The sequence below is a fragment of the Pseudomonas sp. NPDC087598 genome (genome assembly GCF_044743525.1).
GTDB lineage: Bacteria > Pseudomonadota > Gammaproteobacteria > Pseudomonadales > Pseudomonadaceae > Aquipseudomonas.
Genome location: NZ_JBIUWQ010000016.1, coordinates 2,170 through 59,840, shown reverse-complemented (window position 1 = coordinate 59,840; position 57,671 = coordinate 2,170). Strand labels below are relative to the sequence as shown.

Here is a 57,671-nt window from a genome sequence, read left to right as displayed (position 1 = left end):
GTTTCGGGGGGATTCGGCGTCTCTTTGCACATGATCGTATTTCCTTTTAATGGAGCTGCCACCGTCTCGCGACTAAACGAGGGGGTGGCGGCTGGACGCAGGTTAGTCGACCGGGAGAAATACGAAAAAACCGGCGCGCCCGAGGGCGCCCTGCGCACAGCCACCATCGAGTGCGGGGATAGGGAATACCCGACTTGATGACGCTTATGCACCTTCGTATACCTCCCGGGCGACTAAACCCGACCACTGATTGGCAGCGGCACGGATCAAGTTACGGGGCATCAGCAAAGCGCACAAGCCGGCGGATTCTGAGGGATGTGTAGGCAAAGGCGCAACCCGGCGTAGCCTGCGGATGAGGACGTTGCCGGGGGGGGGGCAAAACGGCTTTTTTTGTACGCGACCGTTCGTCGGGACTGTCAGATTTTACAGGTGCGTAGCGCAGGGGCGGGGGCGTATTTAAAGGCTTTCGGCAAACCATTCCGCACCCACCCACGAGAAGGAACTGACCATGGCGACCTTTGACGAAGAGCCTGTAAACGGTGCATCCGATGATGCTGAAATCCTCGACTCACCGCCTTACATCCTTACACCCTCCTACGGTGAGCGCGTGAGAAACCCCGTCAAGGTCACTGGCGGTGGCCATGCGAGACGCAACGTAAAAATTATCGGGGCCTACAATGACACAGACTTGGGTGATGAGCGGCAAATGGGCGGAGATGGGGTATTTGAACTGACGTTCAGAGATATCCTGCACCCCGGGATAAACCAATTTCGGATTCTGCAATGGGTGATGTATCCGGACTCTTATAGGTATTCCGAGGTGTGGACGCTTTATAACGTCGCGCCCCCTGTCCTCGATCCGAAACATAACAACCAGGTTGTGGGAGACGTATTCTCCTTGAAGGGGAGTAGATGCCCGGTCCGTGAGAGGGTGATATGTAAACACTTCCAGACTGGTGATGTTATTGGAGAGGGTAGAGCTGATGGGCTCGGCAACTTTGAATTTCCGGTCTCGATGGTAGGGTGGCCGAGAAACATGAGCTTATCTGTCGTTTGGTTTCAAAACGTGACCAGTGACGGATCTGACCTTTTTACGGTGCGGCGTTTGACCCCGCAGATTGAAAGCCCCACCAACAATACGATTGTGGGAAAAACGCCGATAGTTCGGGGCAATGGTTTGGACGGTTCAATCGTCACTCTTTACAGTACTGAACCGGGCGAACCCAAGCAGTACGGCAGTGCTAACGTTAGCAATGGTCAATGGTTCAGAACGCCAAATGCCTATTTGCCAGAAGGTCGGGTTCGGCTGATTGTCAAAGCGCGAGTAGGGAGCACTGAAGTTGAGTCCGATCCGGTATGGGTTGATGTCATCCAGACACCCCAGATTCTTTCCCCTGATGCAGGCGCAGTGGTGGATACAACCTTCACAATTGAAGGTTCAAAAGGCATGCGTGGGGCTACTGTCGAGATTTTGCGCGATACGGTTGAGCACAGTGTTGTTGCCACCGGCTCGACTATAGCGGGCACAGAAGGATGGCGTGTCACTGTCCCGGACATGACGCCGGGCCCTCTGAGTCTGAGGGCAGAACAATTCGTTGCCAGCCTCGCCGATCACTCCGATAGATCGGATCCGCGAGCGTTCAAAGTCCGCCCCGCGCCGGTCTCGAATATCTCAATAACCACCCCCCTTGATGGCTCGATAAAAGTTGCGGGAAGCGGATATTCGGGGGCAACCGTCGAGATCACTCGTGTCAGTGGGCCTGATGCACCTGCGATACCTTCTGTTCCAGTGGTGGATGGCAAGTGGGAGGCCACGGCGACCAACTGGCCTTTCGGCAGTTACACGCTCAGCATCATTCAAAAGGTTGGCGACGGCGCAAGCGGCTGGATCCCTTCGGTACCCGTAAAACCCCTCTTCAGCAAAGTTCTGCCTGAAGTCAGCAACGTGAAATCGACCTCCGGCTATAAGCCGATCATCACCGGTACAGGCACGGACGGCGCCACGGTCAAGTTGTTGAACGGCGATGGGAGCATCACAGACCTGCCCGACGTTGTTGTGAGGAATAACCAATGGTCAAGCACGGCGCCGACGGAATGGGGCCCAACGTTTGAGCGCGTCCTTCTGATCAAACAGTCCCTCGGCCTGGAACTGACCACGGGTATTAATCACACCGTCACCATCCCCCCCTTGGCCCCCGGCCTGAATGAGCCGGTCGAGGATGGTCAGTCACCCAGGTTCAGCGGCGCGTGCTGGCCGGGAGCGGTGGTGAAGGTCAAATTCAGCGACAGCCCCGAAGAGCATCTGGCAACCATCTCGAACGGCAACTGGTCTTTCCAGCGATCAAAGGAATTCGCTCCGGATGTATTGCATACCGTCGAGGTCTTTCAGATCGTTGGCAAGCAAACATCAGAAAAAGCGAGTAAGACCTTCACGGTTTCCGTGGTCATGCTCAAACCGACAATCACCAAGCCGGATGCCGATTCGAAAGTCGGTCGTGTGGTCACGGTCGAGGGCGGTAAAGGTATGGCGGGCGCGACACTGCAGTTGCGAGATGTCCGTTTTGATCGTGATCTCGGTGCGCCCAAAGTACTGAGTCAGGACGGCGTCTGGTCGATTGACCTGACCCATCTGGAATTTAGGATCTACACCATCGATGCCCGGCAAACACTCAAGGGCCGGCCTTCGGATCCCAGTGACCGGCACAGTTTTGAAGTGGTGCTGTTGCCCCCGGAAATTACCCAGCCGACCCCCGAAGGCAAGCTGCCCCGCACGGCGACGCTTATGGGGAAGGGCATGGTGAACGGGCGCGTTGAGGTCTTTCTGGAGGAGCACTCCGGGCCTTGGCTCACGGACATCGCGGTGAACGGGAACGGCGAGTGGGAAGTCGACGTCACGTTGCCAGTGGGCAGGAAAACCATCTGGGCGCGGCAAACGTTTGTTGATGAAGGCGGCAAGTTGCGGGAATCGGACATTACCGCGTTGTTGAACTATGACGTCGTCCCGGCAGCGCCGTTTATCGAGACGCCGGTCGCGGACGGCCACATCGGGCGGTTGACGGTGGTGTCAGGCTTCGGTGTGCCGGGCGACAGTGTCACGGTGACGCTGGCCGTCGGCGGGCGTTCGATACAGGCCAATGCACGCGTGCTGGAGGATCGCACCTGGTCGGTGACGCGGGATTTCAGCTCACTCGTGGGTGGGCGGCGCACCCTTGAAGCGGTGGCATCGCTGGGTGAGTTTGCCTCGCTCGCCGCAACGCGACCGGTCGTGCTGGGGACTTATCTGCCCACCCTCGACGAGCCGGCGGCGGGCCGCTGGGTCAGTCATCCGCTGCAGTTTGCCGGCCGAGGCCGCAAGGGCAGTGGCCAGGTAGTGAGCTGGTACAACCCGGACGTGAGATGGGTGCCGGAGGTGCCCATCGCCAGTGACAAATGGTCCGGCGAGTCGACGCAGTCGTTGCCGGGCGCGGGCAACTGGTACCGATTCCAACAAGACATCACCGACGGTGCGGACGCTGCAACGGCTTCCGATTGGGTTGACAGCCAACGTTTTGAAGTCGAGCCCGCGCAGCCGCCTTCGGTCGATAACTGAGTCTGCGCTTCCCGACGAACGGTCTTAAAACCTGTCAGATCTGACAGTAGACGCGGACCGCGACCAAGCGCCAAATCGTACTCACTGAAAGCACAGCCTGGCGAAGACGCCGGGCTGTTCGGGCCAGTTGTCGACACAAGGAACCTGATCATGGCTGATTCGCGTCGTCCCGCCCTGCAACTGTTCGCTCAGTTGTTTGGTGAGGGCCAACACGTACAAAACACCGGGCTGAAAAAGCTGCAGTCGTACCTTGAGCAGGAGGGGTCGATTTTTCCTCTGGTGGAGAAGGGCGTTCAAGGCCTGGTCAGGGAGCTTGAATTGCGCCCGGATGACGCAAAGCGGTTTTTGCGCAGGGCCAACAGCATGGCCACGTATGTGCGTCGCCAGTTTATCGAGCAGACCCTGACGGGCGACAAAACGGCCGCAGCACGCCCTTCGAGCGGCTTGTTGTCGATGGTTGAAGGTCCCGATTATCACAATCTGATCGGCACTGATTTTGCCGCGTTGTGCCCGGTGGATGCGCTGGAGTCGATCTTGTCGCCGGTGGCCTACCTGATCGAACTGTTGCGCTGGATTCGCGACCGCATCGAGTCTATTCCAGGGCGTGAGCAAAAATTTCGACTGCATGAGCGGCGTATGGATCTGATGCCCCTGCAGGTCGACTTCAACGCGGTGTATCAGTCGATATCGTCGGTGGACATCATCATTGCGGTGTTGGAGGCGTTCATCACCGAGAACCTGCAAGAGACGTTGATCGAGGATGGCTTGATCCAAGCCCGCTACCCCAATGGCCTGCCGTATTACCAGCACTGGGTCACGATTGACGGCGTTGTGCAGTTGCAGGGGCTGTCGGTCGGGGACTTCGATCACGAAGTTGACCTGGCATACCCCTATTTTCTGCAAGTCAATGCCCGTGGCGCCAATACCGGTCGCGGCTTCGCCAAGGCTTCAAGGCTCGGCCCTTATCAGCGGCAATTGCTGACCGAGGCGCGTGAGAGCTTTGCAAACCGCGCAAAATTTTACCTCGACAATTTTGGTCCAGTTGACCCTGAGGGGAAAAAGACACTGATCGACGTAGCGTATTTCGCCGAGCGAACAAAGTTGAACAGCACGCAAGTCGAAGCCTTGCTGTCCATCAGCGATTTTGCTCCGGTGCGCTCGCCCAACGTGAAGACCTACCCCGGCAACCTCCCAGAGGACCCTGAGCGTGAAAGTGAGCGTTCGGGTTCGGTCTACATCAATAACAACACCATACCTACAGTACGCATTGATGTGTCGGGCTCGGATTTCCAATTGACAGCAGACCCCGAAACGGAAACCGGCTTCGATCACTATGACCGGATGAACCGGATGGTGCGTCTGGCCAACTGGACGGGATTGCCTTACGACCAGGTCGATGCGTTGCTGGTGGCGGCCATCAGGGCTGTAGAGCGTGGCAATGCACCGCCCGATGTGAGCGAGATGATTATCTCGGACGGCGTAGTTCGCGCCTTGGGGCTGTTCCAGACCCTGAAGGAGAGCTACGGATGTACCGCCGCTGACTTTGCCGTGTTTATCGGTGAGCTGTCACTGTACGGTCGCGGCGAAGCGCTCTCGCAGTTCGACCAGATCTTCAACGGTCGGGAGGGTTATCTTCAACGGCTGGTGCTCGACGATGGTTCGTTTCCCCTGTTACCGGCGCCGGGCCAGGTCGATTTGACGATTAGCCAACTGTGCAGCGGTCTGGCGATCGACCTGCAGACGTATTTCTATCTGGCAACCACGGTGGCCAAGGCTCATGGATTGACCGACACGCTGAGGCGCAGTCCGGCGATCATCTCAAGCTTTTACCGTTTGGTCAGACTGCCGCGGTTGCTGAGCATCACACCGGTTGAAGGTGTGCTGATGCTGTCGGTACTCGGCGGGGATGCATGGGTCAACGGCCTGGCTGGCATTCCACTTATCCACACCGTGTCGGATGGCGCTCCGGATGTGCTGGAACTGATCGAAGCCATGCGGAGCTGCGAGCAGTGGTCGATGCAAAACACGCCATCGACTTTGTGGATGTTGCAGCACGGCGTCCTTGCGCAACCGGCGCTGGAGCCCTCCGAGCAGGATCTGCAGTTTTTTGAACAGATTCGCAATTTGCTGCCGACAGCGCTGTTGTCCAACAGCACTTTTTTGATGGCGGGCGTGCCGCCGGTCGGGGCTGCCGAATGGCTCGAATTCCTGGCGACCTCCGCAGGTAATGTTGAGCCGGTTGTCGGCGTCGATGGTCTGGTTTTGCCTTATGACGGCAGGCCGGAGCATTACTCGGCCCTTGTTCGTGCAAAAGTCACCTGGGCCGTCGATACCGCCTTGGGGGCGATCGATACGCAATTGCGCCAGTCCATCGTCGATACCATGTTCGGCGTGGTTATGCAGGTACGGGACGCTCAGGTGTCGCTGGTCAAAGAGACGCTGGCCGTTTATGCCAGCGTCGGTGTGGAACTGGCCATACCCGTTCTGAATTGGGCCAACTCCACAGTCCATCAGTTGTTGCAACAAGTGCTTGAGCAGTACGACGTGAGCGCCGAGGCATCAAGCCGAACAGCACGCCGCAATGTCAGCCCACTACTTGATCTGCTTGCTGAGGTACGACGGCGTAGCGAGGTCGTTTCGACGCTGGGCTTGAGCGCCGCGCTGTTGCTGGACTATCTGGAGTATGGGTACCACGCCTGGTTCGATCGGGCCAGCAAGCATGAGTTGTCGGTGCGCACACTGTATTACCTGACAACGTTGACTCGGGCATTCGACTTAAGCGAGCAACCGGCGCAAAAGCTGTTGGATTATCTGCGTCAGGTCAATGCATTGCCCGCTGTCACGGGCGATGCGCGGAGGCTGGCGCAACAGGCCGCCGCCATCAAGCTGGCCGATTTTTTTGGCTGGAGTGTGCAGGAAGTGCGCGAGTGCGTCAGCCGCATCGACACCACCGACCTCAAGATATTGAAGAACCTCAGTCAACTCGATGTGTTGATGCGCGTTCGTGTGCTGTCGGCTGAAACCGGCATGGACGCGTTGACGATTTTCCTGGTCGGCAGTTTGCCCGAGAGCGTCGACAAAACAGCCTATGCCAATGCCGCTGAACTCGTTCTGCTGGGTGAGCAACGTTTACGCGCACCCATGGTGCACGTGCCGGGCGACCTCAAGGCGCTGGTCAAGATCACGTGCACCGTGGTGGGTTCAAACACGGTGGTGGCCAAAAAGCGCGGAGAAGAAGTCATTTACAAGGTGACGCTCACGGATGCCGAAGGGAAGGCATTGAGCGGCGTCAACGTTTACTGGCAAGCCACTTTGGGCAACATCGAAACGGGCGCTACCGAGTTGGACGGTACGCTGCTGGCCACCTTCACTCCGGGAGCGATCATGGGCACGGACACGCCCGTGTACTGGCTGGATCTGTTTGAGCCTGAGTATGCCCCGTCCATCAATATCGTCGTCGAGTCCAATACCCTGACTTTTCCACCGGCAGAACTGTCGCCGACCCCGTTGGGGACTGTGCCAAGAGGTCAGGAAGTCGAGCTCTATGCGCTGCTCGAGGACGCCTACGGCAACCTTGGGAAAAACTCGCTCGTGGAATGGGAATCCACACCCTACCCACCCGGGGAATCCACCAGCGCGATTATCCGGCCAAGGCAGGGGTTCACCGACCAGCAGGGGCTCACTCGGGCCTTTGTGTCGAGCGCGACGGGGGGCACCTTTGTTTTCCGTGTCAGAACTCAGTCTGGCGAGAGTGAAACCGTCTTCGTCAGACCCATCACCTTCGATTGAGTAGATAACGCGGTCAGCGGTATCTCTTGGCGAACGCGTGTCACCGGGGCATAGCCCAAGGAGCTGGATCATGGCATCGAATAATATTGGCGGGCTGCTGGAAAAGCGTCGCTCGGCGCTGCTGGAATACTGCATCGGCAAAGCCGGCAGTGAAAAATACACTTTTCTGAAAACGCCGGCCGATCTGTTCGAACTGCTGCGCATGGATCCGCTGGACAGCTATCAGGTGCAGAGCTCCCAGGTGGCAGAAGCGATCAGTTGCACGCAGCAATTCATTCATGCGGCGTATCGCAAGCTTGAGCCGGGTCTCGAGTCGCACGAGTTCGACCCGGACGATCTTGCCGCCTGGGCGCTCTACAGCAACTACCCCGATTGGGCTGCGGTGCAGCTGATTTCGTGCTACCCGGAAAACTTCATCAATCCCTTTGTGCGTCAACGCAAGACCAGCCTGTTCAAGAATCTGGAAAACAACCTCAATCAGGCGCGTTTGAACAACGATTCCGTGCAGACCGCGCTGCAAGAGTATCTGCAAGTCTTCGAGCAAACCTGCGACCTTGAGGTGATTAGTTGCTACATGGACGGCACGACGCCTGCCAATGCCAAATACTATTTTGTCGGGCGTCAGCGGGTGCAGCCTTTTCAGTACTACTGGCGCTCGGCGGATATTGAACTCGGCCCTGAAAGTGTGGCGGTCAATCCTGCTGCCTGGAGCGAATGGCAAGCCATTGAAATTCCCAGCGCTGACAAGGTGCTGAACATCCGCCCGGTGCTCTGGAATGGGCGCTTGTGTCTGGTCTGGACCGAATGGCAAGACAAGGTTGCCAGCCGGGAGGCGGGCGAATACATCCCGAACAAACTGACCGTCAAGCTGGCGTTCATGATGCAAAACGGCCAGTGGCTGGCACCGCTGACGGTGTGTATCAAGGACCTTGAGCATGATCTTCTGCCGGGCACCCGGTTGATCGCGAGCGTGCAAGTCGACACCCGTCACCCCAAAGGCATGCTGGGCATTTTGGTGTCGGGCGAGGATACGGTTGGAGGCCCGTTGAGAGTGCATGCCGTTTACGACGTGCTGATGCGCCCCGTACAGCGGGCTGGGTCCTGGCTGGATGCAGCACTCGACCGGTTTGTCAGCGATGAAATAATTCAACATCCATTGCCCTCTCAGGTGACGGTTGTTCCCCGTCCAGCAGAGGGGGTATTAGCGCCGTATCTGGAACTGGACGTCACGGCGTTGCGGGTAGGGGACAAGGATAAGCTGACGGTCAAAGGTTATTGCTTGCCCTCGGGAATTCCCGATACCGCGGACATGCGTCTGGGGTTTGCTTCTGACAATGAAAACGAGGTAGTGGCCAAAAACTTGCCTCTCGCGGGTGACTGGAACATCGGACCCTGGGAAGGCGAGCGAGGTAAAGGCTCATGGCCCAATCCGACTACATTCTCACTGGGCCCTGTAACAACCGTACCGGATCGGCAAAGAAGGCTGTTTGACCTGACGATTGTCAACCTTACGGACTTCGTCCCGCCCAGCCTGGTGAAAAATACCGTTGATGCCGCACAGTTTCTGTCTTTTAACCAGACCGGACTGGCGTTGAAATACACCCGGCTCAATTCGTTGTTTGGCCCCGAACTGGTGAAGCGCTCGAACGTTTCGGTGGCAAGTGTGCTGGACTGGGATACTCAGTTCATCCCGGAGCCGCCGCCGACCGGTCAGGTGATCAATGAGCCCAGTGGTGCCTTTAACGGTGCCAACGGTCTGTTCTTCTGGGAGATCTTTTTCCACCTGCCGCATTTGATGGCCACACGCCTGCGCGACGAAGAACGCTTCCCGGAGGCACAGAACTGGCTGCATTACCTGTTCGATCCGCAGGCACCTGCTGATCCACTCACCCCGCCTCGGCCCAATCCCAAGCCGAAGTACTGGCGCTGCCGGCCTCTGAATATCGTCAAGGAAACGGGCGACCCTGGTTGTGAGACGCAAAACCCCACGGACCCGGATGCCATCGGTTACGCGGCCCCCGCGCACTTCCAGATCCTGGTGTTCACCAACTACGTGAAAAACCTGATGACCTGGGGCGACTGGTATTACCGGCAACTGACCCGGGACAGCTTGGTGGCCGCCAAGCTGTGTTACGTCCAGGCTGGGTTTTTGATGGGCAAGGTCCCCACCGCCAACACCGGTACACGCTGGCAACCCTTGACGGTTCGAGACCTTCTGGAACAAAGCAGCACTCGGCCGAGGCTCGAACAGTTTGAAAAGAATCTGAATTTCAGCCTGGCGGATTTCCCGGTCGCCTCCGACACCGCACCCATGCTCGGGCTGCTGGCATGCGGGCCGTTTGAAATTCCGATCAATCAGTCGTTGCTCGATTTGTTCGCAGCGCCGGATCAACGCCTGCATAACCTGCGCAACAATCTCACCCTCGACGGCAAACCGCTGGACATCCCGATGTTCAGCCCGCCGACGGACCCCAATCAATTACTGCGTGATCTGGCGTCCGGTGGCGTGGCAGGGCCGAGGCCGATGGGCGGGCGGTTGGTGGTCAATGCGTTCCGCTGGCGAGTGATGTTCGAGGTCGCGTTGCGTGCGGTGCAAGCGTTGCAGGATAACGGCAGTCAGGTGCTGAACCTGCTTGAACGACGCGATCGCGCCGAACAGGAAGAGTTGCAGCAAAACCATATGGTGGAACTGGGCAGCTACGCCGAGACGGTGCAGGAACAGTCCATCGCTCAGTTGGAGGCGAGTGTGACGGCGTTGCAGCAAAGCCGTTCGGTGGCGCAGGAACGCGCCGATGCTTACGCAAAACGCTATGACGAAAACGTTTCGACGATTGAATATCAAGTCATGGCCAGCCTGCATCAGTCCAAGGTGTTCTCCCTGGTGGCCAAGTCGATCAAACCGGCGGGCGCGGTGCTGGCCTCGTTGCCGAATATTTTGGGCTTTTCCAACGGCGGGCATCGCCTCGAGAAGCTGGCGGACGCGGTGATATTCGGTCTGGAAGTCGCCTCGTCACTGCAGCAAATCGATGCCGACAGACAGAGCACCACGGAAGGTTACCGTCGTCGCCGCAGTGACTGGGCGTTGCAACGTGATCAGGCGCTGGCCGAGGTGCGGGCCATGGATGCGCAGATCGCTGCGCAGAATCACGCGGTCACCGCTGCCCGGTCCAATCTGGCGCAAACCCTCAGGGCCAATACTCAGGCGCTGACGGTTTACAACTACCTGAAAAAGCGTGCGAGCAATGCCGAGTTGTTCGGCTGGATGCTCGGCCAGCTCAAGGCATTGCACTATCAGGCCTACGATGCGGTGATCAGCCTGTGCCTCAGTGCCCAGGCTTCGCTGGCCGCCGAAACCGGCGATTACGATGCGCAGATCGCGTTGCCTCAGGTCTGGCTCGATCACCGTCATGGCCTGACCGCCGGTGAGCAATTGCGTGGTCATCTGCTGCGGCTGGAACGTGAATACCTGCAACGCCACGAACGCCGGCTAGAACTGGTGAAAACCATCTCCCTGCGGCAGTTGTTCGACGACAAGGTTGAAGGTCAGGTCGGTATCGATAGTTGGGCCGATGCACTGGATCAGTTGCAAAAGACTGGCTCGCTGGAATTCAGACTGACCCAGCTGTTGTTTGATCGTGATCATCCGGGGCATTTCTGCCGGCAGATCAGTTCGGTGGAGGTCGATCTGCCGGTATTGACCGGGCCGTTCGAGAATGTGCGGGCGACCTTGCTTCAGATCAGCAGCATGACGGCGACCCGGCCCACTCCACAATCGGTCGAGTACCTGCACAATCCTGGGCTCGGGGCGCCTTCGGATGTGGTGATCAATCTACGCGCCGCTCAGCAGATAGCCTTGTCGGTCGGGCTGGCCGACAACGGCCTGACGGCCATGAAACCCGATGAAGGCCTGCTCAATCCGTTCGAAAACACCGGCGCGATCTCCAGTTGGAAATTGCATTTCCCGTGGTTCAAGAAACCGCAGCAAAGCGCGCTGCTTGAATCGATGACCGACTGCATCCTGCGCATCCGCTACACCGCCAAGGCTGGCGAGCCGCCGTTTGTGCGAAAGGTTGAAGACCTGGTCACCCGGGCTGAAAACGCCAGACTGAGCCAACATGTCGAAGGAGTGGGCGGTCATGAGTGAGCCGATCATCCAGGCGAAAGAAAGCCTGCTGCGCAATGGTGATTTCAACGATCTGCTTAACCACTGGATTGACAAAGGGACGGTGGCAATACAGCACGAGTTTTACGAGTTTGAGTACATCCCTTTTATGCATGTCGGCGTCGGCGCCTCGGCCAGGCAGGAAGTCGTCGTCCCTAAAAAAGCCGATGCGAGCGCCAGTTACGAATTGACGTTTCTTTGCGAACTGCGCCCCGGATTTGACTGGTCGGGCGAATCCGGCTGGTTGTGCATCCTCAGCGGGAGCGATGTGTTGATGAGCACTGAACTCAAGGCCGGCGACTCACGCAGCCTTGAGCAAGATCAAGCTCGCCTGGCGGCAGGGCAGCCGCTGGAGTTCAAACCGATCCGCTATCGGCAATCATTGGATCAACTGGCCTTTGATAGCGGCGACGTGCTGACCTTCGAGGTTCGCGGTGTGCCGAGTAATCCATCGGACAGGCGCACGGGTGTGCTGATCACCTGGATCGACCTGCAACTGAAACTGGAGCCATTGAAACTCCAGGCTATGCGCCTGGATGAGCAAGACCTGGTGCCGGATCGCAAGTTGTATCTGTGCCTGGGCGCATCCCTGGGCAACGGCTTGGATGACCCGCTCTACATGCAGCACTATCTGTCGTTTGAGCCGCGCGATGGCAATGCCTGGCAGGGGACAAAGATGGCGTTGACCGTTCGTGACAACCCGTTGGAGGCGATCATGACCGCGCCAGACTGGGGCGTTGATCAGACGCTGACAGTGCCATGGTCGCTCGACTGCCCATGGATGGCTGAAGACAAAACCTACGAGTTCTCGATCATCCTGTTCAACCAGTATGACGCTGAGCCTTATCCGATTGACGTGTCGTTGGGGCATCATCGTCTGGCGTTTGGCGACGAGCAGAAAGCGACCTTTTACCCCGTTCTTGAATATGCGCAGAGTGTGCGGCTGGGTGTACAGATCGTTTCCCATTACACCAGACAGGCGCTGGATGGCCGGACGGTGAACTGGACGAGTGCCGCGCAAGGTGTGCTGGGCGCGGGTGTCACTGATGAGCAAGGCTGGGTTTTTTTTGATTTCGAGCCGAAGACGGCGGGTGATGTTGTCATCACGGCTTGGGTCGACAGCCCTTATTACGCTACAGGTAAAGTGACGCACGATTTAGCCGTGAAGGTGTTGGCGACCGATCCGTGGAAGGCTCTGCGGGCCGTTATCGGAACGCAAGAAACAGCATGGGAGGCGACTGGCTACCCCAATCGGGGCAGCAACCATCCCGTCATCGTGCGCTTGCCGGCCGATAGTCCCTTGCTGGGAACGGCTCTGTCGCTGCACTGGAGCGGCGAGGGGCATGAGCAACTGGGGGTCACGGTCAATCCGCCGCTCGAGGCCCCGCTGCCATTCAACGGGGGCGATGTGCTCTGGACGCTGACCAGCGAGGATTGGCTCGACGGTCGTTTCGAACTGAGCCTGCAATGCTCGAAACTTTTGCTGCCATCACCGGGCAAACCCATGTCGCTGGCACGCAATCGGCTCCGGGTGGGTGAGGTCCGTGAGGCCAACAAATTTCCCATAGTCGACGAAGAGGAAAGCGTGCTGCTGCGGGTGCAGGCGATCCATTATCTGACCGCCGGCGACGGTGATCCCGTCAGCAATGCGCTGGTCGAATGGGTGACCCCCGACGGTGACGCTGTGCATGACGTGACGGGGGCGGGCGGTTGGACCAGTTTGCTGTATACGCCCAAAAGCACGGGGGACAAGACAGTCACGGCCTATCTCAAGGCGCACCCGGACGATACAGCTGTGGAACAGGATTTTACGGTCAAACCTGTTGCCACGAGCCCATGGAAAGGTGAAGTCGAAATCCGCCTGGACGCAGTAAAAGTTGAGAGTCCGCTGGGGATGCTCTGTCGACGTGGTCAGACCCATACGCTGACAGTCGTGCCGAAGGCTGGCAGTGACTGGATCGGACGAAACATCAGCCTGCATTGGCGCGGAAACGATCCGGCCATTGGATTAACGCCCGAAGACCTGACAACGCCGAAAACTCTGCTGGCGGGCGGGGTGGAGTGGAAACTCGTTTCGAACAAAAACGACAGCAGTAGCGGTCTGTTTGAATTGGAGCTGCGTCTGGCCGGCCTGGCCAGCGTGCGAGAGCTTTCGGGACGCTTGCTGTCCGAGGATTTGACGGAAGAAGTGGCGCTGATGCTCGATCAGATTCACGCGGAGCTGGATGCCCGGAACCTTTATCCGTGTCTGGGGGCTGTTCACCGTTTCAAGGTTTTACCCAAAGTATTGAGCCCGCTGGTGGGGCTGGACGCATCATTGAAATGGTCGGGTGTTCCGGCTGACTCATTGGGGGCGACGGTTGAGCCCACGCTCGATCGCCCACAGGTGCTGAGCGACGGTGGCGTGAATTGGACGCTGGGCTTTACCACCAGTACGGCGCCTGGCGAGTTTGCCCTGACCCTGGCGTTACCGCAGCTGAAATTCGAGGCGATCGCCAAGCCGATGACGCTGGCCCATAACAGAATCAGGATCGAGGCATGGCGGGGAGCGGCGGTCGATCCAGTCATTGGTCAAGAACCTGCCTGGATGTGGGTTCAGCTGTATTCGCATTACACCAACCGGCCCGTTGATCAGGCGCCGGTGACCTGGACCGGCGACACCGGCCCACGAGTTATCCAGACCACGGTCGATGGCTGGAGCGGCTTCGACTTTGCGCCGAAAATCGTCGGAGATCAGTTAGTCACAGCGTCTGTACTCAGCCGTTATGACAATTATCCGAGTACTCAGCCAATGACGGTTGAAGCACTGGCAAGTGATCCGTGGGAGGAGGTGCTGGTCAGCTTCGACAAACAGCCGCCCCAGCCCTTGGGCACACACACGTTCTTCCCGCGGCGCAATACGCAGCACTGGCTGGATGTGACTGCGCCGGCCGGTAGTGCCCTGTTCGAGAAGGACCTGGTATTAGGAATGACCGGTACCGGACCGGCGGAACTGGGCATGCGGTTTGAAGAGCCGAGGCTTGGGGAGCCCAGATTATTTCCTGAAGCCGGACAGACCTACTCCTTCAAGACCGGCGATTTGAAGGACGCAAGCTTTGGATTGCGCTTCTCGTCCGCCCGCCTGGCCAGCTTGTCACCGGTGAATGCGATGTCGCTGGGCCAGGGCGAACAGGTGCTGAAAATCGCTGAGCGCCAGCGATCCCATCAAACGTTGCTCTGGGGCACAGAGGTGTCGGAGCAGATCACCGTGATCTCGGCAATCAGCGGCAGGCCGATGGTCGGGGTGACCGTGACCTGGCGCAGCCCGGATCTTGGCGTGAAGCAATCGACCAGCAATTTTTATGGGGTGGCGAAGATTGCTTTTGTGCCGACGACACCCGGGCCGCTTGAACTGACGGCGTCGGTGGGGGGAGAACTGCATTCCGACTCGGTGTCGTTGCCGTTTTTCCTCAATGAACCTCGGAAAATCGATTCACTGACCAGCCCGCAGCCAGGTGGGCCAGAGGGAGCGTGGGTATCAGCGACCGTTAACGTGGTGTCGGCCTTGACTGGTGAGCCATTGCAGGGTGTCGAAGTGCAATGGAAATACCCGGACCGAATTCTTGAATCGACCTACACCGACGAGAACGGTAACGCCGAGGTGAAGTTCCGATTGGCCGGTATCAGGCGTACCTGGCTACAAGCCGCCGTGCGCGGTGGGTATGCGGGTTGGGATGCTCAATTTCTTGAATTTGAATTGGTGCCAGTCAATGAATAAATCAATTGAAACAGCTGATACTTTTCTGACTTGGAAGCAGCAATTCAGACCACATATCAATGGCAAGCGAGTCCGCTGGGATGACCTTAACGTGGTGTTGATGAAGGGAGAGAAGTGCACGCTGGAACTGGAGTATGAACTCAGCTACTACATCGGCGAGCCGGATGGGTTTCTGGTTCTGGATTACAAACCGGGCGAAGAGGGGCAGAGGCTGGTTTCTGATCCGCCGTTGGGGGTGGAGTGTGAGATGGCTGATGGAAGCCTTTCGTTGAGCTGGACTATTTCTGCCGTAGAAGGTCCTGGCGGAGTCTTTGAACTGGAATTTACCCTTCCACGGGACCCTCAAATATCGGAATCGCCGCCTGTGCCGGGGCGAGTTATTGAAAATTGGTCGGAGGGCTTCGTTCCCTGGGTTAACGGGCAGCGAGTCAGCTGGTCCGGTGTGAAGCTGGACTTGATGCAGGGTGAGACTTGCACGTTGGCGCTGAGCTATGAAGGCAGCTCTCTGATTGGTGATCCAGCCGGTTTTCTTGCGCTTGATTACATGCCGGGTGCAGAGGGGCGAGGGCTGGTGTTTAATCCGCCATTGGGGGTGGCGTGTGAAATGGCTGAGGGAACAACCTCCTTGAGTTGGACGATCAACAGCGAGCAGGCGCAAAGCGGTCCATTTGAATTGCAGTTTGCGCTGCCAAAGTTTGCCGATGTACCGAAGTCACCATCATTGCCGGGACGATTAATTGACAGCTGGCTGGAAGGGTTCTCACCGCTTGTTAACGGACAGCAAGTTGAGTGGCCTGAGCTCAAGCTCGATTTGATGAAGGGAGAGACCATCAGGCTGGCGCTGGACTTTAACCGCAATTGGTTGATTGGCAATTCCGCTGGTTTTCTTGCTCTCGAATATACGCCGGGCGCGGAGGGGCGGGGGCTGGTATTTGATCCGCCATTGGATACGCCGTGTGAAATGCTCAAAGGGACAACTTCCCTGAGTTGGACGATCACCAGCGAGCAGGCGCAAAGCGGTCCTTTTGAATTGCAGTTTGGGTTGCCAAAGTTGACCGGTGTACCGAAGTCACCGTCATCGCCAGGACGATTAATTGACAGTTGGTTGGAAGGGTTTTCACCCCTCGTTAACGGGCGGCAATTCACGTGGCCTGGGGTCAAACTCGATTTAATGAAGGGAGAGACCATCAAGTTGGAGCTGGACTTTAAAGACAACTGGTTGATTGGCAATCCGGATGGCTTTCTTGCGCTCGAATACACACCGGGCGCGGAAGGGCGGGGACTGGTGTTTGACCCGCAATTGGGCACGCCGATTGAAATGGCTGAGGGGTCAACCTCGTTGAGTTGGACGGTAACAAGCGAGCAGGCGCAAAACGGTAATTTTGAACTGCAATTTGCGCTGCCAAAGTTTGCCGATGTACCGAAGTCACCATCATTGCGAGGACGATCAATTGACAGCTGGCTGGAAGGGTTCTCACCACTCGTCAACGGACAAAAGGTTGAGTGGCACTCCATCCAGCTGAATATGGTCGGGGGAGAGTCAGTCGAGTTGGGGCTGGAATTTGAAAGAAATTGGCTGATTGGCAATCCCGCTGGTTTTCTTGCGCTCGAATACTTACCGGGCGCGGTGGGGCAGGGGTTGGTTTTTGATCCGCCGTTACCGACGTTGCGTAAAATGCTTGAGGGAACAACCTCCCTGAGTTGGATGATCACCAGCGAGCAGGCGAACAGCGGTCCTTTTGACGTTCGGTTTGGACTGCCACTTCTTAATGTTTCGAGCTCGTCGCCGTTATCGGGGAAAGTTCTGAATATAGCGCAGGAGTTTGAGGTTAAGTTTGATGATTTTTTAGTTGGCTCTAAAAGCGTTTCCTTCCCCTGTATTGGTGCGGAGCACGAATTTAGTCTGATGCCCCTGCCGGGCTGCCAGTTATTGGGTGAATCCTTTAGGCTGCAGATAAAAAATGCTCCGTCGGGGGTCCAACTCATCCCAATCTTGGAAATGCAAATATTCAAACCGGAAAAATTGACATATAAACTGGATTGCCGAAAAGCTACAGGTAGCGGCGAATTCAATGTAGAGCTGATGTTTGTAAACGAGAAACAAGAGATTACAATTCTGCTTTTCAAAATGTCACTGGGGCATAATTTGGTGACAGTTGAACGTTGGTCGGAGGAAAAATTCAGGTGGCCAGATATTTACTGGACCGAGTACTTTCTTCTCGCTACGTCAGCATTCCTGAAGACTCCGGCCAGTGGCGTTCGTGTTAATAGAGCCGGGTCGGGCTATTTCGCAACAACTTCCTCAGACGGTGTGGTCAGCACAGGCTCAGCGAGTAGTGGTGGAAGACTGGAAGTTGTAAATCCATATGACGGATCTGTTGTCTGATCACTTTCATGATCTTGCGGTGGTAAGCGCCTCTCGTAGCACAGAGGCGTTTTGCTTTTCAGTCAAAAACTCGCGGCACCCTTCAACTCCATGTACCGCACCACCATTTCAGCCCCCAGCTCCGCTGGTCGGACATCCAATACCGGAATAGCTTGCGCGACCAAGCGCTCATGCAGTTCCGTCCGTTCATTGAGGTAATTGACTGTCCCGCAATAGGCCAGTGCTTCCGGCAACGTCTGCACCGGCACATGGCGCAACGCGTCGAGTGTTGTTTCGCGCAGGCTCGTCACCAGCACCCGGTGTTGCTGGCTCAGACGTTTGACGGCACTCAGCAATTCCTCATCGTCCTCATCACGCAAATTGGTCACCAACACCACCAGCGCCCGGCGTTTTTGCCTGGCCAACAATTGGTTGATGGCGGCTTGATAGTCGGCGGGGCGCTGGGTGCTGTCGAGGTCATATACCGCGTTGAGCAGCACGTTCAGTTGGCCGCTGCCCTTGACCGGGGCGAGGTGGCGCGGTTGATCACTGGCGAAAGTGCTCAAGCCAACGGCATCGCCCTGGCGCAGTGCCACGTAGCTGAGCAACAGGCAGGCATTCAGCGCGTGGTCGAAGTGCGACAGCTCATCGTCCTGACTGCGCATGCGTCGGCCGCAGTCGAGCAGGAAAATGATCTGCTGATCGCGCTCGTCCTGATACTCGCGGGCAATCGGTGTGCGTTGGCGGGCGGTGGCTTTCCAGTCGATCTGGCGCAGGCTGTCGCCTTCATGAAATTCGCGTAACTGATGAAACTCCAGCCCTTGCCCGCGCCGCTGCCGTTGCCGCACGCCGAGCTGGCTCAGCCAGTTGTCCACGGCCAGCAGTTCACCACCGTAGAGACGGGCGAAATCCGGATAGACACGGGTGCTGTCGATGACGTTGAGCACGCGTTTACCTGACCATAAACCCAGCGGGCTCGGCAGGTTCACTTCACAGTGTTGAAAACTGAAGTGGCCGCGTTTCAGCGGGCGCAGACGGTAGCTGATCTGGCTGAATTGGCCGGGCTGCAACTCGACGTTCAATGGCAGGTTTTCGAAGCTGAGGCCGTCCGGCACATGGTCGAAAATCTGCAGGTTCAGTGGCGCGCTAAAGTCGTGTTCAACCGTAAGCTGGACCTCACCCCAGCGCCCGAGTGCGAGACTGCCGGGCATCTGCCGGTTGATCCGCACCGCCGGCAGTCGCTTGAGGCGCAACGCATCGAGCGTCGCCAGCGCCAGCAGTGCCAGCAGCAATCCCCAGTTGATTGACGGCAGGCTCGCCGGGAAATCGATTTCCAGTGCCTGCAAGGTGCCCAGCCCAAGGCCGATGCCAAAGAGAACGATCAGCCAGATCAGCAGCAGCCGCGAAGGTTTCATGACAACGCGATCCCCTGTAGGAACTGCCGAAGGCTGCGATCTTTTGCTTTCATAGACGCGGCGCCGGAATCTGATCAAGCAACTGCTGCAGCACCTGATCGACTTGCAGACCTTCAATATCCAGCTCCGGGGCAATGCGCACACGATGGCGCAATACCGCCAGCGCGCAGCCCTTGATGTCATCGGGAATAACGAATTCACCACCGCGCAACAAGGCCCGGGCACGGGCGCAACGCACCAGTGCAATCGAGGCCCGTGGCCCGGCACCGAGGGTCAGGCCCGGCCAGGTGCGGGTGCTGCGCGCCAGGCGCACGGCGTAATCGAGCACTTGATCGTCCAGCGGCAAATCACTGGCAATACGCTGCAGCGCCTGCACGTCCTTGGCTTGCAACACGGTGCGCAACGGCTGCACATCGAGCATGTCGGCGCGGGTCGAACGGCTGACCTGGCGCACCATGTTCAACTCCTGATCGGCATCGGGATAATCCATGCGCACCTTGAGCATGAAGCGGTCGAGTTCAGCTTCCGGCAGTGGATACGTGCCTTCCTGCTCGATCGGGTTCTGCGTGGCGAGGACCATGAACGGCTGCGCAATCGGCAAGGCGCGACCTTCCAGCGTAACCTGACGTTCCTGCATCGCTTCGAGCAACGCAGCCTGGGTTTTTGCCGGGGCGCGGTTGATTTCATCGGCCAGCAGCAGGTTGGTAAACAGCGGCCCTTTGCGCAGCTTGAACTGCTCGGTGTGCAGGTCGTACACGGCGTGGCCAGTCACGTCGCTGGGCATCAGGTCCGGGGTGAACTGAATACGCGCGAACTCGCCGCCGAAGCAGCGTGCCAAGGCACGCACCAGCAAGGTTTTGCCCAGTCCGGGAACGCCTTCCAGCAACACATGGCCGCCGGCGATCAGCGCGGTCAGCACGTCGTCGATGACTGCGTCCTGGCCGATCACGGCTTTGTGCAATTCGTTGCGCACCGCCTGCGCCAGCTGACTGGCACGCTGGCGTTGCTGGGCGGCGTGGCTGGCGCTGCCGGGCTCGATCTGTTCAGTCATAGCGTGTTCCTCAAGGTTTGCAGGTGGGCGACCTGGCGGCAGAAGTCGGCGCTGGACATCCGCCGGTTCGGCACCGGGCTCAAGGCCTGGCTGATGGCACGGGTCGGTTGCCGGGTCAGGCGCGACAACGCCAGCCATTGTTCGGCCACGTTCAATTGATCGAAGCCGGGATGCCGGCGTCTAGCGCGGCGCAACACGTCTTGTTGCAGGGCTTGCAGCAGCGATTGCTGACCGTTGTGGCGCAGCATGAAATCGGCACTGGCGCGCAGGTGTTCCTGCAACTGTCGGCGACCATTTGGTGCGGGTGCCTGAAGGGGGCCGTGGCGCACACTGGCCTGCCACAACCACAGACCGATCAAGGCGAGCAGGGCGACGATGGCTTGCGGGAAGTAGCGCCAGAGCAGCGTCAGCAGGCCATCGTGCTCAGTGTTGTAGACCAGCGTGACGTCGGTGTCGGCACTCAGATACCAGAGCAGCCAGGCGTTGTCGTATTCGGCAATTGCGCTGTTTTTCCACAGCTCGGCATCGGTGACCACGGTGATCGAACCGAGGCTGTAGGGCAGTTGCATCATGTGTGTGGCCTTGGCGCTGTTGGCCCAGGCGTGTGCCAGATTCTTCGGGTCATCGAGGTGAAAATCGGTGTCGAAGCTGGCGTAGGCCGGTGCGTCTTCGTCTTCCAGGTAGAGCTTGGTCAGGTCGGGATAAGCTTCATGGGGCAGCTCTTCGGGTGAATCCTTCAAATCCTTGGTCAGGGCCTGATGCAGTTGCACCCGATCAAGCAGCAGATCATTGCTTTGTTTTGTCTGCTCGTCCCACAGCGCTTCGGCGACGAACACCAGCCGCCCACCGGCGCGGGTCCAGTTCAACACTTGATCGACCTGACGCGGGGGCATCCGCGATCGGTCGTTGAACAGCAACAGTGTGTGCCCGCGTGGATCGATATCCGGCAGCACCGCGAGGCTTTCTGCATGGTCGACGTGGATGCCGCGCTCACGCAAAAACATTTCTGCTGCCAGATAGGGGTTGGCCTGCGCGGCGGGTGAGGGGCCGTGATCGACTTCTTCCTGATAGGGCCTGGCGGCCATGAACAGATAAATGCTCAACGCCGCCAGCAAAGCGACGAGCAAGCCGCCGAGCCACCACAGGCTGCGCCGATTCAATGCGAGGCTCCGTGGCCGAACAAGGCGCGCCAGCCAGCGCACAGTTCCTGTTGCAGATGCGCCGCCGGTGTACGATGCCCGTAGGCCATGTTCTGCCAGTGCGCGGTCAGGGTGCGGCTGAAGGCGAGCAGTTCCGGTCGCTGCAGTTGTTCGACCCGTGCCAGTACCTGGTTTTCCGTGTCGGCGTCCTTGAGCGTCAGGTCGAAGTCGTGGAGCAAATGGCTGAGCAAGCCTCGATAGAGCAGGCTCAGCGCAGCACGTGGCTGACTCTGCCAGAGTTGTTCGGCGTGGGCGGCGATGTCTTCAGGCAGGGTTTCGCGGTTCAGATCAAGACCGAAGGCCTGTTGCGGCAGTGGTCTTTTCGCTCGTGCAGGCAGCGCCGGGCGGCGGCTGACGAACGCTTGCAGAAACTCGCGATAGCGCCAGATCAGCCAGCCGACGGCGGCAATCACCGAGCCCCACAGCAGCACCTCGATCACCGTGGCCAGAGTATTGAATTGTCGGCCTTCGAGCCAGCCAAGCAGGGTTTTCAGCCATTGCGGCGCTGCATCTTCCTTGTCGGATTTGGCCGGGGCTGCCGGGTCGTCACCGAAGCGGTAGCGAGTGACGGACTCCTTGTTTTTGAACGGTGGTTGTTCGAGCAATGCCTTGATGCTGTCGTGCGAGGCCTGACTGGTCAGCGGCTGATTCAACAAGCGCGGGGTATCCGGACTGCTGTCAGCTTCAGCGGCCCAGACCGGGGGAACATTCGGCAGCAGCAGACATACCGCCAACAGCAAGCCAAGCACGCCGCTGTTAAGGCGTTGGCGCAAACGCCGGAACACCAGTTCGATGTCCCATGCCTCCAGTTGCGTGCGCCGATTCAAATAGAGGCTGAAACCACAGGCTACGTAAATCGGCTCCCACACCACCAACACCAGCGCATAGAAAGCGTTGGTCAGGTGCTCCAGCCAACGCCAGTCCTGGTCCGCCGCGAGGATCAACGATTGCCAGTCCCAGTCCGTTTCGATCTGCTGCGGCAACAGCAGGTAGAACAGCACCATCAGACCGATCCACAACGCGGTTTCCAGGTGCACGCCAATGATGGTCAGCCACTGCGCGGCGCCGGCATTGCGTTGCAACAGCACGTGCAGACGCTGTTGCCGTGCACTGCCATCCAGACCTTCAAGTTGCACCACGGGCATCACGAAACTGCGGCTCAAGCTCAGCCGTCGCCAGGTCAGGCTGGCCAGCAGTTGTGGTTTGAGCAGGCGTGGCCACTCGCGCAGGGCTTGCTTGAGTGTCGGCGTTTCACCGAACAGGGCTTTGGACAGGATGTACAACGGCAGGCGTTCGTACGCCGGTTTCAGCCACCAGAAGATAAACACTGCCAGTGACGGCGAATCCCACAGCAACACGCTGAGCAATACGAACAGCGGCAGGGTGACGATCGCCCAACTGGTCATCAACAAACGCCGGTGTTGCTGGCTCATGAGCACGCCCAGATCCATGGCTTCCCAGGACGTGCGCGGACGGATCACCACCGTTGCGTCACTCAGGCGCATGGCGGCCCCTCCCGGCGAACAGCAAATAGCTCGCCACCAACACCCACAGCGTGGCGCCGACCAGGTATTTGGTGTGCGGTGCGACGCTGGTTTTCGATGACCAATAGGCTTCGATAAACGCGGCGATCAGCAGGAACAGCATGACCCCGCAAATCAGCAGTACGCTTTTGCGCGCGGCGCGTTTCAACGCTTCGGCGCGAGTCAGACGTCCGGGCGCGATCAATGCCCAGCCCAGTTCCAGACCTGCCGCGCCGGCCAGCGCAATGGCCGTCAGTTCGAAGGCACCGTGGGCAATCACGAATGACCAGAAGGTCTGGCCGAAGCCGATTTCGGTCAGGTGCCCGGCCACCGCCCCGATGACCAGACCGTTGTAGAACAGGAAAAACGCACTGCCCACGCCCATCAGCAAACCGCTGGCGAAGGTCTGGAAGGCAATGCCGATGTTGTGCATCACGTAGTAACCGAACATCACCCAGTCTTCGCTGGCGGCGCGGTCGGCGGGTCGCCCGAGGTGGCCGGCCACCGGGTCGTACATGCCTTGCATTTCACGCACCTGATCGGCGGGGATCAGGTTGTAGACCAGCTCGGGAAACACATACACCAGCACACCGACGCCGATCAGGCTGCCGAAAAACAGCAGGCCGGCCACCAGTACAAAAGGCCACTCGGCGCGTACCAATCGCGGGAAGTCGGCGAGGATGAAGCTCAACAGGTTGGCGCCCAATCGACTGCGATGCCGGTACAGCTGTTGATGGCCGCGCAAGACCTGCTGCTGCAGGGAATCGATGAGAAAACTGCTGTAGCCGCGCTCCTGCGCCAGCGCCAGGTGTTGGCAGAGGCGTCGATAGGCTTTGGGGAAACCGGCCACTTGCGAGGTTTCCTTGCCGCGCTCGAGGCGTTCAAGGGCCAGCGCAAAACGCTCCCATTCGGCCTTGTGGCGACTTTCGAAAAGGCTTTGCTTCATGTCGGCCCCAACAAGCCGCGTGCGATACCGTTGAGTTCAGCCACGGCTTTGGGTGCGGAAATATGCAGTGGCTGGGCCAGCAGTGCCGCCAGTTCGTTGACCCGTGCCGGCGTCAGCTCGGCCTGACGTTCGGCAAAGCCGAGCAGGGCGCGTTGTTCGCTGAGGGTGAGGGCAATCGGTGCACGACGGGGTTCGGCGGCGGGCAACTGCGGGCGGCTGAGAGGCTGTTCGCTGTACACCACCAGCGTACCGGCGGCGATATCGCCCAGGCGTTTGAAAGTCGGGTGTTGCAGGCAACTGATGGCGCCGAGAAAGTAGCCGAACGGCAGCAGATCGACGAAGCGCAGCAGGTTGCGCAGCAACGACGCCGACCAGCCGATGGGTGTGCCGTCGTCGTGCACCACGCGCAGGCCCATCCATTGTTTGCCCGGCGAGCGCCCCTGACGCAGCACTTCGAACAGCACCATGTACCACCAACTGATCGCAAACAGCAGCAACGAGCCGAGGCCCATGCCGAGCTTGCCGAGGAACGCCAGCACAATGAACAGCCCACCCATGATCAGACCACGCAGGCCCAGATCGATCGTGAAGGCCACGGCGCGTACCATCAACCCGGCCGGGCGCAACGGCAAGTCGATGCCTTCCGGCGTTTCGACCTGATGCCGCGTATCCAGCGGCGGGGCCAGCGGTGCTTTCCTTGGCGCTGTGGGCTCGAGCATGGGCTACCTGATGTTCGCCTGTTCGGGGTGCAAGTGGGGGTCGATGCTAGCAGCCTCTCGGGGGGAAACGACATAACTATGTATTGCACGTCATGTGGCGCCAGGTGTTTGAATGACGCGAGGCTGGCCGCGACCGCGGTTGAACGCCTAGACTTTGCCGATCTTCAGTTCAGGAACCGCCCGTGACTTCTATCTTCTGGTACGACTACGAAACCACTGGCATCAATCCGCGTAATGATCGGCCGCTGCAGGTGGCAGGGATCCGCACCGACCATGACCTCAATGAAATCGATGAGCCGGTCAATCTCTATTGCCAGCCCAGCGAAGACATCCTGCCGCATCCGGCCGCCTGCGCCATCACCGGTATCACGCCGGGCCAGCTCGCCGAAAAGGGCTTGAGCGAAGCCGATTTCATGACCCGCGTCCACGCGCAACTGGCTGCTCCCGGCACGTGCGGCGCGGGTTACAACACCTTGCGTTTCGATGACGAGATGACGCGCTACAGCCTGTATCGCAACTTCTTCGACCCGTATGCCCGTGAATGGCAGGGCGGCAACAGTCGCTGGGATCTGATCGACGTGGTGCGTGCCGCCTATGCACTGCGTCCGGACGGTCTGGTCTGGCCGACCGATGATGAAGGCCGGGTAACGCTCAAGCTCGAACGCCTGACCGCCGCCAACAACATCGATCACGGCCATGCTCACGAAGCGTTGTCGGACGTGCGTGCGACCATCGCCCTGGCGCGGTTGGTCCGCGAGAAGCAGCCCAAACTGTATGACTGGCTGTTCCAGTTGCGCAGCAAGCAAAAGGTCATGGATCAGATTCGCCTGCTGCAACCGCTGGTGCATGTTTCCGGGCGCTTTTCGGCGGCGCGCAGTTATGTCGGTGTGGTGTTGCCATTGGCCTGGCACCCGAAAAATCGGAATGCCTTGATTGTCTGCGACCTACACCTCGATCCGCAGGGCCTGCTTGATCTGGATGCACAGGCGCTGCGCCAGCGCCTCTACACCCGTCGCGACGATTTGCTCGAAGGCGAGTTGCCGGTGCCGATCAAGCTGATTCATATCAACCGCTGCCCGGTGGTGGCGCCACTGTCGGTACTGCGTGCACAGGATCAGCAGAGGCTGGGGCTGGACATGGCGCTTTATCAGGAGCGAACACTGCGGCTAACTGACGCACAACAAGTTTGGAAAGATAAAGTTGCGGCCATTTATGCCAGCGAAGATTTCACCCCGAGCGAGGATCCGGAGCAACAGTTGTACGACGGTTTTATCGGTGACCGCGACCGACGTCTATGTGAGCAAGTGAGAAGCGCCGATCCTGCGCAATTAGCGCAAGAGCAATGGCCTTTCGATGATGAACGTTTGCCTGAATTACTCTTTCGATATCGAGCGCGTAACTTTGCCGATACGTTGAGTTTTGAAGAGCAGGAACGCTGGAGAATATTTTGTCGGCAGCGTTTATCCGCGCCTGAATGGGGCGCACCGAATACCTTGCAATCTTTTACAGAGGCCGCAGAGCAATGGGCGCTTAGTGCGACGCCGATGCAGAGAGTGGTGCTCAATGAATGGCAGAATTATGTCCAGGCATTACGCAAACGTTTGAATCTTTGAAATCGAACATGCCTGGACTAAATTCCAGGCATAAAAAAACGCCAGCATTCGCTGGCGTTTCTTTTTTCGCGGATCGCTCTGCGAAGGCGCTATGGCTTAGCCCAGCAGGGTAGCCCAGCCTTCAACCACGTCACCGCCCCACTTGGCTTTCCACTCTTTCAGAGTCTTGTGGTTGCCACCTTTGGTTTCGATGACGTCACCGTCGTGCGGGTTTTTGTATTGTTTAACTTTGCGAGCACGCTTGGTGCCGGTAGTTTTTGCTACGCCGCCGCGTGGAGCTTTGGTTTTCGATTCCGGATCCAGCAGCGCGATGATGTCACGCAGGGACTTGGAGTATTCGCCCATCAGGGTGCGCAGTTTGCCTTCGAATTCCAGCTCGGTTTGCAGTTTGTCGTCTTGCGACAGGTTCTTCAAACGGGCTTGCAGCTCTTTGATAGCTTCTTCGGTGGCGCGATATTCGTTGATCAAGGACATGATTACTACCTTAGTAGAGTGCTGAATGGCAGGGGACAGTGCCGCAATAATAGTCAGGCTGTTTCATCAAGTAAACATTTAACCGGACTTTTTATTTAAATTAGTTACGAGAATTAGCAGCACATTGAATATTCAGTTAAATAGTGTGATGCAGTCATCACAGATATTCACAGTCGCCTGATCAGGCACTGCCACGGCACCGTCGTCACGTTGACGTTTCAACCCGCTAAAAGCCTGCGTACGGGGGCGTCGCCCACGCCGACGCTGATCAATACTGCAGTTTTGCTGCGCAGTCGCTAGAATGGCGGCCTTTGCGAAGTTCTGGAGTTTCCCCCTCATGCGCACTTTTCGGCTGGTGATTTCTTGCCCGGACCGCGTTGGCATCGTTGCCAAAGTCAGTAATTTTCTGGCAGCCCACAATGGCTGGATCACCGAAGCGAGCCACCACTCGGATAATCAGGTTGGCTGGTTCTTCATGCGTCACGAAATTCGTGCCGACTCGCTGCCATTCGGTATTGAAGTCTTGCGTGAGAAGTTTGCGCCGATTGCCGAAGAGTTCTCGATGGACTGGCGCATCACTGACACCGAGCAGAAAAAGCGCGTGGTATTGATGGCCAGCCGTGAGTCCCACTGCCTGGCCGACTTGCTGCACCGCTGGCACAGCGATGAGCTGGATTGCGAAATCTCCTGCGTGATTTCCAACCACGACGACCTGCGCAGCATGGTCGAGTGGCACGGCATTCCTTATTACCACGTCCCGGTCAATCCGCAGGACTAGCAACCGGCCTTCGACGAAGTGTCGCGCCTGGTCAAACAGCACGATGCCGAAGTCGTGGTACTGGCGCGCTACATGCAGATCCTGCCGCCGGACATGTGCCGCGAATACGCGCACAAGGTCATCAACATTCACCACAGCTTCCTGCCGTCGTTCGTCGGCGCCAAGCCGTACCATCAGGCTTCCCTGCGTGGTGTGAAGCTGATCGGCGCGACCTGCCACTACGTGACCGAAGAGCTGGATGCCGGCCCGATCATCGAGCAGGACGTGGTACGCGTCAGCCACAGTGACAGCATCGAAGACATGGTGCGTTTCGGTCGTGACGTCGAGAAGATGGTGCTGGCGCGCGGCCTGCGTTACCACCTCGAAGATCGCGTGCTGGTGCACGGCAACAAGACCGTGGTGTTCTGATCGAACTATCGCGTGCTTGAAAATCGAAGGGCCTGGGCGTTCAATCGTCCCAGGCCCTTCGCCGTTTCAGACCTGAGGAAAAGCTCATGAGCGATCCACTCGACAAAGCCACGTCGAAAGCACCTGCCACCGTGGGCGAGGGCTGTTTGAGTCGCTATGACCCCGATGACATGAGCCCGGAGGATGGCACCGAGTTTCCCGGCGCTGCCGAGTTGTGGGAGCAGTTGCAGGAAGAGTCCGACGATAAAGACGCCAAAGGCTGAAGAGATCACAGCCTTCGGCAGTGGCTGCGATCTTTCAGGCTTGACGCACTTTCATCAACTTCCTCAGCAGCGGCCGCCCCAGCATCAGCAAAAACACCGGTCCACCCACCACCAGATAGAAATAGAACGTCACCACTCGCCAAATCAGGATCGCCGCCGCTGCGGTGGATTTGCCGACCATCGGCGCCAGCAGTGCCGCCGAAGTCAGTTCTGCCGCGCCGGCGCCACCGGGCAACAGACTGAACTGCCCGGCGCCCAGCGAAACCATCTGGATCAGAAAACTCCACGCCCACTGCAAATCCGCCCCCAATCCGCGTAGCGCCAGATACAGCACGCTATAGCGCAACAGCCAATGCACGCAGGTGAGGGCAAAGACTTTGCTCAGCGTCTGCCATGGCAACTTCAGCGTATCGATGAACGCTGCGAGAAAGTGCAGCAGCTTGCGTGCCCAGCGGCGGCGGGTGCTGGCGCGCACGTTCAGGCGGATCAACAAGCGTCCGCTGTGGCGAATCAGGCGGCGGTGGTAGCGCGCCAGCAGTACGCAACTGCACAGCCCGCCGAACAGCGACACGGCGCTGACAATCAGCAACCCTTCCATGCGATCGCTGAGGTGCTGGAACAACGCGTAAATCAAAATCCCGCTGAGGGCGCAGAGAAAGAACAGCAAATCGCTGAGCTGATCCATTGCAAACACCGCGCTGCCCCGGGCCGGGCGCACACCGCAGCGGGCCAGTAACGCCATGATCGTCAGCGGGCCACCACTGCCGCCGGGTGTTGCGCAGTAAGCGAACTCGGCGGCCATGACCACGCCGAGGCTTTTTATCGGTGTGACGCGTTCTCGCTGGTCGCCCAGCAACAAACGCAGGCGCAGGGTGTTGATGCCCCAGCACAGCAGAATCATGCCGAACAGGATCAGCAGCCATGGCAGCGGAAAGCTTTGCAGGCGCGCCCAGATGTCGCTGCCACCGAGCAGCAGCGGGATCAGCACGGCGGCGAGCAGGCCGAGCAACAAGACGATGCCGCGACTCATGCGGCGCGTCCCGGTTGACCGCGCTGTTGAGCGAGCCAGTTGATTTTGGTCATCGGAGTGCGTCCTTCAGTCAGTAGCCAGGACGGGGGCGGGATCGCTGTAAACGCCGCCGCTGGTCGGGGCGTAAAACAGGCTGATGTCGGCGATATGCAAGGTGATCGTTCCTCCGCTGTGTGGTTATCCCTTGGTTGACCTTTATCCAGAATAGATGTTCGGTCGGGATTGCGCGGTGGAACTGAGAACAGCCCTCACCCTAACCCTCTCCCGGAGGGAGAGGGGACTTATCGAGGTGTTTGGGCTGGATGCATCGACCTGCAAGTTCGAGTCGAACTCAGTTTTGAAAGGCTTGAAAATCTGCCCCCTTTCCCCCTCGCCCCCTTGGGGGAGAGGGTTGGGGTGAGGGGGATGTTTTTGATCTTCAGATGCGGAAACTGCCCACCAACTGCTTCAGCCGCGAAGCCTGCTGCTCCAGGTCCGAACAAGCCCGCAACGTCGCCTGCAAGTTCTCCACGCCTTCCTGGTTCAGCGTATTGATCTCGGTGATATCGACGTTGATCGATTCAACCACGGCGGTCTGCTCTTCGGTCGCCGTCGCCACCGACTGGTTCATCCCGTCGATCTCGCCGATACGCTGAGTCACGCTGTTCAGACGCTCACCCGCCAGGTTGGCGATTTCCACGCTGTCCTGGCTGTGGCGCTGGCTGTCGCTCATGGTGCTCACCGATTCACGGGCGCCGACTTGCAGCTCTTCGATCATGGTCTGCACCTGCTGCGCCGATTCCTGAGTGCGGTGCGCCAGGTTACGCACTTCGTCCGCCACCACGGCGAAACCACGACCGGCTTCACCGGCACGCGCCGCTTCAATCGCGGCGTTGAGCGCCAGCAGGTTGGTTTGCTGGGAAATGCTGGTGATCACTTCGAGAATCTGGCCGATGTTCACGGTTTTGCTGTTCAGCGACTCGATGTTGCTGCTGGACGCGCTGAGCATGCTCGACAACTGGTTCATTGCCTTGATGCTGCGATCCACCACTTGCTGGCCATCTTCGGCAAGATTACGCGCGTCGCTGGCCTGGTTCGAGGCTTGCGCGGCATTGCGCGCAATTTCCTGAGCGGCGGCACCGAGTTGGTTGATCGCGGCGGCAACGCTGCTGGTGCGCGAAGCCTGTTGGTCAGAGTTGTACATCGACGAGTTCGACGCGGCGACTACGCGCAGGGCGACTTCGTTGACTTGGCCGGTGGCCGACGACACTTCGCGGATCGAGCCATGAATACGCTCGACGAAGCGGTTGAACGCGGTGCCCAGCACTCCGAATTCATCGTTATTGACGATGGTCAGGCGTTTGGTCAGGTCACCTTCGCCGTCGGCAATGTCTTCCATGGCACGGGTCATGACGTGCAGCGGCTGGATCAGAATACGGATCAGCATGCCCAGCAGCGCGAGGATGATCGCCACGGCAATCACGGTAGCAATCACTGCCGAGGTGCGGAACTGGCTGAGCATCGCGAAGGCCTGGTCTTTATCAACCGACAGGCCGATGTACCAGTTCACCGACGGCAGGCCCTTGATCGGGGCGAAGGTGACGATGCGGGTTTTGCCATCGACGGTGACTTCACTGAAGTCGCTGCTGATGCGCGGGGTGTCCTGCGGATACGCTTCTTTAAGCGATTTCATCACCAGCGCTTTGTCCGGGTGCACGAGGATCTTGCCGTCGGCGCTGACCAGGAACACGTAACCCATGCCGTCGAAATCCCGGGCGGCGAGGGTGTCGACCAGCGATTGCAGGCTCAGGTCGCCGCCGACCACGCCAACACTCTGGCCAGCCTTTTTCGAGGCGGTGGCGATGGAAATGATCAATTGCCCGGTCGCCGCGTCGATGTACGGTTCGGTCAGGGTCGAGGTGCTGCTGCTTTCGGCACCTTTATACCAAGGGCGTACCCGTGGATCGAAACCGTCCGGCATCTTCACGTCCGGGCGTATGGTGAAGTGGCCGGTGGCATCACCCAGATAGGTGGCCATGAACGTCGACGTCAGGGTTTTCTGTTCCAGTAGACTGGCGACGTTGGCGGGGTCGGGATTGAGGGCAATGTTCTGGGAGGCGTTTTCGACCAACTGAATGCGGCCGCTGAGCCAGGTCTGGATATTGCCGGCGGTGACCTCGCCCATCTCGTTGAGATAGTTGTTCAGGTCAGCGCGGATCGCATTGCGCTGCAACCAGTCGTTGTACAGCGTAAACGAGGCGAAGGCGGCAATGACGATGAGGGCGGCGGCAAGCAAAATTTTATGGCTGAAGCGCAGATTTTTGTTCATGGCTTGGGGTTCCGCTAAGGTCTTAATGTCCAGGGCGTGCTTTTATAGAAGCGCGCAAAATGGGCAAGGGTGAAAGTAAGCTGATATTTCCGTCTCTCCTTAGGGAAATGTCCGGCCTGACTTGTGGTCGGGGTCTCTCACTCCTCTTTATCGGCCATGCAGAATCAAAGATTAACCATTAGGTGACAAAATGCCTGACTCCTCGCAACTCGTAATCGGCGCTGATCTCGCAGGCCAACAGATTGCTCAGGCCATGCGCCTGGCGAACCGCCACGGACTGGTTGCCGGCGCCACCGGTACCGGTAAAACCGTCACCTTGCAACGTTTGGCTGAAGCGTTCAGCGACGCCGGGGTCGCGGTATTTGCCGCTGACATCAAAGGTGATCTGTGTGGCCTCGGTGCCGCCGGCAACCCGCAGGGCAAGGTCGCCGAGCGCATCGCCGGGATGCCGTGGCTCAATTACAAGCCGCAGGCGTATCCGGTGACTTTGTGGGATATCCACGGCGAGTCCGGCCATCCGCTGCGCACGACGCTGAGTGAAATGGGTCCGCTGCTGATCGGCAGTCTGCTCGAACTCACCGACAGCCAGCAGTCGGCGCTGTACGCGGCGTTCAAGGTGGCGGATCGCGAAGGTTTGTTGTTGCTCGATCTGAAAGATCTGAAAGCGCTGCTCAATCACCTCAAGGAAAATCCGCAACTGTTGGGCGAAGATGCGGCGCTGATGACCACCGGTTCCAGTCAGGCGCTGTTGCGTCGTCTGGCGACGCTGGAGCAGCAGGGCGCCGAAGCCTTGTTTGGCGAGCCGGCGCTGCAACTCGAAGACATCCTGCAACCGACGGCTGACGGTCGTGGGCGCATTCATCTGCTCGATGCCAGCCGTCTGGTGCACGAGGCGCCGAAGGTTTACGCGACGTTCCTGCTGTGGCTGCTGGCGGAATTGTTCGAACAACTGCCGGAGCGCGGTGATGCCGACAAACCGTTGCTGGCGCTGTTTTTCGATGAGGCGCATTTGTTGTTCGGCGATACACCGAAGGCCTTGCAGGAGCGGCTGGAACAGGTGGTGCGGCTGATCCGTTCGAAAGGCGTGGGCGTGTATTTCGTTACGCAATCGCCGGCGGATTTGCCCGATGACGTGCTGGCGCAACTGGGCCTGCGCATTCAGCATGGCTTGCGCGCGTTCACCGCCAAAGAGCAGAAATCCCTTCGGGCGGTGGCGGACGGCTTCCGGCCGAATCCGGCGTTCGACACGTTGTCGGTGTTGACCGAGTTGGGGATTGGCGAGGCACTGGTGGGCACGCTGGCCGAGAAAGGCACGCCGGAAATGGTTCAGCGCGTGCTGGTCGCGCCGCCGCAATCGCGGATCGGGCCGTTGACTGAAACCGAGCGCAGGATGCTGATTGCCGGTTCGCCGTTCAAGGGGCGGTATGACAAACCGATTGACCGTGAGTCGGCGTATGAAATTTTGATGGGCCGTAAGGGGTTGGCGCCTGAGACCGAAGCACCCGTCGGGAAGCCTGCCGTTGAAGAGCCAAGCCTGGCCGACAGGGCGGGAGAGTTTCTCGGCACGGCCGCCGGCCAAGCGCTGAAATCGGCCATGCGTCAGGCCGCCAACAACCTCGGCAAACAATTGGTGCGTGGCCTTATGGGCTCCCTGCTCGGCGGCAGCAAGCGCCGCTGATCAAAATGTAGGAGTGAGCCTGCTCGCGATTGCGTCAGGTCAGTGACGACGATGTTGACTGACCCACCGCTATCGCGAGCAGGCTCACTCCTACAGGGTCATGCTTTCAGGTTTTGGCTTTGGCGTGCGCCGCCAACCGCTCCAGCGCCGCCCGTAGCCCCGGATCACTGATCCCGTCTGCCGTCGCCTGAATCGTCGCCGCCGCATCCGTCGACAGATCCATGGTGTGCCCGGTCGCTCCGCGCTGGACCGTCGGCGGTTGTACCTTGAACAGAATCCGCGTCAGGCTGGCGAACTCGTCGAACATCTGCAATTGCCGTTGCAGGCGCTTCTGCTGATAACGCAAGCGTGTCGCCCAATGACCGTCGGTGACAATCAGCAACAGGCTGCCTTCGCGCCACGACGCGACATGACAATGTTCGCGGGCGGCGGGTTGCAGTTGGCTTTCGAGCAGGCGTTGCAGATGACCCAGTCGTTGGGCATGGCCGAGGATGGCTTTGAGCGGCTTGGCTTCGCGTAGCAAAACGGCGGGTGCTCTGGCCGTAAGAGGGCGAAATGCCATGATCGAACACCTGAAGTAACAGAAACGCCATGGTAGCAGAAAGCGCTGAAATCACTCGCCCATTGCTTTTGCCCACGCTTTACCCATTAAATCAACGACTAACTTCTTCCTTGTATGACTTGAAGTTGAGCAAAACGCCCCTATTTTAACTGAGCCCCGTCAAAGCGCAGTGCCAGCATCGTGGAACATCGCCACTTTCCTCACTTCCGTTTCCGGGTAGAATGCTCGTTCGCATGCGGCCATGAGGGCTGCACGGGCGACGCTCAACGGGGCCGCCCTCCATCCCTTTAGTGTGGAAGATCCTGCCGATATGTTTGCGCCTTTGTTAAAGAAACTTTTTGGAAGCAAGAACGAGCGTGAAGTCAAACGCATGCTCAAGACGGTGCAGCTCGTCAATGCCTTCGAAGAGCAAATGGTAGCCCTTTCGGACGATCAATTGCGCGCCAAGACCGACGAGTTCAAGGCCCGCATCGCCAAAGGGGAAACCCTCGACAAGCTGTTGCCAGAAGCCTTTGCGGTCGCCCGCGAAGCCGGCAAGCGCATCATGGGGATGCGCCACTTCGACGTACAACTCGTCGGCGGCATGACCCTGCACGAAGGCAAGATCGCCGAGATGCGTACCGGTGAGGGTAAAACCCTCGTGGCTACCCTGGGTGTTTACCTCAACGCACTGTCCGGCAAGGGCGTGCACGTTGTGACGGTGAACGACTACCTGGCCCGCCGTGACGCCAACTGGATGCGCCCGCTGTATGAATTCCTCGGCCTGACCGTCGGCGTCGTGACGCCGTTCCAGCCGCCGGAAGAGAAGCGCCTGGCTTACGCTGCCGACATCACCTACGGCACCAACAACGAATTCGGTTTCGACTACCTGCGCGACAACATGGCGTTCAGCATGGAAGAAAAATTCCAGCGCGAACTCAATTTTGCCGTGATCGACGAAGTCGACTCCATCCTCATCGACGAAGCGCGTACCCCGCTGATCATTTCCGGTCAGGCCGAGGACAGCTCCAAGCTGTACATGGAGATCAATAAACTGATCCCGCAGCTGGAACTGCACGTTGAAGAAGTCGAAGGCGAAGTCACCAAGGCTGGCCACTACACCGTTGACGAGAAGACCCGACAGGTCGAACTCAACGAAGCCGGTCACCAGTTCATCGAAGACATGCTCACCCGCGTCGGCCTGCTGGCTGAAGGCGAGAGCCTGTACTCGGCGCATAACCTGGGCCTGCTGACCCACGTGTATGCCGGTCTGCGTGCGCACAAGCTGTTCAACCGCAACATCGAATACATCGTGCAGGACGGCCAGGTCGTGCTGGTCGACGAACACACCGGTCGTACCATGCCGGGTCGTCGTCTGTCCGAAGGCCTGCACCAGGCCATCGAAGCGAAAGAAGGTCTGAACATTCAGGCCGAGAGCCAGACCCTGGCCTCGACCACGTTCCAGAACTACTTCCGTCTGTACACCAAGCTGTCCGGCATGACCGGTACCGCTGACACCGAAGCGTTCGAATTCCACCAGATCTATGGTCTGGAAGTCATGGTCATTCCGCCGAACAAGCCGTTGGCGCGTAAAGACTTCAACGACCTGGTGTTCCTCACTGCCGAAGAGAAGTACGCGGCAATCGTGGCGGACATCAAGGAAAGCATGGCCGCTGGCCGTCCGGTTCTGGTGGGTACTGCGACCATCGAAACCTCCGAGCACATGTCCAGCCTGCTCGTGAAGGAAGGCATCGAACACAAGGTTCTGAACGCCAAGTTCCACGAAAAAGAAGCCGAGATCATCGCGCAGGCCGGTCGTCCGGGTGCACTGACCATCGCCACCAACATGGCCGGTCGTGGTACCGACATCCTGCTGGGCGGTAACTGGGAAGTTGAAGTCGCTTCGCTGGAAGACCCGACCCCTGAGCAGATCGCCCAGATCAAGGCCGACTGGCAGAAGCGTCACCAGCAAGTGCTGGAATCCGGCGGTCTGCAAGTGATTGCTTCCGAGCGTCACGAATCCCGTCGTATCGACAACCAGCTGCGTGGCCGTGCCGGCCGTCAGGGTGACGCCGGTTCCAGCCGCTTCTACCTGTCGCTGGAAGACAGCCTGATGCGCATCTTTGCCTCTGACCGGGTGAAGAACTTCATGAAAGCCCTGGGCATGCAGCCGGGCGAAGCGATCGAGCACCGCATGGTCACCAACGCGATCGAGAAGGCGCAGCGTAAGGTTGAAGGCCGCAACTTCGACATTCGCAAGCAACTGCTCGAGTTCGACGACGTCAACAACGAACAGCGTAAAGTGATTTATCACATGCGTAACACGTTGCTGGCCGCGACCAACATCGGTGAAACCATCGCCGACTTCCGTCAGGACGTGCTCAACGCGACTGTCAGCGCGCACATTCCGCCGCAATCGCTGCCTGAGCAGTGGGACGTGGCCGGTCTGGAAGCGTCGATTGCCAGCGATTTCGGCGTGACACTGCCGATCCAGCAATGGCTCGACGAAGACGATCACCTGTACGAAGAAACCCTGCGCGAGAAGCTCATGACCGAGCTGATGGCGGCGTACAACGAAAAAGAAGATCAGGCTGGTGCCGACGCACTGCGCTCCTTCGAGAAGCAAATCGTTCTGCGCGTACTCGACGATTTGTGGAAAGACCACCTGTCGACCATGGATCACCTGCGTCACGGCATCCACTTGCGTGGCTACGCCCAGAAGAACCCGAAGCAGGAATACAAGCGCGAGTCGTTCACGCTGTTCTCTGAGCTGCTGGATTCGATCAAGCGCGACTCGATCCGTGTGCTGTCGCACGTTCAGGTTCGCCGCGAAGATCCGGAAGCCGAAGAGCAACGCCTGCGTCAGGAAGCCGAAGCACTGGCCGCCCGCATGCAGTTCGAACACGCCGAAGCGCCAGGTCTGGATCAACCGGAAGCATTGGGTGAAGAGGTCGATTTGGCCCTCGCCACCGCCCCGGTTCGCAATGAGCAGAAGCTGGGCCGCAACGAACTGTGCTACTGCGGTTCGGGCAAGAAATTCAAGCATTGCCACGGGCAGATCCAGTAAAACCCGTTTCAATCGCTGAAATACCCGCGCCGCGACCGGCTTCTGCCGTCGCGGCGTTTTGCCATTTAAACCACCGTCGCTGCGAGTGGCGGTGCTGACATCATTGAGTAAGGAGCGCATTCATGGCTGTTGGTCTTGGTCCTTTGCCAACGTTGCACCCAGTTGCCGGTTTTGAACTCGGTATCGCCTCGGCCGGCATCAAGCGCCCGGGGCGCAAGGATGTCGTGGTGATGCGCTGCGCCGAAGGTTCCACCGTGGCGGGCGTGTTCACCTTGAACGCCTTTTGTGCAGCGCCGGTGATCCTGGCGAAAAAACGCGTACAGAACGCTGTTCGTTATCTGCTGACCAACACTGGCAATGCCAACGCCGGCACCGGCGAGCCGGGCCTGGCTGCTGCCGAGCGCACCACCGCGAAACTGGCCGAGCTGACGGGCGTCGATGCCAGCCAGATCCTGCCGTATTCCACCGGGGTGATCGGCGAGCCACTGCCAGTCGAGAAGATCGAAGGCGCACTGCAAGCCGCGCTGGACGACCTCTCGGAAAACAACTGGGAAGCTGCCGCCACCGGCATCATGACCACCGACACCCTGCCCAAGGGTGCCAGCCGCCAGTTTGAGCATGACGGCGTGACCATCACTGTCACCGGCATCAGCAAGGGCGCGGGCATGATCCGCCCGAACATGGCGACCATGCTCGGTTACATCGCCACCGACGCCAAAGTCTCCCGCGATGTGCTGCATAATCTGATGCTCGACGGCGCCAACAAGTCGTTCAACCGCATCACCATCGACGGCGACACCTCGACCAACGACTGCTGCATGCTGATCGCCACCGGCAAGGCTGCGCTGCCGGAGATCACCCGCGCCGAAGGCGAGTTGTTCGCCAAACTGAAGCAAGCGGTGTTCGAAGTGTGCATGGACGTGGCGCAAGCTATCGTCCGCGACGGTGAAGGCGCGACCAAGTTCGTCACCGTTGAAGTCAATGGCGGCGGCAATCACCAGGAGTGCCTGGACGTTGGCTACACCGTGGCGCATTCGCCGCTGATCAAGACCGCGCTGTTCGCCTCCGACCCGAACTGGGGCCGTATTCTCGCCGCTGTCGGCCGTGCCGGTGTACCGGATCTGGACGTGAGCAAGATCGACGTGTTCCTTGGCGACGTGTGCATTGCCAGCCGTGGCGCCCGCGCTGCGACCTACACTGAAGCGCAGGGCTCGGCCGTGATGCAGCAGGAAGAAATCACCATCCGCATCGAGCTGGGTCGCGGCGATTGCAGCGAAACCATCTGGACCACCGACCTGTCGCATGAGTATGTGAAGATCAACGCTGAATACCGCACTTGATCCATAAGGTGGGAGCGGCTTCCGGCCTCATCGCTGGCAAGCCAGCTCCCACAGGGTTTTGTGTCGTTCACAAATATTGCGTACACCAAACTACCTGTGGGAGCGGGCTTGCCCGCGATGACGGACGACCAGACGCCAGACATTCTGGATTGTTTCCCTGACGAGAAGGCACCCAACCATGTCCTTGCACCTGATCATCGGCGACAAACTGCTTTCCTCCTGGTCCCTGCGCGCCGCACTGGCCGTTGAGCTGACCGGTGCACCCTACACCGAAGAGCTGATCAAACTCGGCAAACCCGACACTCGCGAACGGCTGCTCAAGCATTCGCCGACCGCGAAGGTGCCGCTGCTGAACACCGCCCGCGGGACGATTGCCGACTCCCTGGCGATTGCCGAATACCTCGCCGAACAGTTCCCGTCCGAGCAGCTCTGGCCCACCGACCTCTTTGCCCGTGCCCAAGCCCGATCCGCCTGCGCACAAATGCACAGCGGCTTCTTCGCCATGCGCAACCACATGCCGTTCAACCTGAGCCACGACGCGCCGCTGAACCCGGTGCCGCCGGAGGTGAAGGTCGATATCGAACGCATGCTCGCGCTGTGGGCCGAATGCCGCGCCGTCGCCACTGAAGACGGGCCGTACTTGTTTGGCCGCGTGAGCCTGGCCGATGCGTTCTTCGCCCCGATTGCCGTGCGTCTGCGCAGCTATCAAGTGAAGCTGCCGGCCGCCGACGCAGCCTATGTTGAAACCGTCTACCAATGGCCGGCCTTCAAGGCCTGGCAAAAGGCTGGACTGGAGGAGTTGAATCCGTGAAACGTGTACACGTCGCCGCTGCCGTCATTCGTGACGAGGCTGGCAAAATCCTCATCGCCCGTCGTGCCGATACCCAGCACCAGGGTGGCCTGTGGGAATTCCCCGGCGGCAAGGTCGAGGCTGACGAGTCGGTCGAAACCGCGCTGGCCCGCGAGCTGCAAGAAGAGTTGGGCATTGTCGTGGGGGCCGCCCGGCCCTTGATCAAGGTGCGTCACGATTATCCCGACAAGCAGGTATTGCTGGATGTCTGGGAAGTGTCGAGCTTCAGCGGTGAACCGCACGGCGCCGAAGGTCAACCGTTGGCCTGGGTGACCGCGAAGGAGTTGGCGAACTACGAGTTCCCGGCGGCCAACCAGCCGATCGTGGCCGCGGCGCGGTTGCCCGCTGAGTACTTGATCACCCCGGAAGACCTTGAAACGCCTGCCTTGCTGCGCGGCATCCAGAAGGCAATCGCGGGCGGGATCAAACTGATCCAGCTACGTGCGCCGAACGGTTACGACCCCAAGTACCGCGATCTGGCGGTGGATGCGGCGGGTCTGTGTGCAGGCAAGGCGCAATTGATGATCAAGGGGCCGTTTGAATGGCTCGGTGATTTCCCGTCCGCCGGTTGGCACATCACCGCCGCGCAATTGCGCAAATATGCGGCGGCGGGGCGACCATTGCCGGCGGAGCGCTGGTTGGCGGCGTCCTGCCACAACGCTGAGGAACTGGCGCTGGCCGAGCAGATGGGCGTGGATTTCGTGACGCTGTCGCCGGTGCAACCGACGCTGACTCACCCGGAGGCGCAGCCGCTGGGCTGGGAGCAGGCTTCGACGTTGATCGAAGGGTTCAGCAAGCCGGTGTTTTTGTTGGGCGGAGTTGGACCGGCGGAGCGCGAGAAGGCCTGGAGTTCTGGGGCTCAAGGTGTGGCGGGGATTCGGGCGTTCTGGCCTGAGGCTTTGTAAAAGGCCTCTGGCCTCATCGCGAGCAGGCTCGCTCCCACATTTGGAATGCATTTCACTGTGGGAGCGAGCCTGCTCGCGAAGGCGTCCTGACAGGCGCTAGATTTCCTGAGGTTTAGCCGCAGGTTGCCACAATATTTCGGCAATCCCCTGCCGCCGCGCAATCAACCGCGCCGCCACAAACAACAAATCCGACAACCGATTGATGTAAGCCAGGCCAACCCCGGCCAACGGCTCAAGTGCGTTCAGATGCTGACAACGCCGCTCGGCACTTCTCGCCAGACTGCGGCAGACATGCGCCTGCGCAATCAACATCGAGCCACCGGGCAGAATAAAATTCTCCAGCGGCCCCAATTCTTCATTCCACACATCAATCGCCGCTTCCAGTCGCTCGATCTCCGTCGCATTCAACGCCTGATACGCCGGCATCGCCAGCTCGCCACCGAGGTCGAACAGCCGATGCTGACAAGGCGCCAGCACTTCGATCAATTCATTCAACCCGGGCGTTGCCTGACGCTCGGCAATCAACCCGGCCAGCAGCACGCCGACCTGACTGTTCAGCGTATCGACTTCACCAATCGCTTCGATGCGCGGGTGATCCTTGGGCACGCGGCGGCCATCGCCCAGGCCGGTTTCGCCCTTGTCGCCGGTGCGGGTGTAGATCTTCGACAGGCGAAAGCCCATGGTTTACCTCGTCAGTTGATTGGTTTCTGCGGCGATGGGTAGCGGCTGGGCCAGCGGCAGGCGCAAGGTGAAACACGTGCCTTGCCCGGGCGCCGACTGCACTTCCATCTGGCCTTTGTGATTGTTGGTGATGATGAAGTACGACACGGATAAACCAAGGCCCGTGCCCTGGCCGATTTCCTTGGTAGTGAAGAACGGCTCGAAGGTGCGTTTGCGCACGTTCTCGCTCATGCCGATGCCGTTGTCCTCGACCTGAATTTCCGCCCACGGCGGATTGAGTCGGGTGCGCAGGATGATTCGCCCTGGCTCGCTGTCGTCTTCGCGCTGGTGAATTGCTTGGGCGGCGTTTTTCAGCAGGTTGAGCAGCACTTGCTCCAGCTCGTTGGCCGTGCCGGGCACCGGGCCGAGCGCCGGGTCGAACTGGCGGATGATCGCCTGACCCTTGAAGTCGAAACCAATGGCCAGATCGAAATCATTGCCGGCGATTTCCACCGCTTGATCGATCAGAGCCGGCAGATCGCACGGGGCCATTTGTCGGGTGCTGCGGCGGCTGAAACTAAGCATATGGGTGACGATTTTCGCCGCCCGGGCACCGGCCTGTTGAATGCCGTCGAGCAGTTGCGGGACTTCCCGCCCTTGCAGGTAACGATTGACCGTGTCCAGTTCAATGCCCAGTTGTTCGGCGGTTTCGAGGTTCTTCGGCAGTTCTGTCGACAGCCGGCGGCGGATGTTTTGCACGTTGTGCAGGATTGCGCCGAGCGGATTGTTGATCTCGTGGGCCATGCCGGCTGCAAGGCCGCCGACCGAAAGCATTTTTTCCGACTGCACCATCATTTCTTCCAGCGACAGGCGCTGGGTGATGTCGTCGATACGGATCACCACACCACGGCCGGCGCCGCCCATCAGCGGGTAAAAGGTCAGGGCGTAGTGCTTCGGTTCATCGTCCTTGAACCACGTAACCCGCTCGATTTTCGCCACGGTGTGTTGCTCAACGGTCTGCTTGAGTTGCGGCAGGAACGGCTTGAGCGGTTCGAAAGCGAGGAAGATCGGCTGGTTCAGCGCTTCGTCCAGCCGAGTGCCGGAGAGAGCGCTGGCTTCCTGATTCCACTGCGTGACGTAGAGCTGCTCATCGAGCGCGATCAGCGCAGATGGCATCGAGTCGATGATGCTGTTGAGGTAGTTCTGGAAACCGGTGAGTTTCTTCTCGATCTTGCTGCGCACCTGAACTTCGAGTTCCAGCTTGCGATTGGTGTGGCGGGTTTCTTCGGCCAGCCCTTGCGCCTGATCGTAAGCGGCCTGGGAATCATCGCGGGCGCGTTTGAGTTGCTGCTCGCGGGCTTCGATGCGCGAGAGCATGGTGTTGAACGCTTCGGCGAGGCTGCCGATTTCGTCATGGTTGCCGCGTGAGGCGCGCAGGGCGTAGTTCTCCTCGCGGGTGACCTGACGTGACAGCTCTTCAAGCTGATGGATCGGCCGGGTGATCAGGCGTTTGATCTGCCGGGCAATCACCAGCCACAACAGCACGCTGAAAATCAGGATACCGAGGCTCGCCGTCAGCGTGCCGGTATAAAAGGCCATCGGCAGTTCACTGCTGGCCACCAGCAGCAGATGGCCCGGCGCAGTGCCGGGGCGGGGCAGGGTGATCAGTTGATTACTGCGAAATTCGGTGAGCTGCCAGGCTTCGATGTGTCGGTAGCGTTCCGGCAGAGCGAGTTTGTCCCCGTGCTGCACTTGCGCCAGGCGTTCGCCCTTGCCGTCATACAACGCGGCGGCGCGCAACGGCGAATAGCTGTCGAGTTCGTTGAGCAGGCGTTCGGCGCTTTGCGGCGATTGCAGCGCTTCACTGACCAGGCTCGGGTTGGAGATCAACCGGCCAATGGTCTGCAAGGCCTGCGGGGCCATGCTTTCCTGGGAGATGTAATAAGCGGCGCTGATAAAAGTCAGGTTGGCGACCAGCAACACAGTGGTCAACAGCACCAGCAGGGCGGCCAACAGTTTCTGGCCGACCGGCAGGTTTTCGAGGCGCTGGCGCAATGGCATCAGGGTTTTCGCAGCAAAGGAACAAGTGGCCAGCGTAGCCCCTGCTCAGTCGCTGGGCAATCCAAGGCTTTCGAGATGAGCGACCAGACGCTGCTGCAATTGGCTAAGGTGCGGCAGGTTCAGTTGGTGGCGCGCAGCGACTTTGCAGGCGTGGCCCAATAGATAGCTGATTTCGGTGCGGCGCTGGTTGGCCACGTCTTGATACATCGACGAGTAATTGGCAGCGGTGGCCTGGATCACCCGTTCGACTTCCTGTTGCAGATTGTCAGCGGCGGCTGGCTGGCCGCAACGCTCCAGTAATTCGGCCAGCTCGGCGCACAGTGTGGCGACTTCGCAGTGATGCTCCAGCAATCCGCCGTTTCGGCAGCCATGCAACACGGTCAACGGATTGATCGCGCAGTTGAGCGCCAGTTTGCGCCACAGTCGCGTGAGGATGTCGGTGCTCCATTCATGGGGGATTTTCGCCGCCTGCAGATCGTCCAGCCAGATCGGCGCCACCGGATGCGCGGCATCGCCCAGCCAGGTGAAACCGTGGCCGGCGAACACCACGCGCCAGTCACCGTCGCGGAACGCGCCCTCGGTGCTGGACGCGCTGATACAGCGCGCCTGCGGCACTATTGCGGCGACGGCATCCTGACTGCCGAGGCCGTTTTGCAACAGGATCAGTTCGGCATCGGGTGCCAGGCGCGGGGCGAGGAGGGCGACCGCACTTTCAGCGTCGTAGGCCTTGCAGGCCACCAGCAGGCGACGGATCGGTTCGGGGCTGTCCGGGGTCTCGCCGGGAACTGCATAAGTATTCGCTTGTCCCTGTTCCACGAGCGTCAAACCACCCGCGGCGTTGTAGCTTTGCAAGCGCGCGGCGTCGCGCACGATCAACCTGACCGGCACACCGGCCCGGGCCAGTCGTGTAGCCCACAGTGTGCCGAGACTGCCGGCGCCGAGAACATGCCAAGGGGTAGACATCAGTTTTTTGCTCGATTGGTTGCAGGCATGTGCGGCTCGCCGTGTCGACAGGAAAAGACCCGTTATAATGAGCCCGATTTTAACCGCAAGCCAAGCGCGCTCCATCCACATCGAGCGCGCCTTTTTATTGGAGAGATTACATGCCGTCGTTCGACGTGGTATCCGAACTGGACAAACACGAACTCACCAACGCGGTCGAGAACGCCGTGAAGGAACTCGATCGTCGTTATGACCTGAAAGGCAAAGGCAGCTTCGAGTTCAAGGAAAAGGACCTCACCGTCAGCCTGACCGCTGAAGCCGGGTTCCAGCTGGAAGCGATGATCGAAATCCTCAAGCTGGCGCTGGTCAAGCGCAAGATCGACGTGCAGTGCCTTGAGGTCAAGGACGCTTACGCTTCGGGCAAGCTGATGAAGCAGGACGCCATCCTCAAGGAAGGTATCGACAAAGAGCTGGCGAAGAAAATCGTCGGCCACATCAAGGACGCCAAACTCAAGGTACAAGCCGCCATTCAGGGCGAGCAGGTACGTGTGACCGGCAAGAAGCGTGACGATCTGCAAGAAGCCATCGCCGCCCTGCGTGCGAAAGAATTCGGCATGCCGCTGCAGTTCAACAACTTCCGCGACTAAGCTTTCCGCGGCCCTGTGGGAGCGAGCCTGCTCGCGAAGGCGGCGTGTCAGTCGACCTCCTTGCTGAATGACACTCCCCTTTCGCGAGCAGGCTCGCTCCCACATTGCATTTATGCACAACCCGGCGGTTTTCTACCGTTCATCTTTCGCGTGCCGAATGGCCGGAAATCAGGAGTTAGAACATGGATTTGAATGCTGAGGTAGACAACCTGGTCAAGGCATCCCAGGCGTGGATCCCGATGATCATGGAATACGGCAGCCGTGTGCTGCTGGCAGTGATCACCCTGGCCATCGGCTGGTGGCTGATCAACAAGGTCACGCAAAAGCTTGGCGGTCTGCTGGCTCTGCGTAACGCGGACCTGGCGCTGCAAGGTTTCATCAGCAGCCTGGCCAACATCATTCTCAAGGTGCTGTTGATCGTCAGCGTCGCGTCGATGATCGGTGTTGAAACCACCTCGTTCGTTGCTGCGATCGGTGCTGCCGGTCTGGCCATCGGCCTGGCGTTGCAGGGCAGTCTGGCGAATTTCGCCGGCGGCGTGCTGATTCTGCTGTTCCGTCCGTTCCGTATCGGTGACTGGATCGAAGCGCAAGGTGTGTCGGGTACGGTCGACAGCATCCAGATTTTCCACACGGTGCTGCGTACCGGCGACAACAAGACCATCATCGTGCCAAACGGCAACCTGTCGAACGGCATCATCACCAACACCAACCGTCAGCCAACCCGCAAGGTTGTCTTCGATGTGGGCGTGGATTACGAAGCCGATCTGCAAAAGGCCCGTCAGGTGTTGTTGGATCTGGCCAAGGATGACCGTGTTCTGCAGGATCCTGCGCCACAAGCGGTGATTTCTACCCTGGGTGACAGTTCGATCACTGTTTCCCTGCGTGTGTGGGTTAAAACCGCAGACTATTGGGATGTGATGTTCATGTTTAACGAACAGTCGCGTGATCGTTTAAAGACTGCCGGCATTGATATTCCTTTTCCGCAGCGTGTTATTCGCATGGTTCAGGAGTCGGCAGTAAAATGATAGGTTGCTAATTAATTTCCTGACTTGTTGGTCAGAAAATTACTGCAAGTGACAGACAATAAAAAAGGCCCATCGCAAGATGGGCCTTTTTTTATGCTTCCAAACTAACCACTGGCAATTACAAGATGTTCAGTGGGTATTCGGTGATCAGACGGAACTCTTTAACGTCGCCTTCGCCTTGGTCAGCGTTGGCAGTGTGCCAAGCTTGACGAATGCGGAAGGACAGGTCTTTAGCCGGGCCAGACTGAACAACGTATTTGGCTTCAAAGTTGGTTTCGTGGTGTTTACCGTCTTCACCGTACAGCGGTGCGCCGGTGTTGGTGCGGTATTGGCTGTTTGCAGCCAGACCGGTACCGTCGATGTCCCAACCTTTAACGTAACGAACCATGAAGCTCAGGCCTGGAACGCCGTACTCAGCCATTTTCAGGTCGTAACGGGCTTGAACCGATTTCTCGCCAGGACCGTTGAAGTCAGAGTATTGGATGGAGTTGGCGAGGAAGATCGAGTCGCCACCACGGTTGTTTTTACCCACACCGACGTAGTCGAACGGGGTGTCGCCGTTGACCTTCTGGAAGGCCAGGGTGAAGGTGTGTGCTTTCAGGAACGACAGCGCAGTTGCCAAGGAGAAGGCAGTGTTGCTGATGTCACCCGCCAGCTTGTCACCGGTGTCGGTGGTGCGGTAGATGTTGAAGTCAGTGTTCAGCGAAGTGTCACCACCGAATGGGGTGGTGAGGTTGACGTTGGCGTAGTACTGGTTCCAGATGTCTTCCAGTTTGGCGCCGTAGAGCGATGCGCTCAGGTTTTCGGTGATGGCATATTTGCCGCCGAAATAGTCGATCGAGTCAGCTTCTACGCCAGCGTAGTTCGCGTACAGACCGCCGTTGCGGGCGTTCTTGTCCTGGCTGGTCGCCGAGTAGAAGTGACCGGCTTCGAGGTCAAGATCTTTGACTTCGCTGCTCTGCAACTGGAAACCGCTGGCAGTTTGCGGAATGATACGGGAACCGCCGACAGCGAACACTGGAGCAGTGCTTGGCTGCTGGTCGCCGACTTTCAGCTCGGTTTTGGAAACGCGGAATTTGATGGCAGCGCCGGCTTTACCTTGGCTGTCATCGACATCGCGAGAACCATTCAGAGGATCAACGTGGTTGCTGCGGCTCATGTTGCCCGAACCGGAAGTACCGTCACCGCCGTCCAGTTTGAGAGCCAGGTAACCGAAAGCGTCGATACCTACGCCGACAGTACCTTGAGTGTAACCGGAGGTGAAGTTACCCAGGAAACCTTGGGTCCAGTCTTTCTGGTCAGCGCCACCGTTCTTGTTGTCGCGGTTGAAGTAGTAGTTCTTCAACGTCTCGGTGAGTTTCGCGTCTTCAACAAAGCCTTTGGCTTCAGACTGATCACTTACAAACGGGGCGGCCGTAGCCAACTGAGTACTGGCTGCTGCTGCAACTGCCAGTGCGATCATGCTCCACTTCATCACGCGCATCGTGATTTGCTCCTTTGGTTTTAGAAGAGTACTGCCGTCCCACCTGTTTTATTATCTGGGCGGCTCTTTCTTTTTGTGTCGGCGCAAACTTATATCACGCCGACAATGTTGGCGATACTTGCTATTCCAACCTTTCAGCTTCTTTACGACGGTGTCGCAAATGGCGTGGTGGATGTCGCAAATTCACAGTACCGACGCAGCCGGACTGACAACTTTTTCGCTGTTTCTGGGCCTTTTTGCATCGGTAAAAAAGAGTCCCTGGCAAAACACTTGAATCTCCATCGGGCAACCCTGCCACTGTTTTTTTTGGGCTTGAGGCATCCACTTCCCGTGGTGCGCTTATAGCCCATATGTGTACGAATGCAACAAGCGTGCACAAACCGCATTTCTGTTGCGGTTATTTTTTCGAACGCCTGCCTGTGCCTGTAAAAACCTCATAAATACTGGGCGCCAAGCCGCTTTTTATCAGGGCTTGACGCGATTCTTCCTATGGTGTTGCTGCGCCGTGATGCGCGCGCGACAACCAAAAACGTTACCGGTTCACCCCGCCAGTGAGTATTCGGCGGATGCCCGACGCAGTGAGCGTAGACGCACTGTGCGGTTTTGGTGCAAAAAAATTTACAGCTGTTGGGTATTCGTACAGTTCAGGCGTGGGCTCAGCTCGAACGCAGTCGGGGCTTATGGTCATTTCTTTGCGTTTTTGGTCGATGCCGGTTCCGTCGTGGTGCGTTGTGCTCGTAAATGTCACATGTCGGGGCGCCAGGGCAACGCAAAGACCACACTGTCGCCGTGAAGCTCTGTCCATTCGCAGGTATGCTGCCGCTCTGTCGCTTGGTGCGCCGTCCATAGGGAGGGCCGCTGAGCTGAATTATGTAGATCAGCCGGGAGTGCGCGCAGTGTTTGCTTTAGATTCACGACTTCAACAGGACACGCTGGCAATCGGTGACTTCCCGCTCTGCCGCCTGCTGCTGTCCAACGACGCCAACTACCCATGGTTTATCCTGGTGCCTCGTCGCGACGATATCAGCGAGTTGTTTCAGTTGGATGTCGCCGACCAGCAACAGCTATGGCTGGAAACCACCGCACTGGCCGAGTTGCTCAAGGACTTGTTCGATGCCGACAAAATGAACGTCGCGACCCTGGGTAACGTAGTCAGCCAGATGCACATGCATGTGATCGTTCGTAAGCGTGACGACGCTGCCTGGCCGGCACCGGTCTGGGGCAAACATCCGGCAAAGCCTTATAGCAGCGAGCAGGTAGCGGCCATCCGCGCGCGGTTGCGTGTGGTACTGACCGAAGAATTCACTTTTGCGGAGGCCTGAGTCATGAGCCTGGAACAACGCGTTAACGATCTGGAAAGCCGCCTGGCGTTTCAGGATGACACCATTCAGGCGTTGAACGACGTACTGGTGGCGCAGCAGCGAGTGGTCGAGCGCCTGCAATTGCAGATGGCTGCGTTGCTCAAGCGTCAGGAAGAAATGGTCGGGCAGTTCGGATCCTTCGAAGAAGAGGCGCCACCGCCGCACTATTGAGGCGAGCGCTTTTTGCCGGGCGAAAAAAAACCGCGATCAGCACGCTGCTCGCGGTTTTTTTATGCCTTGGATCAGCGACGCGGCAGAGCGGCGATCACGTCCTCGGCTTGCAGGCCTTTGTCCCGGTTCATCACCGAAAACTCCACGCGCTGGCCTTCAACCAGAACGCGGTGGCCTTCGCCACGGATTGCACGGAAGTGCACGAAAATATCATCGCCGGAGTCCCGGGAGATAAAGCCGAAGCCTTTGGAGGTGTTGAACCACTTGACGGTGCCGGTATCGCGGTTGGTCATGTCGTAGTTGGTTGGCGCGGCAGCCGGTGAAGATCTATAGAAGCTGACGGCCAGGTGTACGACCACGGCAACCAGTGCAATCACCAGGCTGAACAGCACAGCTGGTTGGCCGGCGATGACGGGCATTGGCGCGATCAGGGTGAGGGTTTGCAGGACGACAGTCAGCACCAGAAGAGCGCTGGCCAGATTTTGCAGATGCTGGCGTGGGCCTTTGTTCCAGTAAGGAATCACCGGAGCAATGACCAGGTTCAGCAGGCCGAAGAAGGCCAGGTAAAGTGCATCAGGTTGTTGCAGGTAGGGAACGGCTTCGGATTTCAAGCTGGGTATGAACGACAGCAGCAAGGCCGCTGCGCCCATTAGCAGGTGGACGATTTTCAACATTTTGATTGGCTCACGTTATGACGGCTCACAAGGAAGAGCTGAAGGCGCACGGTTCGCTTCGGAACAAAATAAGAGGCGGTAGGCACGTACACGGCATCAGCCTATGCGCAACACCCCGGAAAATGGGGCATGGCGACACACTGCCTATTTAACAGCAAAGCCTGCGGCTACTCAAATCAGCCCGGCCAGCGGCAGGGCGACCGGTCGATTTGTCGCAGGCTGTGCACCGATTCAGGGCTGCGGGGTGTCGACAGCCTTGCTAGAGTGGGTCTGCACCTGTTGGATGAATTCAATCGCCGTTAGGGGGTAAACATGGCAATCGATATCGGTATCAGTGAAGAGGATCGCAAGTCCATCGTCGAAGGGCTGTCGCGTCTGCTGTCGGACACCTACGTGCTGTATCTGAAAACCCATAACTTCCACTGGAACGTCACCGGCCCGATGTTCCGAACGCTGCACTTGATGTTCGAAGAGCAATACAACGAGTTGGCGCTGGCCGTGGATTTGATCGCCGAGCGCATTCGCGCGCTGGGTTTTCCGGCGCCGGGCGCCTATGCCACCTATGCGCGTCTGTCTTCGATCAAAGAGGAGGTCGGTGTGCCGAGTGCCGAGGACATGATCAAACAGCTGGTCGACGGTCAGGAAGCTGTGACCCGTACCGCGCGTGGCATCTTCCCGCTGCTCGACAAGGTCAGCGATGAGCCGACGGCTGACTTGCTGACCCAGCGCATGCAGGTCCACGAGAAAACCGCGTGGATGTTGCGCGCCTTGCTGGAAGCCTGACCCCGGCGCGCGGGCATGCCTGAGGGCTGCCCGCGCTGTCCGGAATCTTACCTCTGTCGTCGGCTTATCCTACGGTGATGGTCAATAAGTCATCTGGATATAACTTTGTGTCTGCGTTTTGATGAAGTCACAGGATGTGGCTTTTGCACACAAGTAGAGATGACAAAGGAGTGTCACCGATATGGTAGAGGGAGACAGGCGGGGCGAGAGGATCGTCGGCTTGCCGCATGAGCTGAAATTCGATCCGTTCGCCAATGAATTCGACATGTCACTGATTCAGCCGTTGTCGCGATCCGTGCGTTTGAACGGCTACGCGACATGTCTGCGGCTGGAGCAGATTTACTGGAACATCCTCGGCAATATGGCCGCAGACAATTGCTGTTCGATCAGTTCGCTGCTGTCCCACGTCGACCGTGAGGTGCATTTGCGTCACGGCGGGGTGAAAAATTTCAGCGCGCTGGTGCGAGTGGTGTGCGTGATGAACGGGGTCAGGCAAGCCAGATCGGCGAAACCCGCCTGAAACAGCGGTTGCAAAGGAGGTGGCGGCCTGTGCAGTCTTACGGCTGCACAGGCCGCATTTAATGGATATAATCCCGCTCTTTCGCCGCAAAGCCCTGCGCGCGGTGGCAATCTGATCGCCGAGACACCCCCATGCCGATGTACGATTACCAATGCGCTTCCTGTGGTCATCAGTTGGAAGCCATTCAAAAGATCAGCGAGGCTCCGCTGGTCGACTGCCCTGCCTGCCAGGCGCCAGAGCTCAAGAAACAGCTGTCCATGCCGGGCTTTCGCCTCAGCGGCAACGGTTGGTACGAAACCGATTTCAAGACCGGAACCAAGAAGAACCTGGCCGGTGGCGACAAAGCTGACTAGGGTTCAAACCCAGATTGAACGACACGCGTGAGTTTCCGGGCCGCTTCAGTGCGCCGGGATCTCCACCGAATATCGAATGACGAGAAGCGAACCATTATCATGATGCGCAGCCACTATTGCGGCCAACTGAACGAAAGCCTGGAAGGCCAGGAAATTACCCTTTGCGGATGGGTTCACCGTCGCCGCGACCACGGCGGGGTGATTTTCCTCGATATCCGTGATCGTGACGGTCTGGCCCAGGTGGTGTTTGATCCGGATCGCGCCGAGAGCTTCGCCGCCGCCGATCGCGTGCGCAGCGAATACGTGGTGAAGATCACCGGTAAGGTCCGTCTGCGTCCGGCCGGTGCCACCAACGCCAACATGGCGTCGGGCATGATCGAAGTGCTGGGCTACGAACTGGAAGTGCTGAACGAGTCGGAAACCCCGCCGTTCCCACTGAACGAGTTCTCCGACGTGGGCGAAGAAACCCGTCTGCGCTACCGCTTCCTCGACCTGCGTCGTCCGGAAATGGCCGAGAAGCTGCGTCTGCGTTCGCGCATGACCACCAGCATCCGTCGTTTCCTCGACGAGAACGGCTTCCTCGACGTCGAAACGCCGATCCTCACCCGTGCAACTCCGGAAGGCGCTCGTGACTATCTGGTGCCAAGCCGTACCCACGCCGGTTCGTTCTTTGCGCTGCCGCAATCGCCACAGCTGTTCAAGCAACTGCTGATGGTCGCTGGTTTCGACCGTTACTATCAGATCGCCAAGTGCTTCCGTGACGAAGACCTGCGTGCCGACCGTCAGCCAGAATTCACCCAGATCGACATCGAGACCAGCTTCCTCGATGAAAAAGAGATCATGGGTCTGACCGAACAAATGATCCGCAACCTGTTCAAGGAAGTGCTGGATCTGGAATTCGGCGAATTCCCGCACATGACCTTCGAAGAGGCCATGCGCCGCTACGGTTCCGACAAGCCAGACCTGCGTATTCCGCTGGAACTGGTCGACGTTGCCGATCAACTCAAGGAAGTTGAATTCAAGGTCTTCAGTGGCCCGGCCAACGATCCGAAATGCCGTATCGCCGCACTGCGCGTTCCTGGCGGCGCGAGCATGCCGCGCAAGCAGATCGACGACTACACCAAGTTCGTCGGCATCTACGGTGCCAAGGGCCTGGCTTACATCAAGGTCAACGAGCGTGCTGCCGGTGTTGACGGTCTGCAATCGCCGATCGTGAAAAACATCCCGGAAGACAAGCTGAACGTGATCCTCGATCGCGTCGGCGCAGTCGATGGCGACATCGTGTTCTTCGGTGCCGACAAGGCCAAGATCGTCAGCGAAGCCCTGGGCGCGCTGCGTATCAAGCTCGGTCACGACCTGAACTTGCTGACCTGCAAGTGGGCGCCAATGTGGGTCGTCGACTTCCCGATGTTCGAAGAGAACGACGACGGCAGCTTCTCCGCGCTGCACCACCCGTTCACCGCACCGAAATGCTCGCCGGAAGAGCTGGAAGCCAACCCGGCCGGCGCGCTGTCCCGTGCATACGACATGGTGCTGAACGGCACTGAGTTGGGTGGCGGTTCGATCCGTATTCACCGCAAGGAAATGCAGCAAGCGGTATTCCGTCTGCTGGGCATCAACGAAGCGGAACAGGAAGAGAAATTCGGCTTCCTGCTCGATGCGCTGAAGTACGGTGCACCGCCGCACGGTGGCCTGGCCTTCGGTCTGGACCGTCTGGTGATGCTGATGACCGGCGCCCAGTCGATCCGTGAAGTGATCGCCTTCCCGAAAACCCAGAGCGCTGCCGACGTCATGACGCAAGCGCCGGGTGTGGTGGACGCCAAGGCGCTGCGCGAGCTGCACATTCGTTTGCGCGAAACGCCAAAGGCTGAGTAAGACGGGCCTGAAGGCGCATCTTCGGATGCGCCTTTTTTCTTTCTATAGAGAGAGCAGGTCGAGATTTTTTTGTTTGCCGGCCGGCGCGGTTTTGCGCGGCGGGCAACGTTTCAAAGAGAATTCGGAGCGAGTTATGGCAGGTCATTCCAAGTGGGCGAACATCAAGCACCGCAAAGAACGTCAGGATGCCAAGAGAGGCAAGATCTTCACCAAGTGGATCCGTGAACTGACCGTTGCGGCCCGTCAGGGCGGCGGTGATCCGGGTTCCAACCCGCGTCTGCGTCTGGCCCTGGACAAGGCGTTGAGCGCGAACATGAGTCGCGACATCATCGACCGCGCCGTTGCGCGTGGCGCGGGTGCGACCGAAGCGGACAACGTTGAAGAACTGACCTACGAAGGCTACGGCCCGGGTGGCGTGGCGGTGATGGTCGAGTGCATGACCGACAACCGCAACCGTACCGCCGCCGCCGTGCGCCATGCGTTCAGCAAGTGTGGCGGCAACCTCGGCACCGACGGTTCTGTTGCGTACCTGTTCGAACGCAAGGGCCAGATCAGCTTCGCGCCGGGCGTCGATGAAGATGCACTGACCGAAGCGGCGCTGGAAGCCGATGCCGATGACGTGGTCAGCCACGAAGACGGTTCGATTGATGTGTTTACCTCGTTCACCAGCTTCTACGCCGTGCGTAACGCGCTGGAAGCCGCTGGTTTCAAGGGTGATGACGCCGAAATCGTCATGCAGCCAACCACCAGTGCCGAACTGGATCTGGAAGGTGCGGAGAAGGTGCTCAAGCTGATCGACATGCTTGAAGACCTGGATGACGTGCAGAACGTTTATTCGAACGCGGATATTCCGGAAGACGTGGCCGCTCAGCTCGGTTAAGAGCGACTACGATTCAATGTGGGAGCTGGCTTGCCAGCGATGGCGTCGGCACATCAGAAAATGATGGTGCCTGACACTCCGTCATCGCTGGCAAGCCAGCTCCCACATTTGTTTTTGTGTTATTTCGAACCAGCAGGCTTATGACTTTAATTCTTGGTATCGACCCCGGTTCGCGTATCACCGGTTACGGCATTGTTCGCGATACCGGACGTGGCGGCTGCATTTACGTGGCTTCGGGTTGTATTCGCACCGGCGCCGGCGAGCTGCACGAGCGTCTGCAAATCGTCTATCGCGGCGTGCGTGAAATCATTCAGACCTACGGCCCGGTCACCATGGGCATTGAAAAAGTGTTCATGGCAAAAAACGCCGATTCGGCTCTCAAGCTCGGGCAAGCCCGTGGCGCCGCCATTGTCGCTGGCGCCGAAGAGTGTCTGGAGATCGCGGAATACACCGCGACGCAGGTCAAACAGGCGGTGGTGGGTACCGGTGCGGCGAACAAAGAGCAGGTGCAGATGATGGTCATGCATATGCTCAAGCTGACCAGTAAACCGCAAATCGATGCCTCCGATGCCCTGGCGATTGCCATTTGTCACGCCCATACCCGTTCCAGTCTGCTGCCGCATGGCTTGGGAACGGCACGCAGTCGTGGCGGGCGCCTGCGTCTCTGATAGCATCAGCAATCAAATTTTCCGGAATGCGGGTTGGATGCCTGGGTCGTCGGCCTGCAACTCGCCTTCCGTCAGTCGCCAGCCCCACGGTTGGCCAACGCTCAAGGATCTGAAACGTGATTGGACGCTTGCGCGGCACCCTGGCTGAAAAACAGCCGCCGCACCTGATTCTGGATGTAAACGGCCTCGGGTATGAGCTGGAAGTGCCCATGACCACCCTTTATCGGCTGCCGTCGGTCGGTGAACCGCTGACCCTGCATACCCACTTGGTCGTACGCGAAGACGCGCAGTTACTCTATGGTTTTGCCGGCAAGCGTGAGCGAGACTTTTTTCGCGAGTTGATCCGTCTCAATGGTGTCGGGCCGAAACTGGCGCTGGCACTGATGTCGAGCCTGGAAGTCGACGAGCTTGTCCGCTGCGTGCAATCCCAGGACACCTCGGCGCTGACCAAGGTGCCAGGCGTGGGCAAGAAAACTGCCGAGCGTCTGCTGGTTGAACTCAAGGATCGCTTCAAGGCCTGGGAAACCTCGCCGGCCATGTTTGCCCTGGTGCCGAACCAGCCGGACGGTCCGGCGCCGGTCAACACCGCCGAGAACGATGCGGTCAGCGCGTTGATTTCCCTGGGCTACAAGCCGCAGGAAGCGAGCAAGGCGATTACCGCCATCAAGGACAAGAATTTGAGCAGTGAAGACCTGATCCGCCGCGCCCTGAAGGGAATGATTTAAGTGATTGAAGCTGATCGTCTGATCGCCGCCGCGCACAGCCCGCGCGAGCGCGAAGAAGTCCAGGACCGCGCCATTCGTCCGGTCAGCCTGGCCGACTATATTGGCCAGCCGACCGTGCGCGAGCAGATGGAGTTGTTCATCCAGGCTGCCCGTGGCCGCAGTGAATCCCTCGATCACACGCTGATCTTCGGCCCGCCGGGTCTGGGTAAGACCACGCTGGCCAACATCATTGCCCAGGAAATGGGTGTGTCGATCAAGAGCACCTCGGGGCCGGTGCTGGAACGGCCGGGTGATCTCGCAGCCTTGTTGACCAATCTTGAGCCGCACGACGTGTTGTTCATCGATGAAATTCATCGCCTGTCGCCGATCGTGGAAGAAGTGCTGTACCCGGCGATGGAAGACTTCCAGCTCGACATCATGATCGGCGAGGGTCCTGCCGCGCGTTCGATCAAACTCGATCTGCCGCCGTTCACTCTGGTCGGTGCAACCACCCGCGCCGGCATGCTGACCAACCCGTTGCGTGACCGCTTCGGTATCGTCCAGCGTCTTGAGTTCTACAGCACAGCGGACCTGGCAACGATTGTCGGTCGTTCGGCGAACATCCTCGGTCTGCCGCTGGATCCGGAGGGCGCTTTCGAAATCGCTCGTCGCGCCCGTGGTACGCCGCGAATTGCCAACCGTCTGCTGCGTCGGGTGCGGGACTTTGCCGAGGTGCGCGCCAAGGGGCACATCACCAAGTCGGTGGCCGATCTGGCGCTGAACCTGCTGGATGTCGACGAGCACGGTTTCGATCACCAGGACCGGCGTCTGCTGCTGACCATGATCGAGAAGTTCGATGGCGGTCCGGTCGGGATCGACAGCCTCGCGGCGGCGATCAGCGAAGAACGCCACACCATTGAAGATGTGCTGGAGCCGTACCTGATTCAACAGGGCTACATCATGCGTACGCCACGGGGCAGGGTGGTGACGCGGCATGCGTATCTGCATTTCGGTTTAAACATTCCGTCACGAATGGGTGAAATGCCCGTGGCAGACGAGTTTCTCGATGCCGTGGACGATTAATACACATTTGTTGTCGATTTATTCAGGGTTTGTACTGTCTGAGAACGGTACTTTTGCGGTAAAGCCTTTGAACAATGAAAAACAGTTGCCTCGCCGGATTGGCAACCTGAGGAGTAAGCACTAGAGTATGCGCGCGCAAAACGGGCTTGAGCCGTTCGCACATCGTTGTCGCGTTTATTACGAGGACACCGATGCGGGCGGCATCGTGTATTACGTTAATTACCTCAAGTTTATGGAACGGGCTCGAACCGAGCGGCTCCGCGAGCTGGGCTTTGCCCAATCGCAGCTGGCCGGGGAGGATCTGTTGTTTGTCGTGCATTCCAGCGAAGCGCGCTACCACGCGCCGGCGCGACTGGACGACGAACTGCTGGTAAGCGCTGATGTAATCGAATTGAACCGTGCCAGCCTGCGCTTCAAACAGCAGGTCAGGCGGGCGACGGATAATGTGCTGCTCTGTGAAGGGCAGTTTTTGGTGGCCTGTGTGCGCACTAACAGTTTGAAACCCCGGGCCCTTCCCGAAGACTTGCGTGCGGCCTTCGCCGACGCGGTCGGCCCGGGTACACACTCATAGCAGGAGATAAAGCGTGGAAGCTAACGTCGTCGACCATTCCTCCATGTGGAGCCTGGTCAGCAATGCCAGCATCGTGGTGCAGTTGGTAATGTTGACTCTGGTGGCCGCATCGGTGACCTCATGGATCATGATCTTTCAGCGCAGCAACCTGCTGCGTGCCGGTCGACGTGCCCTGGAGAGCTTCGAGGAGCGCTTCTGGTCGGGTATCGACCTGTCCAAACTGTACCGTCAGGCCGGCAGCAATCCTGATCCGGATTCGGGCGTCGAGCAGATCTTCCGCGCCGGTTTCAAAGAGTTCTCCCGTCTGCGTCAGCAGCCAGGTGTCGATCCTGAAGCCGTGATGGAAGGTGTGGCCCGTGCCATGCGCGTTGCCATCTCCCGTGAAGAAGAGAAACTGGAGCAGAGCCTGCCGTTTCTCGCCACCGTTGGTTCGGTCAGCCCGTACATCGGTCTGTTCGGTACCGTGTGGGGCATCATGAACTCCTTCCGCGGCCTGGCCAGCGCCCAGCAAGCGACCCTGGCCACCGTGGCCCCGGGTATCGCCGAAGCACTGATCGCCACCGCGATCGGCCTGTTCGCGGCAATCCCTGCGGTAATCGCTTACAACCGTTTCTCTGCCCGCAGCGAAACCTTGCTGAGCCGCTACTACACCTTCGCCGATGAATTCCAGGCGATCCTGCACCGCAAAGTGCACACCAGCGAAGAATAAGCAGGTAATTTCCAATGGCTTTAATCGCTCGAGCTCGCAAAAAGCGCAAGCCGGTCGCCGAGATGAACGTGGTGCCTTACATCGACGTGATGTTGGTACTGCTGGTCATCTTCATGGTGACCGCGCCGATGCTCAATCAGGGCGTGAAAGTTGATCTGCCCAAGGTTTCCAGCGAAGCCTTGCCGCAGGACAACAACACTCAGGTCCTGACCATTTCGATCAAGGCTGACAAGACCTACTACTGGAACCTTGGCAGCGAAGTCGACACCGAGAAGCAGCAGGACAGGGCCATGACCCTGCCGCAAATGACCGATGCGGTGACCAAGATCATTCGCGCCGGCACCGAAGGCGGCAAGCGTACTCAGGTCTTTATCCGCGGCGACAAAACCGTTGATTATGGTTCCGTCATGGGCGCCATGGGCGGATTGCAGAAAGCCGGGGTCGGTAATGTTGGTTTGATTACCGAGGCCCCCTGATGCAGCAACTGCGAGAGCCGTCCGCCTCGGAAAGCTACTTCTGGCCTAGTGTCTGGGCGATTGTCTTGCACGTGCTGGTATTCGGCATGCTGTTTGTCAGTTTCGCCTTCACACCAGAGCTGCCGCCGGCCAAGCCGATTGTCCAGGCGACCCTGTACCAACTGAAATCGAAAAGTCAGGCAACCACCCAGACCAATCAGAAGATTGCGGGTGAGGCGAAGAAATCCGCCGCGCGCCAGACCGAAGTCGAGCAGA

At 58.8% G+C, this 57,671-nt stretch carries 43 protein-coding genes and 3 pseudogenes (1 of these 46 running past the window's edge); 29 read left to right on the top strand and 17 right to left on the bottom strand.

The features are described 5' to 3' along the window. On the bottom strand, positions 1-32 hold the 5' end (the start) of the coding sequence (locus ACIOWE_RS11745) for a DUF6124 family protein (protein ID WP_401391193.1). It extends 343 nt beyond the left edge of the window; the window shows 32 of its 375 coding nt (coding positions 1-32); the start codon lies at positions 30-32; its stop codon lies beyond the left edge, outside the window. A 476-nt stretch (positions 33-508) separates the two neighbouring features. Here ACIOWE_RS11745 and ACIOWE_RS11740 point away from each other — a divergent pair, with 476 nt between their 5' ends. From ACIOWE_RS11740 to ACIOWE_RS11720, 5 genes are all read left to right on the top strand, one after another. Continuing rightward, positions 509-3,589 carry a hypothetical protein gene (locus tag ACIOWE_RS11740; protein WP_401391190.1) on the top strand — a complete coding sequence of 1,027 codons (3,081 nt, stop codon included), beginning with the start codon at positions 509-511 and terminating at the stop codon, positions 3,587-3,589. Positions 3,590-3,739: 150 nt separating this feature from the next. After that, positions 3,740-7,378, top strand: a complete 3,639-nt coding sequence (locus tag ACIOWE_RS11735; RefSeq protein WP_401391187.1) for a Tc toxin subunit A — start codon at positions 3,740-3,742, stop codon at positions 7,376-7,378. Between the two features lie 70 nt (positions 7,379-7,448). Then, positions 7,449-11,522: a neuraminidase-like domain-containing protein gene (locus ACIOWE_RS11730; RefSeq protein ID WP_401391184.1), complete on the top strand. Its 4,074-nt coding sequence runs from the start codon at positions 7,449-7,451 to the stop codon at positions 11,520-11,522. Beyond that, complete coding sequence (locus tag ACIOWE_RS11725) at positions 11,515-15,297, top strand: hypothetical protein (RefSeq protein ID WP_401391181.1); 3,783 nt, start codon at positions 11,515-11,517, stop codon at positions 15,295-15,297. Before ACIOWE_RS11730 ends, ACIOWE_RS11725 begins: the two co-directional genes overlap by 8 nt. Continuing rightward, a complete protein-coding gene (locus tag ACIOWE_RS11720; protein WP_401391178.1) occupies positions 15,290-17,683 on the top strand; it encodes a hypothetical protein in 2,394 nt (797 codons plus the stop codon). Before ACIOWE_RS11725 ends, ACIOWE_RS11720 begins: the two co-directional genes overlap by 8 nt. Positions 17,684-17,745: 62 nt before the next feature. Here the strand turns inward: ACIOWE_RS11720 and ACIOWE_RS11715 are convergent, their stop codons facing one another. The 6 genes from ACIOWE_RS11715 to ACIOWE_RS11690 are packed head-to-tail and all read right to left on the bottom strand — an operon-like array spanning position 17,746 to position 24,515. Next, the gene (locus tag ACIOWE_RS11715; RefSeq protein WP_401391175.1) at positions 17,746-19,077 is read right to left on the bottom strand and encodes a DUF58 domain-containing protein; all 1,332 of its coding nucleotides are present in this window, start codon (positions 19,075-19,077) and stop codon (positions 17,746-17,748) included. A 49-nt stretch (positions 19,078-19,126) separates the two neighbouring features. Further along, positions 19,127-20,128 carry a MoxR family ATPase gene (locus ACIOWE_RS11710; protein ID WP_201237031.1) on the bottom strand — a complete coding sequence of 334 codons (1,002 nt, stop codon included), beginning with the start codon at positions 20,126-20,128 and terminating at the stop codon, positions 19,127-19,129. Then, the gene (locus ACIOWE_RS11705) at positions 20,125-21,288 is read right to left on the bottom strand and encodes a DUF4350 domain-containing protein (protein WP_401391172.1); all 1,164 of its coding nucleotides are present in this window, start codon (positions 21,286-21,288) and stop codon (positions 20,125-20,127) included. Before ACIOWE_RS11705 ends, ACIOWE_RS11710 begins: the two co-directional genes overlap by 4 nt. Further along, positions 21,285-22,832 (bottom strand): DUF4129 domain-containing protein, encoded by a 1,548-nt coding sequence (locus tag ACIOWE_RS11700; RefSeq protein ID WP_401391169.1) that lies wholly within the window; start codon positions 22,830-22,832, stop codon positions 21,285-21,287. The genes ACIOWE_RS11705 and ACIOWE_RS11700 overlap by 4 nt, the downstream gene beginning before the upstream one ends. Then, positions 22,819-23,796: a stage II sporulation protein M gene (locus ACIOWE_RS11695; RefSeq protein ID WP_401391166.1), complete on the bottom strand. Its 978-nt coding sequence runs from the start codon at positions 23,794-23,796 to the stop codon at positions 22,819-22,821. Before ACIOWE_RS11695 ends, ACIOWE_RS11700 begins: the two co-directional genes overlap by 14 nt. Then, positions 23,793-24,515, bottom strand: coding sequence for an RDD family protein (locus tag ACIOWE_RS11690; protein ID WP_401391163.1), 723 nt, complete (start codon positions 24,513-24,515; stop codon positions 23,793-23,795). The genes ACIOWE_RS11695 and ACIOWE_RS11690 overlap by 4 nt, the downstream gene beginning before the upstream one ends. 182 nt (positions 24,516-24,697) lie before the next feature. Between ACIOWE_RS11690 and sbcB the strand changes: the two genes are divergently transcribed. After that, entirely contained in the window at positions 24,698-26,128 is a 1,431-nt protein-coding gene (sbcB, locus tag ACIOWE_RS11685; protein ID WP_401391160.1) for an exodeoxyribonuclease I, read from the top strand. Between the two features lie 96 nt (positions 26,129-26,224). On the opposite strand, the gene mvaT is transcribed toward sbcB, so the two are convergent. Continuing rightward, a complete protein-coding gene (gene mvaT / locus ACIOWE_RS11680; RefSeq protein WP_401391157.1) occupies positions 26,225-26,602 on the bottom strand; it encodes a histone-like nucleoid-structuring protein MvaT in 378 nt (125 codons plus the stop codon). A gap of 337 nt (positions 26,603-26,939) precedes the next feature. On the opposite strand from mvaT, the pseudogene purU reads away from it, so the two are divergent. Continuing rightward, positions 26,940-27,788 (top strand): annotated as a pseudogene (gene purU / locus ACIOWE_RS11675) (formyltetrahydrofolate deformylase). An 86-nt stretch (positions 27,789-27,874) separates the two neighbouring features. Then, positions 27,875-28,051 carry a hypothetical protein gene (locus ACIOWE_RS11670; RefSeq protein ID WP_401391154.1) on the top strand — a complete coding sequence of 59 codons (177 nt, stop codon included), beginning with the start codon at positions 27,875-27,877 and terminating at the stop codon, positions 28,049-28,051. Positions 28,052-28,085: 34 nt separating this feature from the next. On the opposite strand, the gene ACIOWE_RS11665 is transcribed toward ACIOWE_RS11670, so the two are convergent. The 3 genes and pseudogenes from ACIOWE_RS11665 to ACIOWE_RS11655 form a co-directional block, all read right to left on the bottom strand. Then, on the bottom strand, positions 28,086-29,081 hold the full coding sequence (locus tag ACIOWE_RS11665; protein WP_401391151.1) for a YbhN family protein: 996 nt from the start codon (positions 29,079-29,081) through the stop codon (positions 28,086-28,088). A gap of 418 nt (positions 29,082-29,499) precedes the next feature. Continuing rightward, complete coding sequence (locus tag ACIOWE_RS11660) at positions 29,500-30,264, bottom strand: methyl-accepting chemotaxis protein (RefSeq protein ID WP_401391282.1); 765 nt, start codon at positions 30,262-30,264, stop codon at positions 29,500-29,502. 93 nt (positions 30,265-30,357) lie between these two features. After that, a pseudogene (locus ACIOWE_RS11655) lies at positions 30,358-31,389 on the bottom strand (cache domain-containing protein); the annotation flags it as partial. A 190-nt stretch (positions 31,390-31,579) separates the two neighbouring features. Here ACIOWE_RS11655 and ACIOWE_RS11650 point away from each other — a divergent pair. After that, complete coding sequence (locus ACIOWE_RS11650) at positions 31,580-33,067, top strand: helicase HerA-like domain-containing protein (protein WP_401391148.1); 1,488 nt, start codon at positions 31,580-31,582, stop codon at positions 33,065-33,067. Between the two features lie 106 nt (positions 33,068-33,173). On the opposite strand, the gene ACIOWE_RS11645 is transcribed toward ACIOWE_RS11650, so the two are convergent. Next, a complete protein-coding gene (locus ACIOWE_RS11645) occupies positions 33,174-33,629 on the bottom strand; it encodes a DUF721 domain-containing protein (RefSeq protein ID WP_150652577.1) in 456 nt (151 codons plus the stop codon). A 310-nt stretch (positions 33,630-33,939) separates the two neighbouring features. On the opposite strand from ACIOWE_RS11645, the gene secA reads away from it, so the two are divergent. The 4 genes from secA to ACIOWE_RS11625 all read left to right on the top strand — a co-directional run bounded on the left by secA (position 33,940) and on the right by ACIOWE_RS11625 (position 39,770). Further along, positions 33,940-36,675, top strand: coding sequence for a preprotein translocase subunit SecA (secA, locus tag ACIOWE_RS11640; protein ID WP_401391143.1), 2,736 nt, complete (start codon positions 33,940-33,942; stop codon positions 36,673-36,675). A gap of 122 nt (positions 36,676-36,797) precedes the next feature. Then, a complete protein-coding gene (argJ, locus tag ACIOWE_RS11635; protein ID WP_038366685.1) occupies positions 36,798-38,015 on the top strand; it encodes a bifunctional glutamate N-acetyltransferase/amino-acid acetyltransferase ArgJ in 1,218 nt (405 codons plus the stop codon). A gap of 178 nt (positions 38,016-38,193) precedes the next feature. Beyond that, positions 38,194-38,826: a glutathione S-transferase family protein gene (locus ACIOWE_RS11630; protein WP_401391140.1), complete on the top strand. Its 633-nt coding sequence runs from the start codon at positions 38,194-38,196 to the stop codon at positions 38,824-38,826. Next, a complete protein-coding gene (locus tag ACIOWE_RS11625) occupies positions 38,823-39,770 on the top strand; it encodes a Nudix family hydrolase (protein WP_401391138.1) in 948 nt (315 codons plus the stop codon). Before ACIOWE_RS11630 ends, ACIOWE_RS11625 begins: the two co-directional genes overlap by 4 nt. Before the next feature lie 96 nt (positions 39,771-39,866). On the opposite strand, the gene ACIOWE_RS11620 is transcribed toward ACIOWE_RS11625, so the two are convergent. The 3 genes from ACIOWE_RS11620 to ACIOWE_RS11610 are packed head-to-tail and all read right to left on the bottom strand — an operon-like array spanning position 39,867 to position 43,454. Further along, positions 39,867-40,451 (bottom strand): cob(I)yrinic acid a,c-diamide adenosyltransferase, encoded by a 585-nt coding sequence (locus tag ACIOWE_RS11620; RefSeq protein WP_401391135.1) that lies wholly within the window; start codon positions 40,449-40,451, stop codon positions 39,867-39,869. 3 nt (positions 40,452-40,454) lie between these two features. Next, a complete protein-coding gene (locus ACIOWE_RS11615) occupies positions 40,455-42,491 on the bottom strand; it encodes an ATP-binding protein (protein WP_401391132.1) in 2,037 nt (678 codons plus the stop codon). Between the two features lie 45 nt (positions 42,492-42,536). Next, entirely contained in the window at positions 42,537-43,454 is a 918-nt protein-coding gene (locus ACIOWE_RS11610) for a putative 2-dehydropantoate 2-reductase (RefSeq protein WP_401391129.1), read from the bottom strand. Between the two features lie 140 nt (positions 43,455-43,594). Here ACIOWE_RS11610 and ACIOWE_RS11605 point away from each other — a divergent pair, with 140 nt between their 5' ends. Together ACIOWE_RS11605 and ACIOWE_RS11600 are read left to right on the top strand one after the other, a co-directional pair. Continuing rightward, entirely contained in the window at positions 43,595-44,080 is a 486-nt protein-coding gene (locus ACIOWE_RS11605; RefSeq protein ID WP_008080210.1) for a YajQ family cyclic di-GMP-binding protein, read from the top strand. 182 nt (positions 44,081-44,262) lie between these two features. Next, positions 44,263-45,105, top strand: a complete 843-nt coding sequence (locus ACIOWE_RS11600; protein ID WP_201237048.1) for a mechanosensitive ion channel family protein — start codon at positions 44,263-44,265, stop codon at positions 45,103-45,105. Positions 45,106-45,223: 118 nt separating this feature from the next. On the opposite strand, the gene ACIOWE_RS11595 is transcribed toward ACIOWE_RS11600, so the two are convergent. Then, positions 45,224-46,588 (bottom strand): OprD family porin, encoded by a 1,365-nt coding sequence (locus tag ACIOWE_RS11595; protein ID WP_201237049.1) that lies wholly within the window; start codon positions 46,586-46,588, stop codon positions 45,224-45,226. 896 nt (positions 46,589-47,484) lie between these two features. Here ACIOWE_RS11595 and ACIOWE_RS11590 point away from each other — a divergent pair. Both ACIOWE_RS11590 and ACIOWE_RS11585 read left to right on the top strand, forming a co-directional pair. Beyond that, entirely contained in the window at positions 47,485-47,910 is a 426-nt protein-coding gene (locus ACIOWE_RS11590; protein WP_401391124.1) for an HIT family protein, read from the top strand. Between the two features lie 3 nt (positions 47,911-47,913). Next, entirely contained in the window at positions 47,914-48,120 is a 207-nt protein-coding gene (locus ACIOWE_RS11585) for a SlyX family protein (protein WP_401391122.1), read from the top strand. A gap of 71 nt (positions 48,121-48,191) precedes the next feature. Here the strand turns inward: ACIOWE_RS11585 and ACIOWE_RS11580 are convergent, their stop codons facing one another. Continuing rightward, positions 48,192-48,794, bottom strand: coding sequence for a cold-shock protein (locus tag ACIOWE_RS11580; RefSeq protein WP_201237052.1), 603 nt, complete (start codon positions 48,792-48,794; stop codon positions 48,192-48,194). 312 nt (positions 48,795-49,106) lie between these two features. Here ACIOWE_RS11580 and ACIOWE_RS11575 point away from each other — a divergent pair, with 312 nt between their 5' ends. The 12 genes and pseudogenes from ACIOWE_RS11575 to ACIOWE_RS11520 all read left to right on the top strand — a co-directional run. Further along, positions 49,107-49,577 carry a Dps family protein gene (locus ACIOWE_RS11575; RefSeq protein ID WP_007912745.1) on the top strand — a complete coding sequence of 157 codons (471 nt, stop codon included), beginning with the start codon at positions 49,107-49,109 and terminating at the stop codon, positions 49,575-49,577. A 181-nt stretch (positions 49,578-49,758) separates the two neighbouring features. Continuing rightward, positions 49,759-50,097: a ribbon-helix-helix domain-containing protein gene (locus ACIOWE_RS11570; protein WP_201237053.1), complete on the top strand. Its 339-nt coding sequence runs from the start codon at positions 49,759-49,761 to the stop codon at positions 50,095-50,097. Between the two features lie 131 nt (positions 50,098-50,228). Beyond that, positions 50,229-50,450 (top strand): FmdB family zinc ribbon protein, encoded by a 222-nt coding sequence (locus ACIOWE_RS11565; protein WP_401391117.1) that lies wholly within the window; start codon positions 50,229-50,231, stop codon positions 50,448-50,450. Between the two features lie 99 nt (positions 50,451-50,549). Continuing rightward, positions 50,550-52,325, top strand: coding sequence for an aspartate--tRNA ligase (aspS, locus tag ACIOWE_RS11560; protein ID WP_401391114.1), 1,776 nt, complete (start codon positions 50,550-50,552; stop codon positions 52,323-52,325). Positions 52,326-52,458: 133 nt separating this feature from the next. Beyond that, positions 52,459-53,205: a YebC/PmpR family DNA-binding transcriptional regulator gene (locus ACIOWE_RS11555; RefSeq protein ID WP_007912738.1), complete on the top strand. Its 747-nt coding sequence runs from the start codon at positions 52,459-52,461 to the stop codon at positions 53,203-53,205. Between the two features lie 140 nt (positions 53,206-53,345). Further along, positions 53,346-53,873, top strand: coding sequence for a crossover junction endodeoxyribonuclease RuvC (gene ruvC, locus ACIOWE_RS11550; protein ID WP_007962095.1), 528 nt, complete (start codon positions 53,346-53,348; stop codon positions 53,871-53,873). A gap of 116 nt (positions 53,874-53,989) precedes the next feature. Next, a complete protein-coding gene (gene ruvA / locus ACIOWE_RS11545; protein ID WP_008080221.1) occupies positions 53,990-54,598 on the top strand; it encodes a Holliday junction branch migration protein RuvA in 609 nt (202 codons plus the stop codon). Continuing rightward, a complete protein-coding gene (gene ruvB / locus ACIOWE_RS11540) occupies positions 54,599-55,660 on the top strand; it encodes a Holliday junction branch migration DNA helicase RuvB (RefSeq protein ID WP_047599519.1) in 1,062 nt (353 codons plus the stop codon). 127 nt (positions 55,661-55,787) lie between these two features. After that, a complete protein-coding gene (gene ybgC, locus ACIOWE_RS11535; RefSeq protein ID WP_401391111.1) occupies positions 55,788-56,231 on the top strand; it encodes a tol-pal system-associated acyl-CoA thioesterase in 444 nt (147 codons plus the stop codon). Positions 56,232-56,244: 13 nt separating this feature from the next. Further along, complete coding sequence (gene tolQ, locus ACIOWE_RS11530; protein WP_007912733.1) at positions 56,245-56,940, top strand: protein TolQ; 696 nt, start codon at positions 56,245-56,247, stop codon at positions 56,938-56,940. A 23-nt stretch (positions 56,941-56,963) separates the two neighbouring features. Then, positions 56,964-57,416 (top strand): protein TolR, encoded by a 453-nt coding sequence (tolR, locus tag ACIOWE_RS11525; protein ID WP_161806672.1) that lies wholly within the window; start codon positions 56,964-56,966, stop codon positions 57,414-57,416. Further along, positions 57,416-57,671: pseudogene (locus ACIOWE_RS11520) on the top strand (cell envelope integrity protein TolA); the annotation flags it as partial. The gene tolR and the pseudogene ACIOWE_RS11520, both read left to right, overlap by 1 nt.

Bases quoted from the DNA above. Each gene is read 5' to 3' on its own strand.
- ACIOWE_RS11740 (WP_401391190.1), top strand. From the start codon at position 509: ATGGCGACCTTTGACGAAGAGCCTGTAAACGGTGCATCCGATGATGCT.
- ACIOWE_RS11735 (WP_401391187.1), top strand. From the start codon at position 3,740: ATGGCTGATTCGCGTCGTCCCGCCCTGCAACTGTTCGCTCAGTTGTTT.
- ACIOWE_RS11730 (WP_401391184.1), top strand. From the start codon at position 7,449: ATGGCATCGAATAATATTGGCGGGCTGCTGGAAAAGCGTCGCTCGGCG.
- ACIOWE_RS11725 (WP_401391181.1), top strand. From the start codon at position 11,515: ATGAGTGAGCCGATCATCCAGGCGAAAGAAAGCCTGCTGCGCAATGGT.
- ACIOWE_RS11720 (WP_401391178.1), top strand. From the start codon at position 15,290: ATGAATAAATCAATTGAAACAGCTGATACTTTTCTGACTTGGAAGCAG.
- ACIOWE_RS11715 (WP_401391175.1), bottom strand. From the start codon at position 19,077: ATGAAACCTTCGCGGCTGCTGCTGATCTGGCTGATCGTTCTCTTTGGC.
- ACIOWE_RS11710 (WP_201237031.1), bottom strand. From the start codon at position 20,128: ATGACTGAACAGATCGAGCCCGGCAGCGCCAGCCACGCCGCCCAGCAA.
- ACIOWE_RS11700 (WP_401391169.1), bottom strand. From the start codon at position 22,832: ATGCGCCTGAGTGACGCAACGGTGGTGATCCGTCCGCGCACGTCCTGG.
- ACIOWE_RS11695 (WP_401391166.1), bottom strand. From the start codon at position 23,796: ATGAAGCAAAGCCTTTTCGAAAGTCGCCACAAGGCCGAATGGGAGCGT.
- ACIOWE_RS11690 (WP_401391163.1), bottom strand. From the start codon at position 24,515: ATGCTCGAGCCCACAGCGCCAAGGAAAGCACCGCTGGCCCCGCCGCTG.
- mvaT (WP_401391157.1), bottom strand. From the start codon at position 26,602: ATGTCCTTGATCAACGAATATCGCGCCACCGAAGAAGCTATCAAAGAG.
- ACIOWE_RS11670 (WP_401391154.1), top strand. From the start codon at position 27,875: ATGAGCGATCCACTCGACAAAGCCACGTCGAAAGCACCTGCCACCGTG.
- ACIOWE_RS11665 (WP_401391151.1), bottom strand. From the start codon at position 29,081: ATGAGTCGCGGCATCGTCTTGTTGCTCGGCCTGCTCGCCGCCGTGCTG.
- ACIOWE_RS11660 (WP_401391282.1), bottom strand. From the start codon at position 30,264: ATGTACAACTCTGACCAACAGGCTTCGCGCACCAGCAGCGTTGCCGCC.
- ACIOWE_RS11650 (WP_401391148.1), top strand. From the start codon at position 31,580: ATGCCTGACTCCTCGCAACTCGTAATCGGCGCTGATCTCGCAGGCCAA.
- ACIOWE_RS11645 (WP_150652577.1), bottom strand. From the start codon at position 33,629: ATGGCATTTCGCCCTCTTACGGCCAGAGCACCCGCCGTTTTGCTACGC.
- secA (WP_401391143.1), top strand. From the start codon at position 33,940: ATGTTTGCGCCTTTGTTAAAGAAACTTTTTGGAAGCAAGAACGAGCGT.
- argJ (WP_038366685.1), top strand. From the start codon at position 36,798: ATGGCTGTTGGTCTTGGTCCTTTGCCAACGTTGCACCCAGTTGCCGGT.
- ACIOWE_RS11630 (WP_401391140.1), top strand. From the start codon at position 38,194: ATGTCCTTGCACCTGATCATCGGCGACAAACTGCTTTCCTCCTGGTCC.
- ACIOWE_RS11620 (WP_401391135.1), bottom strand. From the start codon at position 40,451: ATGGGCTTTCGCCTGTCGAAGATCTACACCCGCACCGGCGACAAGGGC.
- ACIOWE_RS11615 (WP_401391132.1), bottom strand. From the start codon at position 42,491: ATGCCATTGCGCCAGCGCCTCGAAAACCTGCCGGTCGGCCAGAAACTG.
- ACIOWE_RS11610 (WP_401391129.1), bottom strand. From the start codon at position 43,454: ATGTCTACCCCTTGGCATGTTCTCGGCGCCGGCAGTCTCGGCACACTG.
- ACIOWE_RS11605 (WP_008080210.1), top strand. From the start codon at position 43,595: ATGCCGTCGTTCGACGTGGTATCCGAACTGGACAAACACGAACTCACC.
- ACIOWE_RS11600 (WP_201237048.1), top strand. From the start codon at position 44,263: ATGGATTTGAATGCTGAGGTAGACAACCTGGTCAAGGCATCCCAGGCG.
- ACIOWE_RS11595 (WP_201237049.1), bottom strand. From the start codon at position 46,588: ATGCGCGTGATGAAGTGGAGCATGATCGCACTGGCAGTTGCAGCAGCA.
- ACIOWE_RS11585 (WP_401391122.1), top strand. From the start codon at position 47,914: ATGAGCCTGGAACAACGCGTTAACGATCTGGAAAGCCGCCTGGCGTTT.
- ACIOWE_RS11580 (WP_201237052.1), bottom strand. From the start codon at position 48,794: ATGTTGAAAATCGTCCACCTGCTAATGGGCGCAGCGGCCTTGCTGCTG.
- ACIOWE_RS11575 (WP_007912745.1), top strand. From the start codon at position 49,107: ATGGCAATCGATATCGGTATCAGTGAAGAGGATCGCAAGTCCATCGTC.
- ACIOWE_RS11570 (WP_201237053.1), top strand. From the start codon at position 49,759: ATGGTAGAGGGAGACAGGCGGGGCGAGAGGATCGTCGGCTTGCCGCAT.
- ACIOWE_RS11565 (WP_401391117.1), top strand. From the start codon at position 50,229: ATGCCGATGTACGATTACCAATGCGCTTCCTGTGGTCATCAGTTGGAA.
- aspS (WP_401391114.1), top strand. From the start codon at position 50,550: ATGATGCGCAGCCACTATTGCGGCCAACTGAACGAAAGCCTGGAAGGC.
- ACIOWE_RS11555 (WP_007912738.1), top strand. From the start codon at position 52,459: ATGGCAGGTCATTCCAAGTGGGCGAACATCAAGCACCGCAAAGAACGT.
- ruvC (WP_007962095.1), top strand. From the start codon at position 53,346: ATGACTTTAATTCTTGGTATCGACCCCGGTTCGCGTATCACCGGTTAC.
- ybgC (WP_401391111.1), top strand. From the start codon at position 55,788: ATGCGCGCGCAAAACGGGCTTGAGCCGTTCGCACATCGTTGTCGCGTT.